At 67.7% G+C, this 56,819-nt stretch carries 46 protein-coding genes and 4 tRNA genes (1 of these 50 cut by a window edge); 34 read left to right on the top strand and 16 right to left on the bottom strand.

Features of this window, described 5'->3' with window-relative positions:
- The first annotated feature begins 150 nt into the window (after positions 1-150).
- Together LQ564_RS09005 and LQ564_RS09000 are read left to right on the top strand one after the other, a co-directional pair.
- Complete coding sequence (locus LQ564_RS09005) at positions 151-1,401, top strand: TCR/Tet family MFS transporter (protein ID WP_231057765.1); 1,251 nt, start codon at positions 151-153, stop codon at positions 1,399-1,401.
- On the top strand, positions 1,401-2,225 hold the full coding sequence (locus LQ564_RS09000) for an EamA family transporter (RefSeq protein WP_231057764.1): 825 nt from the start codon (positions 1,401-1,403) through the stop codon (positions 2,223-2,225). The genes LQ564_RS09005 and LQ564_RS09000 overlap by 1 nt, the downstream gene beginning before the upstream one ends.
- Here LQ564_RS09000 and LQ564_RS08995 read toward each other — a convergent pair.
- Positions 2,222-4,366, bottom strand: a complete 2,145-nt coding sequence (locus LQ564_RS08995; protein ID WP_231057763.1) for a TonB-dependent receptor plug domain-containing protein — start codon at positions 4,364-4,366, stop codon at positions 2,222-2,224. The two genes, LQ564_RS09000 and LQ564_RS08995, sit on opposite strands and share 4 nt — an antisense overlap.
- Positions 4,367-4,537: 171 nt before the next feature.
- Positions 4,538-6,706, bottom strand: a complete 2,169-nt coding sequence (locus LQ564_RS08990; protein WP_231057762.1) for a TonB-dependent receptor plug domain-containing protein — start codon at positions 6,704-6,706, stop codon at positions 4,538-4,540.
- A gap of 192 nt (positions 6,707-6,898) precedes the next feature.
- On the opposite strand from LQ564_RS08990, the gene asd reads away from it, so the two are divergent.
- Positions 6,899-7,747, top strand: a complete 849-nt coding sequence (asd, locus tag LQ564_RS08985) for an archaetidylserine decarboxylase (RefSeq protein WP_503827150.1) — start codon at positions 6,899-6,901, stop codon at positions 7,745-7,747.
- Here asd and LQ564_RS08980 read toward each other — a convergent pair.
- On the bottom strand, positions 7,680-8,657 hold the full coding sequence (locus LQ564_RS08980; RefSeq protein ID WP_231058135.1) for a LysR family transcriptional regulator: 978 nt from the start codon (positions 8,655-8,657) through the stop codon (positions 7,680-7,682). The genes asd and LQ564_RS08980 overlap by 68 nt on opposite strands.
- A gap of 122 nt (positions 8,658-8,779) precedes the next feature.
- On the opposite strand from LQ564_RS08980, the gene LQ564_RS08975 reads away from it, so the two are divergent.
- From LQ564_RS08975 to LQ564_RS08965, 3 genes are read left to right on the top strand one after another with little or no spacing between them, the layout of a single operon-like run.
- Complete coding sequence (locus LQ564_RS08975; protein ID WP_231057760.1) at positions 8,780-9,376, top strand: FMN-dependent NADH-azoreductase; 597 nt, start codon at positions 8,780-8,782, stop codon at positions 9,374-9,376.
- Between the two features lie 32 nt (positions 9,377-9,408).
- A complete protein-coding gene (locus LQ564_RS08970) occupies positions 9,409-10,275 on the top strand; it encodes a pirin family protein (protein ID WP_231057759.1) in 867 nt (288 codons plus the stop codon).
- A gap of 41 nt (positions 10,276-10,316) precedes the next feature.
- Complete coding sequence (locus LQ564_RS08965) at positions 10,317-10,790, top strand: hypothetical protein (RefSeq protein WP_231057758.1); 474 nt, start codon at positions 10,317-10,319, stop codon at positions 10,788-10,790.
- Here LQ564_RS08965 and LQ564_RS08960 read toward each other — a convergent pair.
- Complete coding sequence (locus tag LQ564_RS08960; protein WP_231057757.1) at positions 10,771-11,910, bottom strand: acyltransferase family protein; 1,140 nt, start codon at positions 11,908-11,910, stop codon at positions 10,771-10,773. The two genes, LQ564_RS08965 and LQ564_RS08960, sit on opposite strands and share 20 nt — an antisense overlap.
- Positions 11,911-12,012: 102 nt before the next feature.
- On the opposite strand from LQ564_RS08960, the gene LQ564_RS08955 reads away from it, so the two are divergent.
- Entirely contained in the window at positions 12,013-12,984 is a 972-nt protein-coding gene (locus tag LQ564_RS08955) for a succinylglutamate desuccinylase/aspartoacylase family protein (RefSeq protein WP_231057756.1), read from the top strand.
- Between the two features lie 10 nt (positions 12,985-12,994).
- Here LQ564_RS08955 and sugE read toward each other — a convergent pair whose 3' ends face one another.
- On the bottom strand, positions 12,995-13,315 hold the full coding sequence (gene sugE, locus LQ564_RS08950) for a quaternary ammonium compound efflux SMR transporter SugE (RefSeq protein ID WP_231057755.1): 321 nt from the start codon (positions 13,313-13,315) through the stop codon (positions 12,995-12,997).
- Positions 13,316-13,431: 116 nt separating this feature from the next.
- On the opposite strand from sugE, the gene LQ564_RS08945 reads away from it, so the two are divergent.
- The 4 genes from LQ564_RS08945 (at position 13,432) to LQ564_RS08930 (ending at position 18,508) form a co-directional block, all read left to right on the top strand.
- Positions 13,432-13,728: an ArsR/SmtB family transcription factor gene (locus LQ564_RS08945; protein ID WP_231057754.1), complete on the top strand. Its 297-nt coding sequence runs from the start codon at positions 13,432-13,434 to the stop codon at positions 13,726-13,728.
- Positions 13,729-13,740: 12 nt separating this feature from the next.
- Positions 13,741-14,793: an alkene reductase gene (locus LQ564_RS08940; protein ID WP_231057753.1), complete on the top strand. Its 1,053-nt coding sequence runs from the start codon at positions 13,741-13,743 to the stop codon at positions 14,791-14,793.
- Positions 14,794-15,123: 330 nt separating this feature from the next.
- A complete protein-coding gene (gene pepN, locus LQ564_RS08935) occupies positions 15,124-17,769 on the top strand; it encodes an aminopeptidase N (protein WP_231057752.1) in 2,646 nt (881 codons plus the stop codon).
- 7 nt (positions 17,770-17,776) lie between these two features.
- Positions 17,777-18,508: a hypothetical protein gene (locus LQ564_RS08930; RefSeq protein ID WP_231057751.1), complete on the top strand. Its 732-nt coding sequence runs from the start codon at positions 17,777-17,779 to the stop codon at positions 18,506-18,508.
- Here the strand turns inward: LQ564_RS08930 and LQ564_RS08925 are convergent.
- On the bottom strand, positions 18,505-18,849 hold the full coding sequence (locus tag LQ564_RS08925; protein ID WP_231057750.1) for a hypothetical protein: 345 nt from the start codon (positions 18,847-18,849) through the stop codon (positions 18,505-18,507). The genes LQ564_RS08930 and LQ564_RS08925 overlap by 4 nt on opposite strands.
- Positions 18,850-18,951: 102 nt before the next feature.
- On the opposite strand from LQ564_RS08925, the gene LQ564_RS08920 reads away from it, so the two are divergent.
- The 3 genes from LQ564_RS08920 to LQ564_RS08910 all read left to right on the top strand — a co-directional run bounded on the left by LQ564_RS08920 (position 18,952) and on the right by LQ564_RS08910 (position 21,046).
- Positions 18,952-19,098 (top strand): endonuclease/exonuclease/phosphatase family protein, encoded by a 147-nt coding sequence (locus LQ564_RS08920; RefSeq protein WP_231057749.1) that lies wholly within the window; start codon positions 18,952-18,954, stop codon positions 19,096-19,098.
- A gap of 154 nt (positions 19,099-19,252) precedes the next feature.
- The gene (locus tag LQ564_RS08915) at positions 19,253-19,705 is read left to right on the top strand and encodes an acyl-CoA thioesterase (protein WP_231057748.1); all 453 of its coding nucleotides are present in this window, start codon (positions 19,253-19,255) and stop codon (positions 19,703-19,705) included.
- A 108-nt stretch (positions 19,706-19,813) separates the two neighbouring features.
- A complete protein-coding gene (locus LQ564_RS08910; protein WP_231057747.1) occupies positions 19,814-21,046 on the top strand; it encodes a right-handed parallel beta-helix repeat-containing protein in 1,233 nt (410 codons plus the stop codon).
- A gap of 51 nt (positions 21,047-21,097) precedes the next feature.
- On the opposite strand, the gene arsC is transcribed toward LQ564_RS08910, so the two are convergent.
- Entirely contained in the window at positions 21,098-21,439 is a 342-nt protein-coding gene (arsC, locus tag LQ564_RS08905) for an arsenate reductase (glutaredoxin) (protein WP_231057746.1), read from the bottom strand.
- Positions 21,440-21,635: 196 nt separating this feature from the next.
- Here arsC and LQ564_RS08900 point away from each other — a divergent pair, with 196 nt between their 5' ends.
- Positions 21,636-22,268: a 1-acyl-sn-glycerol-3-phosphate acyltransferase gene (locus LQ564_RS08900; RefSeq protein ID WP_231057745.1), complete on the top strand. Its 633-nt coding sequence runs from the start codon at positions 21,636-21,638 to the stop codon at positions 22,266-22,268.
- Between the two features lie 51 nt (positions 22,269-22,319).
- Here the strand turns inward: LQ564_RS08900 and LQ564_RS08895 are convergent, their stop codons facing one another.
- Together LQ564_RS08895 and LQ564_RS08890 are read right to left on the bottom strand one after the other, a co-directional pair.
- Positions 22,320-23,951, bottom strand: coding sequence for a SulP family inorganic anion transporter (locus LQ564_RS08895; RefSeq protein ID WP_231057744.1), 1,632 nt, complete (start codon positions 23,949-23,951; stop codon positions 22,320-22,322).
- A 64-nt stretch (positions 23,952-24,015) separates the two neighbouring features.
- Positions 24,016-25,503, bottom strand: a complete 1,488-nt coding sequence (locus LQ564_RS08890; RefSeq protein WP_231057743.1) for a GGDEF domain-containing protein — start codon at positions 25,501-25,503, stop codon at positions 24,016-24,018.
- Positions 25,504-25,673: 170 nt separating this feature from the next.
- Between LQ564_RS08890 and LQ564_RS08885 the strand changes: the two genes are divergently transcribed.
- Genes LQ564_RS08885 through LQ564_RS08875 form a run of 3 tightly spaced genes read left to right on the top strand, consistent with a single transcriptional unit; the run spans position 25,674 to position 28,044 of the window.
- On the top strand, positions 25,674-26,651 hold the full coding sequence (locus LQ564_RS08885) for an SDR family oxidoreductase (protein WP_231057742.1): 978 nt from the start codon (positions 25,674-25,676) through the stop codon (positions 26,649-26,651).
- Positions 26,652-26,661: 10 nt separating this feature from the next.
- The gene (ku, locus tag LQ564_RS08880; RefSeq protein WP_231057741.1) at positions 26,662-27,756 is read left to right on the top strand and encodes a non-homologous end joining protein Ku; all 1,095 of its coding nucleotides are present in this window, start codon (positions 26,662-26,664) and stop codon (positions 27,754-27,756) included.
- Between the two features lie 3 nt (positions 27,757-27,759).
- Complete coding sequence (locus LQ564_RS08875; protein ID WP_231057740.1) at positions 27,760-28,044, top strand: hypothetical protein; 285 nt, start codon at positions 27,760-27,762, stop codon at positions 28,042-28,044.
- Here the strand turns inward: LQ564_RS08875 and LQ564_RS08870 are convergent.
- A complete protein-coding gene (locus LQ564_RS08870) occupies positions 28,028-28,600 on the bottom strand; it encodes a hypothetical protein (protein ID WP_231057739.1) in 573 nt (190 codons plus the stop codon). The two genes, LQ564_RS08875 and LQ564_RS08870, sit on opposite strands and share 17 nt — an antisense overlap.
- Positions 28,601-28,760: 160 nt before the next feature.
- On the opposite strand from LQ564_RS08870, the gene LQ564_RS08865 reads away from it, so the two are divergent.
- Positions 28,761-30,212, top strand: a complete 1,452-nt coding sequence (locus tag LQ564_RS08865) for an App1 family protein phosphatidate phosphatase (protein ID WP_231057738.1) — start codon at positions 28,761-28,763, stop codon at positions 30,210-30,212.
- Positions 30,213-30,312: 100 nt separating this feature from the next.
- Positions 30,313-31,776, top strand: a complete 1,464-nt coding sequence (locus LQ564_RS08860; protein WP_231057737.1) for a catalase — start codon at positions 30,313-30,315, stop codon at positions 31,774-31,776.
- 73 nt (positions 31,777-31,849) lie between these two features.
- Here LQ564_RS08860 and ligD read toward each other — a convergent pair whose 3' ends face one another.
- On the bottom strand, positions 31,850-34,474 hold the full coding sequence (gene ligD / locus LQ564_RS08855) for a DNA ligase D (RefSeq protein ID WP_231057736.1): 2,625 nt from the start codon (positions 34,472-34,474) through the stop codon (positions 31,850-31,852).
- A gap of 189 nt (positions 34,475-34,663) precedes the next feature.
- On the opposite strand from ligD, the gene LQ564_RS08850 reads away from it, so the two are divergent.
- Both LQ564_RS08850 and LQ564_RS08845 read left to right on the top strand, forming a co-directional pair.
- A complete protein-coding gene (locus LQ564_RS08850) occupies positions 34,664-34,987 on the top strand; it encodes a hypothetical protein (protein ID WP_231057735.1) in 324 nt (107 codons plus the stop codon).
- Between the two features lie 104 nt (positions 34,988-35,091).
- On the top strand, positions 35,092-36,036 hold the full coding sequence (locus LQ564_RS08845) for a D-2-hydroxyacid dehydrogenase (RefSeq protein WP_231057734.1): 945 nt from the start codon (positions 35,092-35,094) through the stop codon (positions 36,034-36,036).
- Between the two features lie 7 nt (positions 36,037-36,043).
- On the opposite strand, the gene LQ564_RS08840 is transcribed toward LQ564_RS08845, so the two are convergent.
- The gene (locus tag LQ564_RS08840) at positions 36,044-39,934 is read right to left on the bottom strand and encodes a two-component regulator propeller domain-containing protein (protein ID WP_231057733.1); all 3,891 of its coding nucleotides are present in this window, start codon (positions 39,932-39,934) and stop codon (positions 36,044-36,046) included.
- 107 nt (positions 39,935-40,041) lie between these two features.
- On the opposite strand from LQ564_RS08840, the gene LQ564_RS08835 reads away from it, so the two are divergent.
- The 6 genes from LQ564_RS08835 to LQ564_RS08810 all read left to right on the top strand — a co-directional run bounded on the left by LQ564_RS08835 (position 40,042) and on the right by LQ564_RS08810 (position 42,268).
- A tRNA-Arg gene (locus tag LQ564_RS08835) sits at positions 40,042-40,118 on the top strand.
- A 122-nt stretch (positions 40,119-40,240) separates the two neighbouring features.
- Positions 40,241-40,317, top strand: a tRNA-Arg gene (locus tag LQ564_RS08830).
- A gap of 122 nt (positions 40,318-40,439) precedes the next feature.
- A tRNA-Arg gene (locus tag LQ564_RS08825) sits at positions 40,440-40,516 on the top strand.
- A 161-nt stretch (positions 40,517-40,677) separates the two neighbouring features.
- Positions 40,678-41,097 carry a hypothetical protein gene (locus LQ564_RS08820; RefSeq protein WP_231057732.1) on the top strand — a complete coding sequence of 140 codons (420 nt, stop codon included), beginning with the start codon at positions 40,678-40,680 and terminating at the stop codon, positions 41,095-41,097.
- A gap of 44 nt (positions 41,098-41,141) precedes the next feature.
- A tRNA-Arg gene (locus LQ564_RS08815) sits at positions 41,142-41,218 on the top strand.
- A gap of 504 nt (positions 41,219-41,722) precedes the next feature.
- Positions 41,723-42,268, top strand: a complete 546-nt coding sequence (locus tag LQ564_RS08810) for an FxDxF family PEP-CTERM protein (protein WP_231057731.1) — start codon at positions 41,723-41,725, stop codon at positions 42,266-42,268.
- 70 nt (positions 42,269-42,338) lie between these two features.
- Here the strand turns inward: LQ564_RS08810 and LQ564_RS08805 are convergent, their stop codons facing one another.
- The 3 genes from LQ564_RS08805 to LQ564_RS08795 are packed head-to-tail and all read right to left on the bottom strand — an operon-like array spanning position 42,339 to position 46,771.
- A complete protein-coding gene (locus tag LQ564_RS08805; RefSeq protein ID WP_231057730.1) occupies positions 42,339-44,231 on the bottom strand; it encodes a sensor histidine kinase, YfiR-like protein-associated in 1,893 nt (630 codons plus the stop codon).
- On the bottom strand, positions 44,231-44,836 hold the full coding sequence (locus LQ564_RS08800) for a TOL_0243 family YfiR-like periplasmic protein (RefSeq protein ID WP_231057729.1): 606 nt from the start codon (positions 44,834-44,836) through the stop codon (positions 44,231-44,233). Before LQ564_RS08800 ends, LQ564_RS08805 begins: the two co-directional genes overlap by 1 nt.
- Positions 44,837-44,851: 15 nt before the next feature.
- On the bottom strand, positions 44,852-46,771 hold the full coding sequence (locus LQ564_RS08795; protein WP_231057728.1) for a TOL_0244 family TonB-dependent receptor: 1,920 nt from the start codon (positions 46,769-46,771) through the stop codon (positions 44,852-44,854).
- A gap of 321 nt (positions 46,772-47,092) precedes the next feature.
- Between LQ564_RS08795 and LQ564_RS08790 the strand changes: the two genes are divergently transcribed.
- The 5 genes from LQ564_RS08790 to LQ564_RS08770 all read left to right on the top strand — a co-directional run bounded on the left by LQ564_RS08790 (position 47,093) and on the right by LQ564_RS08770 (position 54,401).
- Positions 47,093-48,049: an IS1595 family transposase gene (locus tag LQ564_RS08790; RefSeq protein WP_231057727.1), complete on the top strand. Its 957-nt coding sequence runs from the start codon at positions 47,093-47,095 to the stop codon at positions 48,047-48,049.
- A gap of 143 nt (positions 48,050-48,192) precedes the next feature.
- Positions 48,193-49,032, top strand: coding sequence for a response regulator (locus tag LQ564_RS08785; RefSeq protein WP_231057726.1), 840 nt, complete (start codon positions 48,193-48,195; stop codon positions 49,030-49,032).
- A 133-nt stretch (positions 49,033-49,165) separates the two neighbouring features.
- Positions 49,166-50,254, top strand: coding sequence for a uroporphyrinogen decarboxylase/cobalamine-independent methonine synthase family protein (locus LQ564_RS08780; RefSeq protein ID WP_231057725.1), 1,089 nt, complete (start codon positions 49,166-49,168; stop codon positions 50,252-50,254).
- Positions 50,251-53,271, top strand: a complete 3,021-nt coding sequence (locus tag LQ564_RS08775) for a hybrid sensor histidine kinase/response regulator (protein WP_231057724.1) — start codon at positions 50,251-50,253, stop codon at positions 53,269-53,271. Before LQ564_RS08780 ends, LQ564_RS08775 begins: the two co-directional genes overlap by 4 nt.
- Before the next feature lie 128 nt (positions 53,272-53,399).
- Positions 53,400-54,401, top strand: coding sequence for a GGDEF domain-containing response regulator (locus LQ564_RS08770; RefSeq protein WP_231057723.1), 1,002 nt, complete (start codon positions 53,400-53,402; stop codon positions 54,399-54,401).
- 245 nt (positions 54,402-54,646) lie between these two features.
- Here LQ564_RS08770 and LQ564_RS08765 read toward each other — a convergent pair whose 3' ends face one another.
- On the bottom strand, positions 54,647-55,093 hold the full coding sequence (locus tag LQ564_RS08765; RefSeq protein ID WP_231057722.1) for a hypothetical protein: 447 nt from the start codon (positions 55,091-55,093) through the stop codon (positions 54,647-54,649).
- Positions 55,094-55,355: 262 nt separating this feature from the next.
- On the opposite strand from LQ564_RS08765, the gene LQ564_RS08760 reads away from it, so the two are divergent.
- A protein-coding gene (locus LQ564_RS08760; RefSeq protein ID WP_231057721.1) for an ATP-binding response regulator crosses the window boundary here: on the top strand, positions 55,356-56,819 show its 5' portion. Its footprint extends 159 nt past the window's final position; only the first 1,464 of its 1,623 coding nucleotides appear in the window; it begins with the start codon at positions 55,356-55,358; the stop codon falls past the right edge of the window.

Genomic DNA, 56,819 nt, shown 5'->3' with positions numbered 1-56,819 from the left:
AGCTGCCCAAGAGTTCGTAACGCGGAGAATCATGACACGACATGTCGGCAACAGTTTCGCGGATTGTCACATGGCTGCCCCATCTTCAGCCGCCGTTAAGTTTTCCCGATGCTAAGATACCTGCCTGTCCTTCGTCCGGGCCCTCCCTGCATGCACAGCCAGACCACCGTCGCCCCGCCCTCCGCCGGCAAACTGAACTTCGTGCTGGTCTGTATCTTCATCGACATGCTCGGCATCGGCCTGATCGTGCCCGTGATGCCGCTGCTGGTCGGCCAGTTCGTCCCTGGCCGCGACGACCAGGCGCTGTGGTTCGGCGTGCTGGCCACCACCTTCGGCCTGCTGCAGTTCCTGTGCATGCCGGCGCTCGGCGCGCTGAGCGACCGCGTCGGGCGCCGTCCGGTGCTGCTGTACTCGATGGGCGGCATGTGCCTGAACTTCCTGATCACCGCCTGGGCCCCCAGCCTGGCCTGGCTGTTCGCCGGCCGCATCATCGGCGGCATGTCCTCGGCCAGCATGTCGGTGGCCTCGGCCTACGCTTCCGACATCTCGACCAAGGAGAACCGCGCGAAAAGCTTCGGCAAAATCGGCGCCGCCTTCGGCCTCGGCTTCATCTGCGGCCCCATGCTCGGCGGCCTGCTGGGCGACGCCGACCTGCACCTGCCCTTCCACGTCGCGGCCCTGCTGAGCGGCGCCAACCTGGTCTACGGCTACTTCTTCGTGCCGGAGTCACTGGCCCCGGGCGTGCGGCCACCGTTCGACGTCAGGCGCCTGAACCCGCTGGCGGCCCTGTTGCGGCTGGTGCGGCGCAAGGACGTGCGCGGCCTGGTGGTCGTCATCACCCTGGTCACCTTCGGCCAGATGATGCTGCAGTCGACCTGGGTGCTGTACACCACCTTCCGCTTCGGCTGGACCCCGCGCGACAACGGCATCGCCATGTTCTGCGTGGGGCTCGTTTCCGCCGTGGTGCAGGCCGGCCTGCTGGCGGTGCTGATCCGGCGCTTCGGCGAAGTGCGGCTGGCGCTGATGGGGATCTGTTCCGGCGCCCTCACCTTCCTCGCCTACGGCCTGGCGACCCAGGGGTGGATGATGTACCTGTTCATCCTGTGTAACGTCCTCGCCTTTGCCGCCGGGCCGGCGCTGCAGGCGATCGTCTCGAAAGCCACGCCGAGCGCGGAACAGGGAGAACTGATGGGCTCGTTGCAGTCCATCGGCAGCCTGGGCGTGATCGTCACGCCGCTGATCGGCACCGCGATCCTGGCCACGGTCAGCCACCTGCCGCCCGGCGACTGGCGCATCGGCAGCCATTTCTTCCTGTGCGCGGCGCTGCAGGCCATCGCGGTGCTGGTGGCGTGGCGCTACTTTCGCAGCCACCACTCGGTCGACAGCAAGGGCGCGCACTGATGGGCCCAGGCGTGCTGGCGGCCGTGCTGTGCGCCGCCTTCCTGCACGCGGCGTGGAACGCGGCGGTCAAGTCGGAACCGGACAAGCTGCTGGCCTCGATGGCGGTGAGCAGCGGCGCCGCCGTGCTCGGTCTGGCCGCCGTCCTGCTGCTGCCGGCGCCGGACAGGGCGAGCTGGCCCTTCATCGCCGCCTCGACCCTGATCCACATCGCCTACTACCTGCTGCTGGCGCGCTCCTACGGCCAGGCCGACATCAGCCTGGCCTATCCGCTGATGCGCGGCTGCGCGCCGGTGCTGGTGGCGCTGGCCAGCGCCTTCGTAGAGCCGCTGCACCCGGCGCAGATGCTGGCCGTGGTGCTGGTCGGCGCCGGCGCCGTCGCCACCTGCCTGGGCGCGCGCCTGTCGCGCAGGGCCGTCGTCCCGGCCCTGCTCACCGCCGTCGTGATCGCGGCGTACACGCTGGTCGACGGCCTGGGGGTGCGGCGCTCCGGCGCGCCCGCGGCTTATACCGCGTGGCTGTTCCTGTGCTGCGGCATCGCGGTGCCGCTGGCCTGCCGCCGCCGGCTGGGCGGACGCTTGCCGGCTTTCCTGAAGACGAAGCCGCAGCTCGCGCTGCTGGGCGGCGCGGCGACCGGCGGATCGTATGCCATCGTGCTGTGGGCGATGACCCTGGCGCCGGTGGCGGTGGTGGCGGCGCTGCGCGAAACCTCGATCGTGTTCGCGGTGGCGATCGCGGCCTGGGTGCTGCGCGAGCGCGTGGGCCGCGCGCGCGTCGTGGGCGCGCTCCTGATCACCTTCGGCGCCGCGGCCCTGCGCCTGGCCTAGAATGTCATCTCGAGCGTGGCGCGCAGCTTGGGGCCGTCCGGGTACATCCAGCGGCGCTTTTCGAGGCCGCCGGCGGGGTCGACGTAGCTCGGCTCGAACACATTGTCTTCGCCCAGCAGGTTGGACAGGGCGATGCGCAGCTGATGCTTCGGGTTGAAGGCCCACACCGCGTAGGTATCGAGGTCGGTGCGCGCCTCGCGGTAGAAGCCGCGGTTGCGCGCCACCTGCACGTAGCCGCCGCTGCGGTGCGCCAGACTGGACCCCAGGCTCAGGGCGCCCGCCTTGTAGTCGATACCGAGGTTGGCGCTCAGGGGCGTCTGCTGTTCCATGCGGTTGTCCGGACCGGGGACGGCGTCCACGCGCGACCAGTTGCGGCTCACGCTGGCGCGCAGCTCGATCGCCGGCGCATCCCGCATCAGCGCCTTGAGCGGGAATTTCGTTTCGATGTCGAGGCTGCGCATGGTGGCGCGGCCGTCGTTCACCGGGCTGACAATCCAGCGCAGGCCGTCGAAGTAGACGCGGTTGCCGATGTAGTCGCGGATGCGCTTGACCGAGCCGCTGACCGACACCATCGCCCCCTCGGCCCAGTAATGCTCGTAGGCGGCGTCCAGCCCCCAGGCCAGTTCAGGCTTCAGGTTCGGGTTGCCCTGCATGTCGGCTTCGGTGGCGCTGTTGTTCTCGAACTCCCCGCGCAGCGGCACGATGTTGTAGAGCTCCGGCGCCTTGTAGGTGCGGCTCAGGGCGAAGCGGATCTGGTCTCCCTTGTCGCCGGGGAGCTTGTAGAGGACCTGGGCGATCGGGCTCAGGACACTCGAGCGCACGCGGGTCGGCACGATCGCATTGCCATCCACGCGGGTGCGTACGCCCTCCCAGCGCGCGCCCAGGTAGACCGACCATTGCGGGTCGATGGTCCATTCGTCCTGGGCGTAGACGGCGGTGCGGCCGACGGCGGCGCGGAAGTCCTCGTCCAGCAGCGTGCCGGGCCGGAAGATGCGCACGCTGTCCCGTTCGGTACGGATGTCGCCGCTTTCGTTGTAGCGCAGGTCCCAGCCGAGCGCCAGCAGGTGGCCGCCGTCGACCGCGCGGGTCCCCTTGCCGGTGGTGTTCACGCCGCGCGCATGGGTGTCGCTCAGGGTGTAGCCGTCGGTTTCCGGCAGCCCGCTGCTGTCGAAGCCCTTGCGGCGCACGAACATCTTGCGCGACGACCATTCGAAGCCGAACCTGGCGTCCAGCTTCAGCCCGCTCTCCGTCTCGCGCGTCCAGCCCAGGCTGGACGTGAGCAGCCGGTCGTCGAATTCGCCCCAGCCGTACAGGTCCGGCACCGGCGGCGGGGCGCCGATCCCGGTGCCCACCCGGGTGTGCGGGTCGTTGCGGAAGCTGTTACTGGCCGCCATCGTTTCCCAGGCCAGCTTGTCGCCGTTGTCCAGCGTCCAGTTGACGCGCGGGGACAGGTTGAGCCGGTTCATCCGGCCATTTTCGAGGCTGTGCGTCAGGCGATACCGGTCCACAAGCCCGTCCGGCCGGATGTTTTCTTCGAAGCCGGTGAAGTCGCGCGTGAGCTTGTCGTGGTTGCCGCTGGCCGAGAACGACCACGACGAGCGTTCGCCGCTGTCGCCCACGTCGGCGCTGAAGGTGGGGCCGCGGAAGTCGCTCGACTGCAGCCAGCCCAGCTTGGCCTCGCGCTGGCGCTTGCGCGCGGCCTTGCGCAGCACGATGTTGATCGTGCCGGCGATCGATTCGGCGGAAAACTCCGCGCTCGCCACGCGCAGCACCTCGATGCGCTCGATCGAATCGGGCGATACGCTGTCGAGCGTGAAGCCGTTCGGGGTGCGCTCGCCGTTCAGCAGGATCTGCGTGTAGCCCGCGCCCAGGCCGCGCATCCGGACCTCGACGCTGCGCCCCGCGCCGGTGACGACCGTCACGCCCGGGATGCGGCGGAAGATCTCGGCCACGTCGGTGTCGCCATAGCGCGCGATCTCCTCGCGCCCCACCACGATGCGCGCCGCCGTGTCGTCGCGCCGGGCGTCGTAACCGCTGCCCTTCACCTCGACCTGCTGCATGGGTTCTTGGGTCTGCTGGGCGGATGCCGGGGCGCACAGTGCAGCGGCAAGTACGGCGAGGTAATGGGGGCGCAGGGGCATGTGGTTAGTCTCCGTATTTTATTGTTCAGTTAGTATGAACGACTATATGCCATGCGATGGCAACATGTAAACTTGACAGGGAACATTTTATTGCCCTTGCATAGCAATCGAACATGCCACGACAAAGAAAAACCCGGCGCGCGGCCGGGTTTGCATGGAAGCGGAGAACGGTCAGAACTTGAACTCGTAAGTCAGGCGATAGCGCACGCCCTGCGGGAAGTTGAAGTTGCGCGTCTGGCTGCCGATGCGCGGATCGTCGATCGTATTCTCGCTCTGGAAGTCTTCGCTGAAGACGTTGCCGACTGCGAAACGCAGCTGGCGTTGCGCGTCGAACTTCCACAGCGCGTAGACGTCCAGGTCGCGCCGCGGCCAGGTATAGGCGCGCTGATTCAGCGAGACCCGCACCGGCCCGCCGCGACGGTAGGCGAAGCTGCCGCCGGTGCTCAACTGGCCGACCTTGTAGTCGACGCCCAGGTTGACGGTCAGCGGCGTCTGCTGGTCGAGGCGGTTGTAGGGACCGGGCACCGATTCGACGCGCGACCAGTTGCGGTTGACGCTGGCGCGCAGGTCGACCGCCGGGGCGTCCTCCATCACGGCTTTCAAGGGGAACTTGGTCTCGATCTCGAGCGAGCGGGTCACCGCGCTGTCCTGGTTGCTAGGGGTCGAGATCCAGCGCGCGCCATCGAAGTACACCAGCGTGCGGGTGAAATCGCTGATCTTGCGCGAGGAGGCGCTGATCGAGACCAGCGCGCCTTCGGCCCAGTAATGCTCGTAGGCGGCGTCGATGCCGAAGGCCAGTTCGGGCTTCAGGTTCGGGTTGCCCTGGAAATCCGGCTCGGTCGAGCTGTTGTTCTCGGACGTGAAGCGGCGCGGGCTCAGGCCCTGCAGGCCTGGCGCTTTATAGGTGCGGGTCAGCGCCAGGCGCACCTGGTCGCCCTTTCTGCCGGGGATCTTGTACAGGGTCTGCATGATCGGGCTCCACACATTGGAGCTGGCGTCGGCCGCGCCGAAGGTATTGCCCTCGGCGTGGGTGCGGATGCCTTCCCAGCGCGCGCCCAGGTACATCGACCAGCTTGGGGTGATGTTCCACTCGTCCTGGGCGAACACGGCCAGGCGTTTCACGCGCGCTTCCGAATCCTGGTCGAGTTCCAGGCCGGACTGGCGCGGCAGGCGGCGGGTCTCGTCGCGCAGGTCGTCGCGGGTGTCGACGCCGCCATCCCAGCCGAAGGCGAAGGTGTGGCCCTTTTCCAGCGTCTTCGCATACTTGCCGGTCGAGTTCACGCCGCGCTCGCGCCCTTCGACGTAGATGCCGGTGTCCAGGCCGGTCGCGCTGCGGTCGGTCATGCTCGTGCTCTTGCCGAGATTGACGCCGACCTTCAGGTCGAGTTTGCCGCCGTCGGCGAACTTGCGCGCCCAGCTCAGGTCCTCGCGCAGGTAGCGGCTGCTGTTGTCCACCGCGTTGAGCAAGTCCGGATACGGCGCCGGCGCACCGAGCGACGCGACGCTGGTCTCGCGGATGTCGTTGTCGAAGCGGTTCGCGGTGACGAAGGTCTGCGAGGTCAGCACATTGTCCTGGCCGAGCGTCCAGTTCAGGCGCGGGCTGAGATTGAAGAAGGTGAACTTGCCGTCCTGCGCCAGGCCGAGGCTGCGCGCCATGTTCGGGCGGCCGGCCGTGTCGACGCCGCGTTCTTCGCCAAGGGAATCGAACTTGAAGCGGTCCTGCGCCAGGTTGGCCGAGATCGAGTACGAGAAGGCGCCGTCGCGGTCGGACATCTGCAGGTTGGCGTTGGGGCCGTAGCCGTTGCTCGAGCCTTGCGCGGAGAGCTTTAGTTCGCGCAGGCGGTTCTTCACCGAGCGCTTGAGGATGATGTTGATGGTGCCGGCCACCGACTGGGTCGAGAACTCGGCGCTGGCGGCGCGCAGCACCTCGATGCGCTCGATCGAGTCCGGCGCCAGCGAATCCATCGAGAAGCCGGCCGGCGCGCGTTCGCCGTTGACCAGGATCTGGGTATAGCCGGCGCCCAGCCCGCGCATGCGGATCTCGCCGCCGCGGCCGTTGGCGCCGGTGTTCACGGTGATGCCGGGCACGCGCTTGAGCACGTCCAGCACATTGGTGTCGCCGTACTTCGTGATCTCTTCGCTGTTCACCACGATCTTGGTGGCGGTGTCGTCGCGGCGCGGGTCGTAGGCATTGGCGGTGCCCTTGATTTCGACCTGCTCGATTTTCTTGTCACTGGCCTTGGGGGGCGGCGGCTTCGGCTGCAGCGCGTCTTGCGCGGCGGCGGGCAGGCACAGGGTGAGCGCCGCGGCAAGCAGCGTCAGGCGGAACGGGGCGTACATATGGTTGCGCATGGAGGGGGACGGTTGGTAGAGGTCGACATTGTCCCAGGCGCAACTCTCCTTGTCTCTGAAAAACGTATATGCATTCGTTTTTATCCGGCACCCATGCCATCGGCGGCTCGCGGCTGCGCTTGGCCGCGATGATCGCCGCTATAATGCGTCCATCGAAAGCAAACCAAGAGGCCTAGCAAAGTGTCCCGTCTAAAAGTCCTGCCCCAATATGTGATGCCGAAAACGGCGCTGACCAACTTCGCCGGCCGCGTCGCCGGCGCCAAGGGCGGCGCGATGACCACGCGCCTGATCCGCTGGTTCGTCGGCAAGTACGGCGTCAACATGGACGAGGCGGCCAATTCCGACATCGCGAGCTACACCAGCTTCAACGAATTCTTCACGCGTCCGCTGAAGGATGGCGCGCGCCCGCTGGCGCAGGCCGATTTCGTGTGCCCGGTCGACGGCGCCATCAGCCAGTTCGGCGACATCGACGACCACCACATCTTCCAGGCCAAGGGCCACAAGTTCACCTCGCAGGAACTGGTGGGCGGCGACGCGTCGCTGGCCGCCCACTTCCAGCACGGCCACTTCGCCAACCTCTACCTGAGCCCGAAGGACTACCACCGCCTGCACATGCCTTGCGACGGCCGCCTCACGCGCATGATCTACGTGCCGGGCAAGCTGTTCTCGGTGAACCCGACCACCGCGCGCGGCGTGCCGGGACTGTTCGCGCGCAACGAGCGCGTGGTCTGCGTGTTCGAGTCGCCCGAGCATGGGCCGTTCGTGATGACGCTGGTGGGCGCGACCATCGTCGGCAGCATGGCGACCGTGTGGCATGGCGTGGTGAACCCGCCGCGCATGGCGCGCATCTGCGAGTGGAACTACGACGACCAGAACATCGTGCTGAAGAAAGGCGAAGAGATGGGCCGCTTCCTGCTCGGCTCCACCATCGTCATGTTGTTCAAGAAGGGAACGATTTCCTTCAACGGCGACTGGTCGCCGGAGCGTCCGGTGCGGCTGGGCGAAGCGATGGGGAACCGTCCCCGCTGACCCTGTCTTCGTGGCCGGCGGCGGCGCAGGCCGCCCCCATCATGTCGAGGAAGGCCCGGGTCTTGGCCGGCATCAGCCGGCGGCCCGGGAACACCGCCCAGCCGCTCGCGGCGGGCAAGTCCCACTCCGGCAGCACCCGCACCAGCTGCCCCGTCTTCAGGTAAGGATCGGCGAAGGTCGAGGAGCTGCCCGCGATGCCGGCGCCGCCGGCGGCGATGCGCGCCAGCAGCTCCGGCGAATTCGCATTCAGGCGCGCGTTCAGCAGGCGCTCCCAGCGCACCTTGCCGCGCGTGAGCACCCAGGGCACCGAACCGCCGTTGCGGCTCAACATGCACAGCACGTCGTGGGCCGGCAGGTCGTCCGGGTGCTCGGGGATGCCGTGGGTGGCCAGGTAGCCGGGCGAGGCGTACAGGCCGAAATGCTGCAGGTTGATCGGGCGCGCGTTCAAGGAAGCGTCGTCCGGCAGGTCGCCCATGCGGATCGCGATGTCGAAGTTCTCGGCGATCAGGTCGACCCGGCGCGGCGACAGGTCCATCTCCACCGAGACGTTCGGATAGCGCGCGATGAAGCGCGCCACCACCTCGTGCATGCCGATGTTGGCGAAATCGGCGGGCACCGAGATGCGCAGCTTGCCCGAGGGTTCGCCCTGGCGGTGCTGGGCCAGCGCGCCGGCCGCCTCGACCTGTTCCAGCACCGCGCGCGCGTGTTCCAGCAGGCTGGCGCCGAATTCCGTCACCACCAGCTTGCGCGTGGTTCGCTGCAGCAAGCGTTCGCCCAGGCGCTGCTCCAGCAGCGCGATGCGGCGCGACACGGTCGACTTCGGCAACTGCACGCGCTCGGCCGCGCGGCTGAAGCTGCCGGCATCCACGATGCGGGCGAACAGCAGCAGGTCGTTGGCTTCCAGGTCCATCATTGTTCCACCATTGTTCCATCAGCAGGATAATGTTATCCATTTTACTGTCTTCCGGATTGTTTTTGGAACCGATAAAGTTCTCCCATCGCTACTCCACCAACAAGGAAGGGACACACACCATGAACATCCTGCAGATCAGCTCCAGCGTCCTCGGCGCCAATTCGGAATCGAACCGCGTGACCAAGCTGGTCGTCGACAAACTGGTCGCCGCCAACCCGGACGCGAAAGTCGTGCGCCGCGATTTCGGCAGCCAGCCGCACCCGCTGCTGGACGGCGCCGCCGTCGGCGCGCTGTTCACCCCGGCGGACCAGCGTTCGCCCGAGCAGGCTGCCCGCGTGGCCCTGGACGACGCCCTGATCGCGGAAGCCCAGGCGGCGGACGTGATCGTGATCGGCGCCCCGATGTACAACTTCGGCATGCCGGCGCAGCTGAAGAACTGGTTCGACGCGATCGCCCGCTCCGGCGTGACCTTCCGTTACACCGAGACCGGTCCGGAAGGCCTGCTGAAGAATAAAAAGGTGTACGTGGCCACCTCGCGCGGCGGCGTGTACCCGACGGACGCCGACCCGCAAGTGCCGCACATCCGCATGCTGCTGAACTTCCTGGGCCTGACCGACCATACCTTCATCTACTCGTCGGGCCTGAACATGGGTCCGGACGCGGCCAGCAAGGGCAAGCAGGCGGCCAACGAAGCGGTCGAAGCGGCACTGGCATAACTCTTTAACGCAACCATCATCAGGAGAACAGCATGAGCGCAGTCCTCACCCCCACCATCGCCAAGTCGCGTGGCGTCGAACGCGTCGTCAGCGGCCAGTTCGTGATGGACGGCGCGGGCGTGAAGATCAACCGCGTGCTGACCGGGACCCTGCAGCGCAGGCTCGACCCCTTCCTGATGCTGGACGCCTTCGGCTCCGACAAGGCCGGCGACTACATCGCCGGCTTCCCGGAACACCCGCACCGCGGCTTCGAGACCGTCACCTACATGCTGCACGGCCGCATGCGCCACCGCGACAGCGCCGGCAACGAGGGCCTGGTCACCGACGGCGGCGTGCAATGGATGACGGCCGGCCGCGGCGTGATCCACTCCGAGATGCCGGAACAGAGCGAAGGCCTGATGGAAGGCTTCCAGCTGTGGCTCAACCTGCCGGGCAAGGACAAGATGTCGGCGCCGTGGTACCGCGACATCCCGGCCGAGGAAGTCCCGCGCTTTGTTGGTGAAGACGGCGTGACGGTGCAGGTGATCGCGGGCGAGACCCATGGCGTGAAAGGCGCCGTGCAGCGCGAACATACGCTGCCGCTCTACCTCGACATCGCCATTCCGGCGGGCGTGACGTGGGAACAGCCGATCCCGCAGGGGCACAATGCCTTCTTCTATGTCTATCGCGGCGAAGCGGTCGTCGACGGCAAGGGGGTGAGCAAGACGCGCATGGCCTTGCTCGATAACGCCGCGGGCGCGGACGGGGTGCGCATCAAGGCGCTCGAGCCGACCCGGCTGATCCTGCTGGCGGGCCGTCCGCTGAACGAGCCGATCGCCCAGCACGGGCCCTTCGTGATGAACACGACGGAGGAGCTGTACCAGGCCTTCGACGACTTCCGCGCGGGCCGCTTCGTGTAAAGCTATACTGGCGGGATGACATACGTGCATCCCGCTTTTTCATGCCTCTGCTAGACACCGTCGCCGATCTCCTCGGGCGCGCCAGCCGCGCGCTCGGATTCGAGACCCTGGAGGCCTTCCCTCCCGGCCATGCCTACGCGCGCACGCGCTGGAACAAGGCGTATTTCGACATCGCCTCGGACACCAGGCCGGACGCCATCGAAGCGCGCATCTGCGAGGCGATCGCCAACACGCCCCATGTGTTCGGCGAAATCGTCAACCCCACGCCGCGCATGCAGCGCGCCTTGCTCGCCGTGATCGAGGGGCGCCTGCGCCGCGCACAGGGCGCGCCGGTGGACCTGGCGGCGCTGCTGGTGAATGCCTACCGCAGCCCGTACACCGTCGAAGTCGTGCCGGGCCTGCGCCAGGCGATTCGCGACACGGCCGAATACGAGCCGCAGGTCCAGGCCAACGCCATCCTCGCCTTCCTGGCCGATGCGCCGGCCGCATTCGGCGTCATCGAGGCGCGGCTGTGAAGCCGGCGGGATGCGCCGCATTGCTCGGCACGTAACGCTCGCGGAGCATCATGAACGGCGTCTCCACCAGCTTGTAGAGCAGCCAGCCGCTCGCGACCGACAACAGCAGCAGCGCGGCGATCGTCAGCGGATGCTCGGCGCCGTAGCCCAGCTCCGCCAGCCACCGCGCCGCCAGCACACACAGCGGCTTGTGCAGCAGGTAGATCGCATACGACCACAGCGCCAGCGAACCCGCGCCCGGCACGCGCAGATTGCGCAGCACCGAGCCCTCCGCCACGCCCGCCACGATCAGGAGCGAGAAACCCAGCGCCATCAGCGGAAAGCCGAACACCGTGATGCCGAAGCCGTAGCGGTCGTCGAGGAAGAACCAGAACGCGGCGCCGCACGCGGCGATGCCGATCAGCCCCACCGCGTTGCCATGTTTCGTCAACCGTCCCCACGCCCCCGGATGATGGTTGCGCAGCAGTGCCAGCGCCACCCCGGCCAGCAGCTCGTCATACCTGCATAAGGTTGAGTAATAAATATGCTTGAAGTAGAAGTAAAGCTTATGAGTGTGGGCATCCATCGCCTGCCACAGGTCGGCCCGCACCAGCATGCCGGCGATGAAGGCGAGCGCGATCCCGGTCCAGGCCAGGCGCAGCGACCCCTTGCAGGCCGCGCCGACCAGGGCCAGCGCCGGCAGCAGCATGTAGAACTGCTCCTCGATCGCCAGCGACCAGCTGTGCGAGAACGCGCTGCCCGGCTCCAGCGCGAAGTTCTGGATGAAGGTCGCGTACTTCCACAAGGGCAGCAGCGGCGCGTCGCCGCGGAAGGCCGGCCACAGGAAGTACAGCGCCAGCACCGCCCAGTAGTTCGGCAGAGTGCGCAGCAGGCGCCGCGCGTAGAAGTGCTTGAGCGAGAAGCCGCCGGGCGACTTCATCGCGGCGAAGATCTGGTTGCCGATCAGGTAGCCCGACAGCGCGAAGAACAGGTCGACGCCGACCCAGCCGACGGTGCCCAACCAGCCGAAGGTCGGCGCGTCGCTCACGAACAGCTCGTAGTGGTGCAGCACGACGACACTGACGGCGAGCGCGCGCAGGGTGTCGAGGCCGTGGACGCGAACGGTGGCGGTGGATGGCATGCGGGGCGGTATGTGGCGAAACGCCGATGATGCCACGCGCCCTCGCCCGCCGCCATCTTTACCGATAGAATATCGGCACCTTTTTATCCGGATCGCCTTGCCATGACTTCCCCCAGCCAGTACCAGTTCAAGTCCGTCAACTACACCGGCATCCAGCCCGGCCCGCGCGTCATCATCATGGGCGCGACCCATGGCAACGAAGTCTGCGGCACCATCGCGATCCGCCGCGTGATGGAGGAAATCGACGCTGGCCGCCTGCACATCAATGCCGGCAGCGTCACCTTCGTGCCGATCGTGAATCCCAAGGCCTACGAGCAGAATACCCGCAACGGCGACCGTAACCTGAACCGCAACCTGTTCCCGAAGGAGCACCCGCAGGACTTCGAGGACCAGGTCGCCAACTGGCTGTGCCCCCTGCTGGCCCAGCATGAGGTGCTGCTCGACCTGCATTCCTTCAATGCGGTAGGCGGCCTGCCCTTCGTGATGGTCGGCCCGCTCGACAACGACGGCCCGCTGCAGCCCTTCAAGCACGCCGACAAGGAGCGCGCCCTGGCCCGCCGCCTGGGCGTGACGCGCTTCGTGGACGGCTGGCTGGCCACCTACGGCGACGGCGTCAAGCGCCGCAGCCGCAACGCCGACGAACTCGAAACCGTGCTGCGCTACGGCGTCGGCACCACCGAATACATGCGCAGCACCGGCGGCTGGGCCCTGACCCTCGAATGCGGCCAGCACGTCGACCCGGAAGCGCCCGAAACCGCCTACCGCGCCATCATGAACACGCTCGCGCACCTGGGGCTGATCGCCGCGCCGGACCCGGAGCCGATCGCCTTCGAGGACATGGAAGCGCTGTCGATGGTCACCGTGCACGACAAGCTGCACGCGGACGACGCGTTCAGCCGTCCGTGGGCCAGCTTCGACCCGGTCAACGAGGGCGACGAGATCGGCGTGCGCGCCGACGGCACCGTGGTGAAGGCGGAGTTCAGCGGCCGCATCCTGTTCCCGGACGCGAAGGCGGCCGCCAACTCGGAGTGGTATTACATGACCCGTCCGAACCCCGCGTTCGGCCGCGAATAAGCCCTTCGCTTCAACCCGGCGACAGGAATTTCAACGCGATGATCCCGGCGGCGATCATCGCGATCGCGCCCAGGCGCATGGCGCCGGCCGGTTCGTTCAGCAGGATCATGCCGGCGATCGCCGTGCCGACCGTGCCGATGCCGGTCCAGACCGCGTAGGCGGTGCCGAGCGGCAGCTGGCGCAGGGCCAGGCCCAGCATGCCGACGCTGCCCAGCATTGCCAGCAGGGTCCACAGTGACGGCATCAGCTTGGTGAAGCCGTTCGTGTACTTCAGGCCGACCGCCCACGCCACCTCCAGCAGCCCCGCGATGAACAGATATACCCAGCTCATTCCTACTCCCCATTCCGACGCAAAAGCACCGAGTATAGCCGCCGCCAGCAGGATTTCCGCATATATCGTAAGATCACGATATTCGGATCGAAAGAACCCGATATAAAGGCAAGAACATGGACATCGACGCGATCCACAAGGCCCTGGCGAACCCGGTGCGGCGCCAGATCCTGCACTGGCTCAAGGACCCGCAGCAGTATTTCGCGGACCAGGAGCACCCGCTCGACCTCGGCGTCTGCTGCGGCCTGATCGACAAGCGCACCGGCCTGTCGCAGTCGACGGTGTCGGCCCACCTTTCCACCCTGCACAAGGCGGGCCTGGTGACGGGCAAGCGCGTCGGCCAGTTCATCTTCTTCCAGCGTAACGAGGAGGTCATCCAGGCCTTCCTCGACCAATTAAACGACGGACTTTAGGAGCAGCACCCAATGACTACGATGTTTGACCCGCTGAAGGTCGGCGCCCTCGAACTGCCGAACCGCATCATCATGGCCCCGCTGACCCGCGCCCGCGCCGGCGGCGAACGCGTGCCGAACGCGATGATGGCCGAATATTATGTGCAGCGCGCCAGCGCCGGCCTGATCCTGTCGGAAGCGACCTCGGTCACCCCGATGGGCGTGGGCTATGCCGACACCCCGGGCATCTGGTCGGACGAGCAGGTCGAAGGCTGGAAGATCGTCACCGACGCCGTGCACAAGGCGGGCGGGCGCATCTTCCTGCAGCTGTGGCACGTGGGCCGCATCTCCGACCCCGAATTCCTCGGCGGCGAACTGCCGGTCGCGCCGTCCGCGATCCAGCCGAAGGGCCATGTCAGCCTGCTGCGCCCGATGCGCAATTACGCGACCCCGCGCGCGCTCGACCTGTCCGAGATCCCGGGCATCGTCGCCGCCTACCGCAAGGGCGCCGAGAACGCCAAGAAGGCCGGCTTCGACGGCGTCGAAGTCCACGGCGCCAACGGCTACCTGCTGGATCAGTTCCTGCAGGATTCCACCAACCAGCGCAACGATCAGTACGGCGGCTCGATCGAGAACCGCGCGCGCCTGATGCTGGAAGTGACGGACGCCTGCATCGAGGTCTGGGGCGCCGACCGCGTCGGCATGCACCTGGCCCCGCGCCGCGATGCGCACGACATGGGCGACTCGACCCCTGCCGAGACCTTCGGCTACGTCGCGCGCGAACTCGGCAAACGCGGCATCGCGTTCATCTGCGCCCGCGAAGCCATCGGCGACGACAGCCTGCGCGCGCACATCAAGAAGGAATTCGGCGGCGTGTACATCGCCAACGAAAAGCTGACCAAGGAAAGCGCGCAGCAGCTGATCGCGTCGGGCGAGGCGGATGCGGTGGCGTTCGGCGTGTGGTTCATCGCGAACCCGGATCTGCCGCAGCGGTTTGCGCAGGATGCGCCGCTCAATACGCCGAAGCCGGAGCTGTTCTATGGGTCGGGGCCGGAAGGGTACATCGACTATCCGGCGCTGGCTTGATACGCTAGCTGTACGCATACAAACTTGGAATCCCGCCTGCGCGGGAAGTCATTACCGCCAGTGGCGGTAATGACGGTCTTCAGGTCAGTGGATAGTTGATGCGCTAACTTGATTCGTTAGCCGAGAAACCGTCGTACGCCCCACTGGGGCCTACGACTTCCCGCGCAGGCGGGAACCCAAGTTCGCAATCCATCCTCCACCCTCTCCTTGCACCCCGTACGTTCACCCTACAAAGTGATATGCATGTGGTGTGGTTGACAGCTGTCTCATGCTATTCTTGCGCGATTCTTTCTAGCGCACCCAATAGCGCGCTGTCCTCCAGGAGACCACGTGAAACACCTCGCACCCCGCGTTCTGGCCTTGGCCGTCGCATCCGCTTTCGCCATCAACGCCGCCCACGCCGCGCCCGCACAGGCCCGCGCGGAGAACGCCTACCTGTCGCAGGAAGACGCGTTCGCCCGCTCGGCGCGCGTGTCGAACGTGGACTACGTGCTCGACTTTACCCTGACCGGCAAGGAGACCTTCGCCGGCACCAGCACCGTCACCTTCGACCTGAAGGACACCGACTCGGCGCTGACCATCGACCTGGATAAAGCGACCGTCAAGTCGGTAACCATCAACGGCAAGCAGGTCACGCCGACCTACAACAACTGGTTCGTCACCCTGCCAGCCGACACCCTGGTCAAGGGCAAGAACACCGTCAGCATCGCCTACGAGCGCCTGCACAGCACCAACGGCGAAGGCCTGCACCGCATGGTCGACCCGGTCGACGGCAAGGTCTATACCTACTCGCACTTCGAGCCGGCCGCCGCGCACCAGATGTTCGCGGTGTTCGACCAGCCCGACCTGAAGGCCACCTATACGGTCACCGTGAGCGCCCCCGCCGACTGGCACGTGATCACCACCACCCGCGAAACCAACGTGGCCGACGCATCCGGCGCCAAGCGCTGGACCTTCCCGAAGACGAAGAAGCTGAGCCCCTACAACTTCTCGCTGCACGCCGGTCCTTACCAGATGTGGGAAGACAAGAGCGGCAAGTATCCGATGCGCCTGTTCGCGCGCCAGTCCGTCGCCAAGCAAGTCACGCCGGCCGACTGGTTCCGCTACACCAAGAGCGGCCTGACCTTCTTCGACAACTATTTCGGCATCCCTTACCAGTACGAGAAATACGACCAGCTGCTGGTGCCGGACTTCCTGTACGGCGCGATGGAAAACGCGGCCGCGATCACCTTCGCCGAAGGCGGCTTCCTGTACAAATCCGAGATGACCCCGGCGCAGAAATCGCGCCTGGCCGAAGTCATCATGCACGAGATGGCGCACCAGTGGTTCGGCAACCTGGTCACCATGAAGTGGTGGAACGGCCTGTGGCTGAACGAAAGCTTCGCCTCCTTCATGGCGACCCTGGCCACCGCCGAAGCGACCGAGTTCAAGGACGCCTGGCAGTCCTTCTACCAGCAGGACAAGCAGGGCGCCTACATCCAGGACCAGAAGGTCTCGACCCACCCGATCGAAGTGCCGGTGCCGTCGTCGGCCAACGCCTTCGACAACATCGATGCGATCACCTACTCGAAGGGCGCCTCGACCCTGAAGCAGCTGCGCCACATGCTGGGCGAGGAAGTGTTCCGCAAGGGCGTCCACAACTACCTGGTGAAGTACTCGTGGCAGAACGCGAAGCTGGAAGACTTCATCGGCAGCCTGGGCCAGGCCGCCAACCGCGACCTGTCGAAGTGGACCCAGGATTGGCTGTACCAGGCCGGCGTGAACACCATCACCGCCAATTACACCTGCAAGGCCGGCAAGATCAACGCCTTCTCGCTGCAGCAGACCGCTGCCAGCCGCGATCTGCCGACCCTGCGCGAGCAGCGCGTACAGGTCGCCGCCTTCAAGCGCGTGGGCGGCAAGCTGGTGCTCGACAAGAACGTGCCGATCACCTATTCGGGCGCGAAGACCAATGTGCCCGGCCTGGTCGGCGCAGCCTGCCCCGACATGGTCTACCCGAACTACCAGGACTGGGGCTTCGTGAAGGTCAACCTGGACCAGCGCAGTTTTGAAACCGCACGCACCACCCTGGCCGGCGTCGAGGATCCGCTGCTGCGCGCTATGCTGTGGCAGGCGCTGTGGGACGGCGTGCGCGACGCCAAGCTGCCGCTGAACGACTTCATCAAGGTCGCTCTCGCCAATGCGCCGCAGGAGAAGGACTACACCCTGCTCGGCGACGTGCTGGGCAAGGTGGCCGGCTCGAAAGGCTATATCAACGCGATGGGCATCGACAATGCGTGGTCGAAGCAGACCGGCAAGCAGCTCGAAGACATGGCCTGGCAGGGCGTGGTTGCCAACAAGGGCAACGACAGCTTCCAGCGCAGCTGGTTCGGCGCCTACCTCGGCCTGTCGAGCAACCCCGAGGCGCTGGCGCGCCTGGCCGGCATGCTCGAAGGCCAGGGCCTTGAGGGCCTCAAGATCGGCCAGGACCAGCGCTGGGCCATCATCAACCGCCTGAACCGCTACAACTACCAGGGCGCAGCAAGCTTGCTGGAAGCCGAACAGGCGCGCGACAAGTCGGACACCGGCCAGGGCGCGGCGCTGGCCGCCACCGTGGTCCGTCCGGACCCGGCGGTGAAGGCCGAGTGGCTGGCCAAGGTCGAAGACCTGCAGACCAAGCTGCCGTTCTCGCGCCTGCGCACCGCGATGGGTTCGATGTATCCGGCCGAGCAGAAGAAGCTGGCCGAGCAGACCGCGGACGAGCGCCTGGCCAAGCTGCCGGCGATCGACAAGGCGGCCGGCCCGGTCTTCATGCGCACCTACGCGGGCACCATGATCCCGGCCAGCTGCACCCCGGAGAGCGTGGCGCGCCTGACCAAGGCCGCGGGCACGATGAAGGACCTGAGCGCCGGCACCCGCCGTTCGCTGCTCGACACGCTGCAGGAAGACCAGCGCTGCGTGGCGATCAAGCAGGCCCTCACCGCGCCGAAGTCCTAAGGACTGGATGCGGCAGCTGGTTCTCGACACCGGCCCGGCGGCGCTTCGGCGCCGCATGCCCACCTGGGGGCTGCTGCTCACCTTCGGCCTGCACCTGCTGCTGGCCGCCAGCTGGCGGATCGCGCATCTGCCGGCGTACGACACCCGTGAGGAACGGGTGTTCGACCTGATTCCCCTTCCCCCACCAAGACCCGCCACACCGGCGCCGCGCATGGCGCCACCGCCGCCCGTGAACGCTGCCGCGCGTGCCGAACGCAGCGCACCGGCGCCACGCGTGCTGCCGGAACCCGAGGCCATCACCGTGCCTGTGGAACCGCAGCGCTTGGCGGCCGATCCCTTCGCGCAGGACCCGGCTCCCGCGCCCGCCGAGACCCCGGCGCAGGCCATGGTCGGACGCGCGAAAAAGGACGCCGTCGCCATCGACCGCGAGGCGCGCAAGGGGAACTCCGGGGTGCCGCAAAACCCCGACACGCCGTGGGGCCGCTTCGTGCGCGGCCTGGAAGGCGCCCACCGCGACACCAGCCTCACCATCAAGACCGATTCCTACACCACGCCCGACGGCCAGACCATCTACCGCTTCCGCCGCGGCGGCAAGTACTTCTGCCGCAGCAGCGGCTTCGTGCGGCCGAAGATCGGCGGGGCCGAAGGCGGCGGCGCGGAACTGTTCGACTCGCGCGGCGCCGAAGGCGGCGCGGGCCAGGTGCGCTGCCCGAGCCAGGCGACCTGGATTGGCGACTAGCCGCCGTTCTGCTTGCTTCCCGAAGAACTGGCCGGAGCGCACAGCTCCGCGACGCGGCGCCAGGCGCCGGTGCCTTCGCACACGACCGGCGGACGATCCTTCAACAAGGCGCCCAGGTCCACCGGCTTGCCCTCGTTGACGATCACGCCGCGATTGACCGGGATGCAGATCGCGTCATGCCAGGCGGCCGCGTAGCCGTCCGGCGTCGGCAAGGGCCCGCGCAGGCGCACGGCCGCCGCCTCGCAAGCCTTTTTCGTCTGAAAGCTTCCTTTCAAGCTGGTGCTCTCCAACATCACATCGCGGTGCTGCTGCAGGTAGAGCAACAGGATCATCGTGAACATGCAATTTCTCCAGAAAGCGCCGGCGTCCCGCACGCCTGCGCTGCTTCAAGCCGGCATCCAACGGTGCGCGCTAGCCTGTGGCACTTGCAAAAGGAATCCCTCATGTTCAAGCTCGTCACCTGGAATATCCAGTCCGGCCGCAGCCCGGACGGCGCGACCGAAATCGACCGCATCATCGCATGCCTCGACCGCTTCTGTCGTTTCGACATGCTGTGTGTACAGGAAGTTTCGACCTGGCCGGACGGGTGACGCGGGTGCGGGTCGACGCCAGCGAAGGCGGGTCGGACCACCAGGCGCTGATGGTCGAACTCGACTGGGGCGCCTGAGCACGCCGATGGCCGGCGCGCCGTACAATGGCGCTTCCGGCGGCCGCGCGCCGCGCCACAGCATTACGAGGCCCTACTTGGATTGGGATTACCCGCACCCCTTCACCCTCCCCGTCACGCCCCAGCCCGGCGACATCGACGGACTGAACCACACGAACAACGCCGTCTACGTGCGCTGGTGCGAGCAGGCCGGCTGGGCCCACTCGCACCATCTTGGTCTCACCCTGGACGACTACCGGCGCCTCGACCGCGCGATGGCGATCCGGCGCGGCGACTACGACTACCTGCTGCCGACCCTGCTCGGCGAAGCCTTGACCCTCGCGACCTGGCTGGTCGCCGGCGACGGCAAACTGGCGATGGAGCGGCGCTTCCAGCTCAAGCGCGACAGCGACGGCGCCACCGTGCTGCGCGGGCGCTGGGACCTGGTCTGCATCGAGATCGCCAGCGGCCGTCCGCGCCGCATGCCGGCCGAATTCCTGGAGGCTTACATGCCGGCGGTGGCGCAGGCGACCGGCGCGCCTGCGGCTTGACTGTCCAGGCGGCGTGTTGAGAACGCTCAAGGAAGACGTTGAGCTAAGCAGCCCCCCTTCGGCTTGTGCCGCGTCAAACTGGAAGGGTCGCCCCGCCACGAGGAAAACATGCCGCGCACACCCGATCATGCCGCTCCCGGCGCCCGGGCCACCGCCCTGACGGCTGGCTGGCTGGCGGCAGCGCTGCTGGCGCTGCTGTTCTCCGCGCTGCCGGGCGGCTGCCGCCTGCGCGACGGCGGCCAGGAAGACCTCGTCATCCCGCAACTGGTGCGCACCGAGCTCTACGTGGCGCCCAACGGTTCCGACAGCAACCCCGGCACCCGCGAGGAACCGTTCCGCACCCTGGCCCGGGCGGCGCAGGCGGCCAGCCCGGGCACCACCGTGCACGTCGCCCCCGGCATCTATTTCGGCGGGGTGCGCACCACCACGCACGGCACCGCCGAGGCGCGCATCGTGTTCCAGTCGAGCGAGCGCGGCGCCGCCCGGGTGGTGCCGCCGCTCGACTCGCGCCAGCCGGCGGCCTGGGACAACCGCGCCAACTACCTCGACATCGTCGGCTTCGAGATCGACGGCACCCAGTACCAGAGCGGCATGAAATGGCTGAGCGGCATCTACAACGCCGGCTCGCACAACGGCATCCACCACAACCACGTCCACCACATCGGCACCGACGTGCCCTGCGAGCCGCGCGGCGGGGCCGGCATCGGGGTGGACGGCTACTACAAGGGCGTCGACGGCGACGTCGCCGGCAACCACGTGCACGACGTCGGCCCGCCCGACTGCCGCACCATGCACGGCATCTACGTCAGCACCACGGCCAACGTACGCGACAACATCATCTACCGCGCCTCGGGCAGCGGCATCCACCTGTGGCACGACGCCAGCCACGTGACCATCCGCGGCAACACGGTGGCCGCGTCCGGCATCGGCATCTTCGTGGGCGGCGGCGACTACTATCACGGCAAGGGGCCGAACGACCACACCCACACGGTGAACAACATCGTGTTCGACAACGCCCAGGGCATCGTCGAACAGGGGGCGACCGGGCCCAACCTGAGCTACCGCCACAACCTGGTCTACCAGAACCCGGGCGGCGACTGGCAGCTGTCGCCGGGGCGGCAGCACACCGGCACCGTCAGTGCCGCGCCGCTGTTCGCCGACTACCACCGCAACCAGCCCGTGCCGGATTTCCGCCTGCGGCCCGGCTCGCCCGCGATCGGCAAGGGCTTGCCGCCGGCGGCGACCGATGCGGTGGCGCTGCATTCGGCCCGACAGCCGGATATCGGCGCCGTGCCGCATGACGGGCCGGGGCCGGCCGGGCTGCCGCAGTCCTCACCCTAGCGATCCCCGCGTCTTGCCGCGGCAGATCGCAGTTCGCACGCGCCGCGGCGCCTACAGGATCTCGTGCACCCGCTCGAAGGGACGGCACAGGCGCACGCCTTTCGGCGTCACCACGAAGGGCCGGTTGATCAGGATCGGATGGGCGACCATCGCATCCAGCAAGGCCTCGTCGTCGACGCCGTCCAGCCCAAGCTCCGCATACACCGCTTCCTTGCCGCGGATCGCGTCGCGTACGCCGAGGCCGGCGGCGGCGATCATCTCGCGCAATTGTTCGCGCGACGGCGGGTGGGCGAGATAATCGACGACCTGCGGCTCGTGGCCGGCGCCGCGGATGGCGGCCAGGGTATTGCGGGACGTGCCGCAGCGCGCGTTATGGTAAATCGTGATATCCATCTGATGTAAGCTCGTCAATATTGGGAAAAATGCGCCACGATGTTGGAATTTATTTGGCGGCATGATAACCACAGCTCATGACTGGCACCAGCTTTTTTCCTTGTTCGTCTTTCTCTAGCGCTATAGAATTCCACGCTCATTTTTCCGCAGAAAGCGGAAATAGCAGAACAACAATAGAGACAGTGACGGAGAATTGATGGACGATTTCACGCTGCGGCCGAGCGCCCTGCCGACCTGGAGCCAGCGCACCGCCCTGCGCCTGCTGAACCTGGCCGGGTGGACGCTGCGCTACAAGCCGCTGCCGGGACCGCACGGCATCGCGGTGGTCTACCCGCACACCTCGAACTGGGACTTCCCCATCGGCCTGCTGGGCAAATGGGCGCTGGGCCTGAAATTCCGCTGGATCGCCAAGGACTCGCTGTTCCGCGGCCCGATGGGCGCCATCATGCGCTACTGGGGCGGCATCGCGATCGACCGCCGCGCCTCGATGGGCGCGACCCGCCAGCTGGCCCAGACCATGCTGGACGAGAAATGGTGCTGGATCGCGATCACGCCGGAAGGCACGCGCAGCTACCGCCCGCACTGGAAGAGCGGCTTCTACCACCTCGCCACGACCGCCAGGGTGCCCCTGCTGCTGGTGTACATCGACTACCGCGCCAAGGTGCTGAGCGTGGCCGACACCCTCACCCTGAGCGGCGACCAGGAGCAGGACATGGCCGCCATCGCCGCCGTCTACGAAGGCCGCCAGGGCCTCTACCCCGACCAGGCCGCCCCGATCAAGCTGGCACCCCCGCGCGACCCGTCGGAACCGCAACGCCGCCGCGCTTGAATACGGCCGGGGTCGTCGGGTGGGCGGTCCTCCGCCCACCCGACATGGCGTCTACTCGACCAGATCGTCCCACGCCATCGCCGCACTCAGATAGAGCCGCCCGCTCAGCGACTGCAACAGGTCACTCTCCTTGAGCCTGTCCATCACCGGCCCCTTCACTTCCGCCAGGTGCAGCAGCACCCCGCGCGCCCGCAGCGAAGCGTTCAGCTCCTTCAGCCCGAACAGCGCCGAGGTATCGATCGCATTCACCGCCGACAGCACCAGCACCAGGTGCCGCGTGTCCGGATGCGCCGCCAGTTCCTCCTCGATACGCTCGTTCACCGCTTCCACGTTCCCGAAGAACAGCCCGGCGTCGACCCGCAACATCATGAGGCCGGGCGCGGTCGCCGCCGAATAGCGGTCGATGTTGCGGAAGTGCTCGGTGCCCGCGATGCGGCCCAGCACCGCGATGTGCGGCCGGCTGGCGCGCCAGATCAGCGCCCCCATCGACAGCGCCACCCCGACCACCACACCCGCCTCCACGCCGAGGGCCAGCACGCCGGCCGCGGTCGCCAGCAGCGCCGCGGCGTCGGCGCGGTCGTAGCGCCAGGCGGTGCGCAGCAGCGACAGGTCGACCAGGGTCAGCACCGCGACGATGATGGTCGCGGCCAGCACCGGCAGCGGCAACAGCGCCAGCCAGCCGTTGGGCGCCACCAGCGCCACGCCCAGCAGCAGCGCCGTGACGACGCTGGCGAGCTGGGTATTGGCCCCGGCCGCGAAGTTGACCGCCGAGCGCGAGATGCTGCCGGTGACCGGAAAGCCGCCGCTCAGGGCGCTGCCGATGTTCGCCGCGCCCAGCCCGAGCAGCTCGGCATTGCTGGCCAGCTTCTCGCCGCGCTTGAGCGCCAGGGTCTGGGCGCCCGACATGCTGATCAGGAAGATCATGAAACCGATCAGGAGCGCCGGCTGCAGCAGCGCCTGCCAGTGCGCGCTCGAGGTTGCCAGGTTCAGGTGCGGCAGACCGGCCCCGACCTCGCCGGTGGTGGCCACGCCCCGGGCGTCCAGTCCGAGGCCGCTGACCAGCGCCAGCGAACCGAGCACCACGGCCATCGGCGCCAGCTTGGCGCCGATGTCGGCCGCGACGGCGGGAATCTTCAGGCGGCGCAGGGTCGCCGCCATCCACTGGCGCGCCCACACCAGCAGCGCCAGCGCGCCCACGCCCAGCAGCGCGCTCGGCGCATGCACGTGGGGCAGCGCGCCGCCCAGCAGCGCCGGCAGCTGGCCCCAGGTGATCAGGATCGCCGAGCCGATGGTGAAGCCGCTCATCACGGGACGCGAGAAGAAGTTGGCGAGAAAGCCGATGCGCAGCAGGCCGCAGGCCAGCAGCACCGCGCCCGACATCAGCGCCAGCTGCGCCGCCAGCACGCCATGCAGCGCGCTGCCGGGCGCGGCCAGCGGCGCCAGGGTCGAGGCGGTCATGAGCGAGATGATGGCCATCGGCCCGATCGACTGGGTGCTGCTGGTGCCGAACAGCGCATACAGCAGCGGCGGCGCGATGCTGGCGTAGATGCCGACCACCGGCGGCAGCCCCGCCACCATGGCATAGGCCATGCCTTGCGGGATCATCATCATGGCGACGACGATGCCGGCGCTGATATCGCCGGGCAGCATCGCGCGCCGGTAGTGCCGCAGCCAGAGGAGCATAAGTATTGCTGACTAGAAAAGCCGCCAGCCTACCACATCGCGGCAGGGCGTACGGCCGACCACTCTACCCCATTGCCAGCTCGACGCAGTTGCGCCCGGCCCGCTTGGCCCGCGCCAGCGCGGCATTGACACGTACCGCCAGGGAGTCGCCCGATTCGGTCTCGCCCAGCTGCGCCACGCCGAGGCTGATGGTCACGTGATCGCACCCCGGAATCTCGGTCGCCTCGATGGCGGCGCGCAGCTTCTCGGCCATCTTGAGGCCGTCGATCGCGCTGGTGTGCGGCGCGATCACCTGGAATTCCTCGCCGCCCGAGCGCACCAGCACGTCGCTCGAGCGCAGCAGGGCGCGCGCGGTGTCGGCCACGGTGCGCAGCGCGACGTCGCCGACCGGGTGGCCGAAGCTGTCGTTGATGTTGCGGAAGCGGTCGATGTCGAAGGCGATCAGGGCCAGCGGCACGCGGTAGCGGCGCGCGCGCTTGATCTCCTGCTCCATCAGGAATTCGCCATGGCGGCGGTTGGCCACGCCGGTCAGGGCGTCGAGCGTGGCCAGCTGGGTCACGCGCCCGAGCAGCGCCTCGCTTTCGCGCATCAGCTCCGCGGTGCGCAGGCCGAAGGCGGCCAGCTGCGCCAGGTCGTCGAAGGCCGCCAGTTGCGCCCGCGAGAAGGTATGGCGCGCGCCGAACATCAGGCTCAGCGAACCGCGCGGCGCGCCCGGTCCCGACGCCGGAATCGGCAGGCCGACCACCATCGCGACGCCGTGCGCGTGCAGGGCCTCGGCCAGCGCCGCTTCGCCGGCCTTTTCCGGCGCGTCGAGCAGCGCGGTCTCGCCGCCGGCCGCCGCCAGCAGGCCCGGGAAGGCGTGGCGCAGCGGCGACTGCAGCAGGCGCTCGCCGCGGCCCAGCAGCGCCGCCAGGTCCAGGCCGCGCGCGCCGGCTTGCGCCAGCTGCTGGCCGCATTGCGCTTCCAGGCGCAGGTCCTTCCCTTCGCACAGCTGGAACATCGCCGCGTGCACCACGCCGGGCCAGGTCAGGAGCGCGGCGCACAGGCGTTCGCCGAAGCGGATGGCGTCGTCCGCCTCCAACAGGGCCTGCTGGGCGCTGGAGCGCACCGCCAGCAGCGCCGCCAGGTCTTCTTCGACGGGCGTCGGCGCATGCACGGGCGCAAAACCCGCATCCAGGCGCGCCGCGAGTTCGTCCGCCAGCGCATCAAGCCCGAGCGGCACGATCACATAATCCAGCGGCCCGTAAGCCATCAGGGCAGGCAGCCAGCGCGCATTGGTGAAGGGGCACAGCGCCAGCACCGGTGCGCCGCAGCGCTTCGCCACCAGTTCGCCCAGGGCCGGCAGGTCGATTTCCGGCTCGAAGCGTTCGAGGTCGATCACCAGGACGCCAGGCGCCTGCGCATCCAGCAGCGCCGCCGCTTCCTCGATGCCGCCGGCCACGCGCAGGCCGTCGAACAGCGCGCCGCAGGCCTGCTGGAAGTCGAGGCGGCGCTGGCCGACCGGGTTGAGGTACAGGCCCGAACGGGCTCGCCCACCTTCCTGCTGAGACATCCTTTTCTCCCTGACGAACACATTCTGAACAAAACGCCGGCAAGTTTGCCATAAAGCCACTCGCCAAGGTAGCGTAAAACTGCGCCCGAGTGTGTGGGAGCGCACTGTCGCCCCCTGGGTGGGGGGTGAATACTCTCCCGGTCGATTCAAACGAATATGGGAGCATAGCGATGGCAAACCAGGACGATGTGGCGAACAAGCAGAAGGCGATCCAGAGCCGCCAGGACCAGAAGGACGGCAGCATGCAGAAAGCGGAGAATGCGCAGTCGGATGATTCCGCCGCGCAGACCGGCATCCGCCAGCCTGCCCCGCCCTTCCCCGAGCAGCACCTGGCCAAGCCGGGTCTCGAGGCGCAGATGGACCTCAAGCCGAAGTTCATGGCCGAGCACTACAAGGGCAGCGGCAAGCTGCAGGGAATGACCGCGATCGTCACCGGCGCCGATTCCGGCATCGGCCGCGCGGTCGCGGTGCTGTTCGCGCGCGAAGGCGCCGACGTCGCCGTGATGTACCTGAACGAACACGAGGACGCCCAGGAAACGAAGCGCTGCATCGAGGCCGAGGGCCGCCGCTGCATCACCATTCCCGGCGACGTCAAGGATGTCGCCTTCTGCAACGAGGCCGTGGAAAAAGTCGTCGCCGAGTTCGGGCGCCTCGACATCCTGGTCAACAACGCCGCCTTCCAGGAGCACGCGAGCTCGCTGCTGGACATCACCGAAGACCGCCTGGAAGAAACCTTCCGCACCAATATCTTCGGCTACTTCCACATGGCGCGCGCCGCCCTGCCGCACCTGAAGCGCGGTTCCTCGATCATCAACACCGGCTCGGTGACCGGCCTGAAAGGCTCGAAGCAGCTGCTCGACTATTCGAGCACCAAGGGCGCGATCCACGCCTTCACCATGTCGCTGGCGGCGAACCTGCTGGACCAGGGCATCCGCGTCAACTGCGTGGCCCCGGGCCCGGTCTGGACCCCGCTGAACCCGGCCGACCAGTCGCCCGAGAAGATCAAGGAGTTCGGCGCCGCCACCACCTTCGGGCGCGCGGCCCAGCCGGAAGAGCTGTCGCCGGCCTACGTGTTCCTGGCCTCGCCCGTGTGCTCGGGCTACATCACCGGCATCATCCTGCCGGTGACCGGTTCGATCGGCGAATAAGGAGACCCCTATGCCGCGCAGCATGTGGAAAGGCGCCATCAGTTTCGGCCTCGTGCACATTCCGGTCGATATGTATGCGGCCGTCGACAACAAGGGGCTGGACCTGACCATGCTCGACCGGCGCGATTTCTCGCCGGTCGGCTTCAAGCGCTACAACAAGGGCAACGGCAAGGAAGTCTCCTGGGACGACATCGTCAAGGGCTACGAATACACCAGCGGCGAATACGTGGTGTTGTCCGACGAGGACCTGCGGCGCGCCAACCCGGAGGCGACCCAGACCATCGACATCGTGGCTTTTGTGGATGCCGAGGACGTGTCGCTGCTGTACTTCGAGCAGCCCTACTACCTCGCCCCCGGCAAGGGCGGCGACAAGGTCTACGCCCTGCTGCGCGAGACCCTGCGCAAGGCCGGCAAGATCGGCATCGCGCGCGTGGTCATCCGGGTCAAGCAGCACCTGGCGGCCCTGGTCTGCGTGGGCGACACCATCGTCATGAACACGCTGCGCTATGCGGACGAGATCCGCGACGCGGGCGACCTCAAGATCCCGGCGAAGAGCGACAAGAAGGTCGCCGTCACCGACAAGGAACTCAAGATGGCAATGGCCCTAGTGCAGGGCATGGCCGAGGACTGGGACCCGGAACAGTACCACGACACCTACCGCGAAGACGTGATGGCCATGATCGAGAAGAAGGTCAAGGCGCACCAGACCAAGACCATCACCATGCCGGAAAAGGGCGAAACCAAGCGCGAGACCGGCAAGGTCATCGACCTGGTCGCGCTGCTGCAGGCCAGCCTGGGCAAGAAGCCCGGCAAGGCCGCGGCCGACGAAGAAGACGATGACGACGACGATCCGCCGCCGAAGAAGCGCCGCCCCGCCGCCGAGGAAGACGACGAGGAAGAGGAAGCGCCGCCGCGCACCCGCAGGACCGCGAGCCACAGCAGCGACCGGGTCGCGGCCAGCGGCGCGGCGCCCAAGCGCAAGACGGCCACGAAGGCGGCGGCCAAGCCGGCTGCAAAACCGGCTGCAAAACCGGCTGCAAAGAAAGCCGCAGCCAAGCCGGCAGCCAAAGCCGCCGCCCCGGCGCGGCGCAGGAAGGCGGCCTGACGGATGGACGCCTTCATCGACTTCCTCCAGTGGCCGGCGATGCTGGTCACCCTGCTGGCCGCCTACCTGATCGGCTCCACCAATCCGCGCCGCCGCGTGTTCGGCTTCTGCACCTTCATCGCCAGTAACATCCTGTGGATCACCTGGGGCATCCACGACAAGGCCTGGGCCCTGATCGCGCTGCAGTGCGCGCTGTTCGTGACCAATGTGCGCGGCATCTTCAAGAACGAGAAGACCGGGAGCGCCGCCACTTCCGGCGCCGGCAAGGAGGTCAGCGGGTCCGCGTGACGTGGGCGTCGCGCGCGGCGCGCCAGCCCAATGCCGCCTCGATTGCGCGGCGGTAGGCGGTATCGATGTGCGCCGGCGTGCAGCGCACGTAACGCTCGGCCTCGGCGCGCTGCTCCGGCGGCATGGCGTCGAGGATGGCGATCACTTCGCGCGCGCTCGGCACCCGGCTTGGTGTGTCATTGGACTTGGCCGGCAGCGCGGTCCAGACCGCGGCGTCGATGCGCTTTGCGCGCAGCCAGGCGGCGATGCGTGGATCTTCCTCCGCGCCCTCCTTGCCCGGGATGCTGCCGATCCAGTCCGGCCGCGCCGGCGTGATCTTTTCGCGCGCGCCGACCATGGCGCGCGCTTCGTCGAGATCCTGCGTGGCCAGGTAGGCCCAGTAAGTCGCTTGCGGGCGCGCGCCCTCGCACAGCACCAGCGCCACTTCCGCGCTGTCGTCGCTGTCGCGCACGAATTCGAGCGGCAGGCGCGGCCCGCCGGGGTGCCAGCCGGAGGCCAGCTTCAGGGGACCGGGTTTCCACAGCAGGGAGCCCCAGGCGATGCAGACGATGTTCATGGTGTGCCTGATAGATTCGGATTATCGGAGTCTAGTCTGCCATTCAAAACAGCCGTGCACGCCTGAGCGCCCCGCCTTTGCCCCGCCAGCGCGCTAGCGTGCGTAAAGAATGCGCGCCCTTTGCGATACTTGCACCATGCCTGACAACGGAACCGATGCAATGCCCCAGACCGCCATGCCCTTCCTCGTCTTGACGCGCGCCGGCTTCGACGACATCGCGCGGCGCGTCGACCTCGGCAAGACTTCCCTCTTCCTCAATCCGGGCCTGCTGACGGAAGACGAAATCGCGCGCCTGCGCGAAAGCGGCGCCGCGCTGCACGTGATGGCGACCGCGGTCGATCCGGGCAATGCGCGCGAGGTGCAGCAAGCCCTGCTCCTGACCCGCGGCGAGACGGGCAGCGCCTGGGTCGAACACGCTGCCCCGCGCGCCCAGGTGTCGACGGCGAAGATGCAGCCCGCCAGCGCACCCGTCACCTCGACCACGCCGTTGAGCCGGCGCCTGGCCCGCACCGCCGGCCAGCTCGCCAGCGGCGCACTGCGGCGCCTGCGCGCCCCCGAACGCGGCCGCGCGCTGATGGCGGTGCCCTACCTTGGCTTCGGCAACGGCCGCCGCATCTGGCTCAAGGGCCGCCTGCTCGACGAGATCGGCTTTCGCGAACAGACCGTGGCCGACAGCGGCTGGGCCAACCTGGTGGCCCTGTACCAGCGCCTCGAATCCGACGAGGTGGCCGATGCGCGCGTGGTGGCGAGCCTGGGCGGGACGAGCGCCGAGACCCGCACCGACGACGGCGGCTACTTTTCCTTCGACCTCGAACTCGGCAGCGAACTCGCGCCCGGCCGCCATCGGGTGGAGCTCTGCTTCCCCGACAACATCCAAGCCGACGGCCAGCCCCTGCGCGCGCACGCCGAGGCGATCGTGCCGGCGGCGACGGCGCGCTTCGGCATCATCAGCGACATCGACGACACGGTCCTGTGGACCAACGTCACCAACAAGCTGAACATGGCCCTGATGCTGGCCCGCACCAACCACCATACCCGCAAGCCCTTCAAGGGCGTGGCCGGCTTCTACCGCGCGCTGCGCGACGGCGCCGGCGGGAGCGAGGACAACCCGATGTTCTACGTCTCGAGCAGCCCCTGGCACCTGTATGGCCCCCTGGTCGACTTCCTCGCGCTGCAGGAGATCCCGCTCGGCCCCCTGCTGCTGCGCGAGCTGAGCGTGCGCCAGGTGCTCAAGCTGAACCAGCACGGCAACCACAAGCTGGAGCAGATCGAGCGCATCCTCGGCTTCTATCCGGACCTGCGGTTCGTATTGATCGGCGACAGCGGCGAGCAGGACCCGGAAATCTACGCCGAGGTGGTGCGCCGCCACCCGCGGGCGGTGCGCATGATCTACATCCGCAACGTGAATCCCGACCCGGCGCGGATCGACGCCCTGGACCGCCTGATCGAGGAAGTCAGCGCCACCGGCATCCAGCTGGTCCTGTGCCCCGACAGCGTGTTCGCGGCCGCGCATGCGGCGGCCGAGGGCCTGATCGCGGTCGATCGCCTGCCGTCGGTGCGGATGGACAAGCGCGACGACGACTCGGCGGCGCCAGCGATGACTGGATTATGAAAAACTATTGAATTGATAAAATCAATCAAATTTCCTAATTGCTCTGCAGCACCTAGAATCTCTTCCATTGCAAGTTCGCACACAAACGAGGAGATTCCCGATGCGCCAACCCCGCCTGACCACCGCCTCCGGCATCCCGGTCGCCGACAACCAGAATTCGCTCAGCGCCGGCCCGCGCGGCCCACTGCTGCTGCAGGACTTCCACCTGATCGAGAAGCTGCAGCACTTCAACCGCGAACGCATCCCCGAGCGCGTCGTGCACGCCAAAGGCTCGGGCGCCTACGGCACCTTCACCGTCACCAACGACCTGCGCCACCATACGAAAGCCAAGCTGTTCGACGAAGTCGGCAAGCAGACCCCGGTATTCCTGCGCTTCTCGACCGTCGGCGGCGAAAAAGGCAGCGCCGACACCGAACGCGACCCGCGCGGCTTCGCCCTGCGCTTCTATACCGAGGAAGGCAACTGGGACCTGGTCGGCAACAACACGCCGGTGTTCTTCATCAAGGACCCGATCAAGTTCCCGGACTTCATCCACACCCAGAAGCGCGACCCGCAGACCAACCTGAAGTCGGCCAACATGATGTTCGACTTCTGGAGCCAGGCGCCGGAAAGCCTGCACCAGGTGACGATCCTGTTTTCAAGCCGCGGCACCCCGGACGGCTACCGCCACATGGACGGTTTCGGCAGCCACACCTATAGCCTGATCAACGCGGCGGGCGAGCGGGTCTACGTGAAGTGGCACTTCAAGACCCGCCAGGGCATCAGGAACCTGAGCGCCGCCGAAGCGGTCCTGCTGGCCGGCGCCGCGCCCGACCACGCCCAGCGCGACCTGTTCGAGGCGATCGCACGCCAGGACTACCCGCAGTGGGACGTGAAGGTGCAGGTGGCGACCGAGCAGCAGCTGGCCGACTGGGAGCAGCGCACCGGCTGGAACCCGTTCGACCTGACCAAGGTCTGGCCGCACCGCGACTTCCCCCTGGTCACCGTCGGCCTGCTGGAACTGAACCGCAACCCGGACAATTACCACGCCGAAGTCGAGCAGGCCGCGTTCTCGCCCGCCAACGTCCCGCCGGGCATGGGTTACTCGCCCGACAAGATGCTGCAGGGCCGCCTGTTCGCCTACCACGACGCCCAGCTCTACCGCGTCGGCACCAACCACCAGCACCTGCCGGTGAACGCCCCGCGCTGCCCTTTCCACAACCAGCAGCGCGATGGGGCGATGGCGATCGCCAACGGCGGCGCGGCGCGCAACTATGCGACGATCGACTCGGTGGGGCGCGGGGCGCTGGGCATGGGGCATGGGGAGCCGGAGTTGCCGATCAGCGACGATGCGGGGCGCTACGATTTTCGCGGGATGGAGGATGATTACACGCAGGCGGGGAATCTGTTCCGGCTGATGACGGCGCAGGAGCGGCAGAATTTGTGTGACAACCTGGCGGGGGCGCTGTCTACGGTGGACGAGGATATCGTGCTGCGGCAGTTGCGGCAGTTTGACAAGGCGGATCCGGCGTATGGGCGTGGGGTGCGGGAGGCGTTGAAGGTGTTGGGGCGGAATGTCGATTAAAGGATAGGTTGGAGGCTGCTGCACGAACTTGGGTTCCCGCCTTCGCGGGAACCCAATTTTCTGCGAGCAGCCGTCACTCCTCCTCAAACCCCAACACCTTCATCGCCTTCGTCATCCCCTTCCCCGCCTTCGCATACCCGCTCCACGGATCATTCCCCTTGTCCAGCCGCGTATGCACATTCATTACCGTCCACTGCGCGCTCGACTTCAGCGCCATCAGCTCATCCCACTCCAGCGGCACCGAGATCCCCAGCCCCGGCCGGGCGCGTGCGGCCCAGGCGCAGATGGTGGTGGCGCCGCGGCCGTTGCGCAGGTAGTCGATGAAGATCTTGCCGACCCGGTTCTTCGGGCCGCTCTTGAAGGCGAAGCGCTCCGGCAGCGTCCCGGCCAGGTGGCGCACGATGGCTTGCGAGAAGGCTTTCACGGTGTCCCAGCCGTATTCGGGCTTCACCGGCACCACCACGTGCAGGCCCTTGCCGCCGCTGGTCTTGAGGAATGAGGGCAGCCCCAGTTCGTCGAGGAAGGCGCGCATGATCTGGGCCGCTTCCTGCATCGCCTTCCACTCCACGCCCTCGCCCGGGTCGAGGTCGAACACCATGCGGTCCGGCTGTTCGTAGGTTTTCGCGACCGCGTTCTGGGTATGGATCTCGATCGCATTCCACTGCGCCACCGAGAGGATGCCCTCGACGCCGGCGATTTCCAGCATCGGCGGATTGCTCGGGTCGAGCGCCGCATCCATCTGCTTCACGCCCGGCAGCTTCTTGACGTCGGCGTGCTTCTGGAACACCAGCTCCGCGCCGATGCCGGCCGGCGCGCGCACCAGGGTCACCGGGCGGCGCTTGAGGTGCTCCATCATGAGCTCCCCCACCAGCGCGTAGTAGCGGATCACGTCCAGCTTGGTGGCGCCGCTGGACGGGTCGATCACGCGGTCCGGATTGGTCACGCGCAGGGTGTCGGGCAGCTTGCCGTGCAGGCCCGCGGGTGGGGGCGACACGGGGGCGTCGGCCAGCGCCGGTTTGTCGACATCATCGATGTGGCGCGGCTCCTCGCGCGTGATGCCTTTGGCCGGCTTGTCCTCGCGCAGGCCCTGGAACACCGGGTGGCGCACCGCGCCGGCGCTGGTCCATTCCGAGAAGCTCACCTCGGCCACCAGGGTCGGCTTGACCCAGTGGTGCTGGCGTCCCGGCACCGCGCGCGGCGGGAACGGGCTCTCGTCCGCCGCCAGGGCTTCCAGGCGCTCGCGGATGTCCTTCAGGGAGGCGTGGTTGAAGCCGGAGCCGACGTTGCCCGCATAGCGCAGCACGCCCTCGCGGTCGTAGGTGCCGAGCAGGAGCGAACCGATGCCCTTGCGCGAACCCTTTGGGTCGGTCCAGCCGCCGATCACGAATTCCTGGCGCAGGCCGCACTTGAGCTTGATCCACTCGGGCGAGCGGCGCGACACGTAGCGCGAGTCGCGCCGCTTGCCGATCACGCCTTCCAGTCCGATGCGGCAGGCGGCCACCACCAGCTCGTCCGGCTTGTCGCCGAATTCGGCGGAGAAGCGCACCCGCTCCGACTTCGCGCCCTCGAGGATGGCTTCCAGCGCCGCGCGGCGCTCGACCAGCGGGACGTCGCGCAGGTCGTAGCCGCCGCAGTAGGGGATGTCGAACAGGAAGTACTGGATGTCGGCCGTGCGGACGCCGTCGAAGGCCAGCTGCAGCAGGCCGAAGTTGGGCCTGCCCTGTTCGTCGTGCACCACGATCTCGCCGTCGTACCAGCCGTCCGGCAGACCCATCCCCTCCAGCTCTTCCTTCAGCGGCAGCAGCTTGTCGGTCCAGTCATTGGCGTTGCGGGTGATCAGGCGCACTTCGCCCTTCTCGACGCGCGCCAGCATGCGGTAGCCGTCGAACTTGACTTCGAACACCCACTCGGCCGGGTCGAGCGGCGCGCTGTCGACCAGGGTTGCCAGTTCGGGCGTGAATTCCTCGGGCAGCCTGGCCTTCTTGGCGCCTTCGGGCATGCCGGGTTCGGCCTTCTTCGCGCGCTTGGCGGCGGGTTTTGCCGCGGCTTTGGCCGCCGGCTTGGCCGCGCTCTTGCGCGCCGGCTTGCGCGGCGCCTCGACCTCGGCTTGCGCCTTCAGCGCCGCCACTTTGCCGCGCCCGCGCTTGGGCATCGGCAGGTCCTTGACGCTGTCCGGCATCTCGTCCACCACCGAGAATTCCTCGGCCGACTTCGCGTACTCGTCGTTCTCCTTGATGAGCAGCCACGCTTCCTGCTTCTCGCCGCGGCCCTTCATGCGCACCAGCACCCAGCGTCCCTGCATCTTGTGGCCGTGGATCTCGAACTTCAGGTTGCCCTTGCGGTAGCCTTCGTGCGGGTCGCCGATCGGGGTCCAGGTGCCCTTGTCCCAGATGATGACCTTGCCCGCGCCGTACTGCTTGGGCGGGATCGTGCCTTCGAAGTCGGAGTACGAGATCGGGTGGTCCTCGACGTGCACCGCCATGCGCTTGTCGTGGGTGTCGTAGCTGGGGCCCTTGGGCACGGCCCAGCTCTTCATGGCGCCGTCGAGCTCCAGGCGGAAATCGTAGTGCAGGCGCGTGGCCCAGTGCTTCTGGATGACGAAGGTCAGCGCCTCCGTCCCGGGCGTGCCGCCTTCGGCAGGCTCCGGGGTGACGGCGAAATTGCGCTTTGCTTTATACAGTTTGAGCGCGTCTGGCATGGCCCCTCCCGGCTGTCGGTGTGGGAAAAGTGTAGGCCGATCGAGGAGGACGCGACTGTACGCCAGCTAACCGTGTTGCCGGACTTGTAAGCGTTTGTAAATACCGTCAACCCGGTGTTTTCCTGCCGCGTTGATGGCTCAGTAGCACGGGAACGTCCCAGCTACTACTTAACCTGAAGAGGAAACGCTATGCGCAAAATCGTCGCTACCCTGATCGCCGGCCTGTTCGCAGCCTCCGCGTTTGCACAGACCGCCGATACCAAGGCCGATGCGAAAGCCACCGAAAAGGTCGCCAAGGCCGACGCCAAGCAGGAGAAGAAAGCCGCCAAGGCGGATGCCAAGGTAGCCAAGGCCCAGGCCGAGGCCAAGGAAGACGTCGCCGAAGCCAAGGCCGATGCCGCCAAGGACAAGGCCAAGGCGAAGAAGGACGCGGCCGAGAAGAAAGCCGAAGCCAAGGCCGACAAGGCGGAAGCCAAGGCCGACGGCATGACCACCGCCAACGCCCACAAATAAACGCCGCCAGGCCCCCATATACCAAAAAGACAGGGCAAGTCCCTGTCTTTTTTCATTGGGCGACTACAATGCGATGGTTGCTTTCTCCATACCCGTGAGCCGCCATGCATAGAATCGTCTTCCTCGACCGCGACAGCCTGCAAGCCCGCCTGCGCGACCTGCCCTTCCCGCACGACTGGGTCAACTACGCCGGCACCCGCGAGGACGAAGTGGTGGCGCGTTTGCAGGGCGCGACTGTCGCCGTCAGCAACAAGGTGCCGCTGCGCGCCGCGGCGTTGGAGCAGCTGCCGGACCTGAAGATGGTGGCGATCGCCGCCACCGGCACCGACAACGTCGATCTCGAGGCTTGCCGCGCGCGCGGCATCGTGGTGTCGAATATCCGCGACTACTCGGTGGTCTCGGTCCCCGAGCACACCTTCGCCCTGATCCTCGCGCTGCGCCGCAACCTGCGCGCGTACATGGCCGACGTCGAGGCCGGCCGCTGGGAACGCTCGAGCCGCTTCTGCCTGCTCGACCATCCGATCGGCGACCTGGCGGGAGAGCGCCTCGGCATCGTCGGCTACGGCGCGCTGGGGCGCAAGGTGGCGCAGCTCGGGCGCGCCTTCGGCATGGAAGTGGTGGCCAGCACCCGCTCGCCGCTCGCCGACGGCGACGCGACCCGCCTGCCGCTGGACGAGCTGCTGGCGACCTCCAGCGTCGTCAGCCTGCACCTGCCGCTGACGCCGGATACCCGGCATATGCTGGGGGCGCGCGAACTCGGCCTGATGAAGCTGGGCGCCATCCTGATCAATACCGCACGCGGCGGCCTGGTCGACGAGGCGGCGCTGGCCGATGTGCTGGCCACCGGGGCGATCGCAGCCGGCTTCGACGTGCTGAGCAAGGAGCCGCCGGCGCCCGACAACCCGCTGCTCGGCCTGCGCCTGCCGAACTTCATCCTGACCCCGCACGTGGCCTGGGCCAGCGGCGGCGCGATGCAGACCCTGGCGGATATGCTGGTCGATAATATCGCAGCCTGGGCGGCCGGACAGCCGCGCAACGTCGTCGTCTGAGCCGCGCTCATGCGGCCGCGGCCTGGGTGTCCGGCGCGCGCAGCGGCAGCTCCAGGATGAAGGCCGTGCCTTGCCCGGTGCGGCTCTCGACCCGCACCGTCCCGCCCAGCAGGGTGGTGACGATATTCCACGTGATGTTCAAACCAAGGCCGGTGCCGCCCTGCCCCATGCGGGTGGTGAAGAAGGGGTCGAAGATGCGCGCCTGGTGTTCCTCGGGGATGCCGCGGCCGTCGTCGCGGAACACGATGCGCACCATCCCGCCCTCGAGCAGCGCCGCCTCCAGCAGCATCGACCCGCCCGCCGTCTCGTAGGCGTGCAGCAGCGCGTTGTTCACGAAGTTGATCAATACCTGGCCGAGCGGGCCGGGGAAGCTGTCCATGACGATCCCGCCCGGCACCGCCAACTGGAGCCGGTGGCCGGCCAGGCGCACCTTGTTCATCATGGTCGCCGCGATTTCCTGGCAGGCCTGGGACAGCTCGAAGCGGCGGCGCTGGGCACTGGCCTGGTCGACCGAGACCTGGCGGAAGCTGCTCACCAGTTCGGCGGCGTTGTGCAGGCTGCGCTGGATCAGGCTGGTCGCCTCGAGCGACGCCGCCACATAGTCGGCCAGTTCCGAGCGGCGCAGGTTGGCGGCGTCGAAGCGCGCCGCGACTTCGCCGGTCCGTTCCTGCAGGGTGCTGGCCATCAGGAGGCTGTTGCCGATCGGTGTGTTGAGTTCGTGGGCCACGCCGGCCACCAGCGAGCCGAGCGAGGCCAGCTTTTCCTGGGCCGCGAGCTGGGCCTGGGTATCCTTCAGCTGGCGGTAGGCGGCCGCGTTGTCGATCGCCACGCCGACGTAGGCCGCCAGGGTCTCCAGCATGTCGAGGTGGACCTGGCCGTAGGCCTGCGGCGCGCGGCTCTGCACGCTCAAGGCGCCGAGCACGCGCGCGCCCACCATCACCGGCACCAGCAGCAGCGAGCGCGGATGCATGCCGGCGCGCGCCGCGCAGGGCAAGGCCGACGCCAGGGCGCTGGACGACTTGACCTGCAGCTGGGCCGGCAGGGTGCGCGCCAGGTCGCTCTCCAGCACTTCGCGGCCATGCGCGATCGACCAGGAGGCCAGGTGCGCCTGCGGGTCTTCCGCGACCTCGAACCGTTCGACCAGTGCGCCGTCGACCACCGCGTGCACGTATTCCACGGTGCCGTGTTCCGGCCGGCGCAGCACCGCCGCGAACAGGCTGGCATCCATCAGCGCCGCCACGTGGCCGTACAGGGTGCGCATGATGGCGTCGGTGTCGAGGTTCGCGGTCAGGGTGCGGCCGATGTCGGACAGCTGCGCGATGTTGCGGTGCGCCTGCTCCACCACCTCCTTCTGCTCCTCGACTTCCTGCTTGCGCCGCTCGGCCGACTCCTTCTGGCGGCGCAGTTCATCGGTGCGGGCGTCGACTTCGCGCGCCAGCAGTTCCTTCTGCCCGATTAGCGCGCGGATGCGCAGCCGGTAGCCGGCCGTGAACAGGGCCGCGAGCAGCAGCAGCGCCGCCAGGCGGAACCACCAGGTCTTCCAGAACGGCGGCGCGATCGTGATGCGCAGCGTGGCCGCATCCGGACTCCACACGCCGTCCTTGTTGGCGGCGCGCACCCGGAATATGTAGGCGCCGGGGTCGAGGTTGGTGTAGGTGGCGAAGCGCCGGCGCGCATCGGCTTCGACCCAGCCGCTGTCGAAGCCGTCGAGCTGGTAGGCGTAGCGGTTGGCGTCGGGATCGGCGTAATGCAGGGCCGCGAATTCGAAGGTGAAGACGGCGTCCTTCCACGACAGGTCGAGCTGGGGCCGTTCGTGCAGGTCGGGGATGCCGCGCGAGCGGTTCAGCACCAGGAAATCGGTGATCGCCACCTTGGGCGGGAAGGGATTGTCGCGCACCGCGTCCGGCTGGAACGAGGTCATGCCCTTCACGCCGCCGAAATACAGCTCGCCGTCGGCGGCGCGCAGGCCGGCCCCGACGAAATAGGCGCCGTCCACCAGCCCGTCCTTGGCGCTGTAGTTCTTGGCCTGGCCGCTGGCCGGGTCGAGCCGGGTGATGCCGGCGGTGGTGCTGGCCCACAGGATGCCCTGGCGGTCTTCCAGCACCGCGCCGATCGCCAGCGCTTCGCGCGCGCGGTTGAAGGGGTAGTAGCGAAAGCGCGCGGCGCCATCCTTGTCTTCCATCCGGTGCAGGCCGCCGGCGGTGCCGACCCACAGCTCGCCGCGCGCCGACTCCATCAGGTAATACACGCGGCTGTGGCGCAGGCCGGCCGGGTTGGCGCCCTCGTGGCGGTAGCGGGTGAAGACGCCCGTGGCCGGGTCGTAGCGTTCCAGGCCGTTCTCGGTGCCGATCCAGACGATGCCGCGGCGGTCTTCCAGCACCGCGAAGCAGTAGTTTTCGCCCAGCGTCGCCGGGTTGCCGGACTCGTGGCGCCAGCTGCGCACCGCCGTCGCCCCGGGCGCCAGCGCGGCCAGGCCGCCGCGGGTGGCGATCCACAGCGTGCCGCTGCGGCCGGCGTGGATCGCCTGGACGTAGCTCGCGCCCGGCGCGGCGCCGAGCGGCACCGTGTTGAAGCCGCCGGCGGCGTCGCGCCAGAGCAGGCCGGTCGGGGTGCCGATCCAGGTGCGCCCGCGCGCCACCGCCAGCGCGGTCACCAGGTCGCCCGGCCCCTTCTTGTCGGGGAAGCGCTCGATGCGCCAGCCCGGCCGCTCGACGCGCAGCAGGCCGTCGCCGGTGGTGCCGATCCACAGCGCGCCGCCCGGCTCCTCGACGATGGCGCGCACCTTGGCGCGCGCCAGGCCCTCGGCGCCGGCATAGCGCACGAAGCCGCCGCTGGCCAGGTCGGTGCGGCTCACGCCGCCGTACTGGGCGCCGGCCCACAGGGTGCCGGTGCGGTCGACCAGCACCGCACTGACCTGGTTGTCGGCCAGCGTGTGCTGGTCGGCGGGGTCGTTGCGGTAGGTGAGGAAGCGCCCGTTGGACGGGTCGAGCCACTTCAGGCCATCCTGGTCGGTGCCGACCCACAGCGTGCCGCCGCCGTCGTGGTAGAGGGAGAGCACGCGCACCTCGCCGATGCCCTCTTCCTCGCCCAGGCGCCGGCGCTCGGGCGCGCCCTGGCCCAGGCGCCAGGCTTCGAGGCCGGCGGCGGTGCCGATCCAGAGCGTATCGCGCGGGCCCATCGACAGCGACAGCACGGTGTTGCGCTGCGGGTCGTGGGCGTGGACCACGTGGTGCTCGAAGCGGGCGGCGCCGGGCGCCAGGCGGTCCAGGCCGGCCCCGGTGCCGATCCACAGGTTGCCCTTGCCGTCCAGGGCCAGGGCGTTGACGCGGTCGTCGCCCAGGCTCTGCGGGTCGTTCGGGTCGTGGCGGTAGGCGCGCACCCGGCCGCTGTCGGGGTCGACGTGCAGCAGGCCGTCGCCGGTGGCCAGCCACAGGCCGCCGCCCGGCGCGGGCACGATCGCCAGCACGCTGCGGTTGCCGGCGCGCCGGCTCGCCTCGTCGGGCGCGGCGTAGCGCAGGAACTTGCCGCTGGCGCCGTCGAAACGCGCCAGGCCGCCCTTGGTGCCGAACCACAGGCGGCCCTGGGCGTCCTCGTAGGACGCGTTCACATAGTTGTCGGGGATGCTGTCGGGGTTGTCCGGGTCGTTGCGCCAGGTGGTGATGCGGTAGCCATCGTAGCGGTTCAGGCCGGCCTGGGTGCCGAACCACATGAAGCCGCGCCGGTCCTGCAGGATGCTCAGCACCGATTGCTGCGACAGGCCTTGCTCCACCGACAGGCGTTCGAAGCGCAGGGTGCGCGGAGCGGCGTGGGTGGGGGCGCACCAGATCGAGAAGAGCATCAGGAGCGCCAGGAGCGCGGCGGCCGGGGCGGATCGGGGGCCCGTATACAAGGCGGACATAGTGGTTCCAGCTGGATCGACCCGCGTAATCTACCAGAGCTTGTTTGCCTATGGAAAAAATTGAGGCTTACGAAAATGGAATCGCGCTGCTATAATGCGTGCATCGGGCGGCTGTAGCTCAGCTGGATAGAGTACTTGGCTACGAACCAAGGGGTCGTGGGTTCGATTCCTGCCAGCCGCACCAAGAATATGAGGGACCAGATTGCAAGATCTGGTCCCTTTTTTCATCCTGGGTACATGGTGAAATGACCACATAACGATGAGGCTTTGCCAACACACAAAGCCCTGCTATAATGCGCGCATCGGGCGGCTGTAGCTCAGCTGGATAGAGTACTTGGCTACGAACCAAGGGGTCGTGGGTTCGATTCCTGCCAGCCGCACCAAGAATATGAGGGACCAGATTGAAAGATCTGGTCCCTTTTTTCGTTGTGGGCCCTCCATGAAATACCCATGTAACAATGAGGCTTTGCCAACAAGCGAAGCCCTGCTATAATGGGTCCATCGGGCGGCTGTAGCTCAGCTGGATAGAGTACTTGGCTACGAACCAAGGGGTCGTGGGTTCGATTCCTGCCAGCCGCACCAAGAATATGAGGGATCAGATTGAAAAATCTGGTCCCTTTTTTCGTTGCGGACCGGTTTTTCAGTCCCCGCCACACGTTGACCGGCCCGTGGAAATGCGTGCATGTTCACGCCAAGCATTCTGCTACGATCGACTCATCCCTTTCATGAGAACCGTTCCCCGCATGAAAAGCGCTGCTGTCCTCATTCTGATCCTCCTCGCCGGCAACGCCTCCGCCTGCCCTCTCTCGAAAGCCGTCATCGACCGCTACGGCATCAGCGACGGTGGCATCCTGTCCCCGCCTCCCCGGACAACCGCGAACGCCGCCCCCTCTTTCCTCCAGTTCACCCTAACTGATTCAGCCCTGACCAGCGACGGATTCCGCAACACGCTGTTCGTCGACCGCCAAGCCGGGCGCGCCTGGCTGCGCCGCACCGGCGGATTCGGCCGCGTGCGCGAATGGTACGGCCCGATCGACGTCGACGCCCATTCCCTCGACGGCTGCCGCGACGATGCCGAGCTGCGCCGCGCCGAGCAGGCCGCGATGGCAAGGGAAGTCGCCGAGTCCGCCACCCGAAGAAATGCCACACCACGCATACCCTGAGGTGTTTGCCAATTCGCCAGGTGCTGCTATAATGCGTGCCTCGGGCGGCTGTAGCTCAGCTGGATAGAGTACTTGGCTACGAACCAAGGGGTCGTGGGTTCGATTCCTGCCAGCCGCACCAACTTCTTCAAGAAAATGGCTCAGAAGCGATTCTGGGCCATTTTTCTTTCTATCGTCGGAAAGCATAACGGTGCATTCCGATTCCACCTTCCCCTCTCGGCCCGCAACTGCAGTCATCCCGCCGCGAACATCCGCACCGGCTTTGGCAAACTCGGCAAAAGCGCTCATCTCTCATCCATATCCCGCCTCCGTTCTTTAAAACGGACTTAAGTCGCGCGGCCTCTGCGCCGGAGTCGCCCTTCTCTTTTTGTAGGATTACGCTGACGCATTTTGAGCAAGCCCAGCATTCTTTTCTGCTCAACAACCCACGAAACCGTCCTTCTCCTATGAAGAGCGCTTGGTTCGCATGTTTGACCGGAAATGTCTTGACTGCTGGAACAAGCACCAGATCTTGCCTGTCCAATCAGGGTTCCGCGTGCTTTTACATGCTGTTTTGTTAGCATGAAGTTCCCCGATACTTGAAACCCAGGCTGCAGGACGCGGCTGATTCTATGCGAGGAAAGAAATGAAAAAATCTCTGATTGCTGCAATTGTGTTGGCTTCCGCTTCGTTCGGTTCTTCGGCCGTGATGGCCCAGGACGTGATCGGTAATTCGCCCCAGGCACTGAACCTGATCGACAACAGCGCCTTCTTCGGCGACACCTTCGAGGCGGACAACCAAGGGAACACCTTTGCTGACCGCTTCACCTTCACTGTCGATGGCGACATGGGCATGAACCTGGATGCGATCATCTCCTCGATCAGCCGCAGCGCCGACGAGGGCCTGGACATCACCGGTCTGGCCCTGTATGGCGAGGACGATACCCTGATCACCAACGGCACCTCGCTGATGAGCGGCGAGATGGATGTCTGGAGCATTTCTTCCGACAACCTGATGGCCGGTAACTACTACCTGCAAGTGAGCGGCACCCTGGTGTCGGACACCGGTGGCTCCTTCGGCGGCGCCGTGATGCTGGCGCCGGTTCCGGAACCGGAAACCTACGGCATGATGCTGGGCGGCCTTGGCGTCCTGGGCTTCCTGGCGCGTCGTCGCAAGGCCAAGCAAGCCTGAACAGCCTGAGGGAATCTTTGGGTCATCGGCGGAAGCGTGCAAACGCTTCCGCTTTTTTTCGTCCGGCGTCTCAGGTGCGCAGCTTCTTGATGATGCTGCGGTTGCCCAGGATTTCCTCGATCTGCTCGAAGCGCACCGGCTTGACCATGTGGTGGTCGAAGCCGGCCTCGAAGGCGAGCTGGCGGTCCTTTTCCTGGCCCCAGCCGGTCACCGCGATCAGGACCGTCATCGCCCCGGCCGGCAGGTTGCGGATCCCGCGCGCCAGGTCGTAGCCCGACATGTGCGGCAGGCCGATGTCGAGGAAGGCATAGTCCGGGCAGAAGCGCGCCGCCGCGGCCAGCGCGTCCGGGCCGTTGTGGGTGATCACCACGCTGTGGCCCATGGCCGTGAGCAACGCGCCGATGCTGTTGACGAAGTCGACGTTGTCGTCGGCCAGCAGGATGCGGTAGCTCTCGGTACTGATGAAGGCGGCCGGGGTCGGCTTGGCGATCGGCTCGGGGTCGACCACGATCGGCAGGCGCACCACGAAGCGGCTGCCCTGCCCCAGCCCTTCGCTGAAGGCCTGGATGGTGCCGCCATGCAGCTCGACCAGTTTGCGCGCCAGCGACAGTCCGACGCCCAGGCCGGCATTGCTGCGTTCCAGGGTCGAGTCGACCTGCACGAACATCTCGAACACCGAGTCCAGCATGTCCGGCGCCAGGCCGATGCCGGTGTCCGCCACTTCCATCACCAGGGTCTTGTCCTCGACCGTGGCCGACAGCGCCACGTGCCCGCCGCGGTTGGTGTACTTGGCCGCGTTGTTCAGCAGGTTCGACAGGATCTGCGCCAGCCGGGTCGCGTCGCCATGCAGGAACACCGGGCGGTCCGGCAAGTCGATCACCAGCTCGTGCCCGTGCAGCTCGATGTACGAGCGCACCACTTCCAGCGCGTCGTTGACCACGGCTTTCAGTTCCACCCGTCCCATCTTGATGGTGAACTTGCCGGTATTGATGCGCGAGACGTCGAGCAGGTCGTCGACCAGCCGCACCATCTGGCGCAGCTGGCGTTCCATGATGTCGGTGGCGCGCTGGGTCGCTTGCGCGTCGCCGCTGCGGATGCGCAGGATGTCCAGGCCGGTGCGGATCGGCGCCAGCGGATTGCGCAGCTCGTGCGCCAGCGTGGCCAGGAATTCGTCCTTGCGGCGGTCGGCGACAATGAGCGCCTGCTCGGCGCGCTCGCGGACGGTCATCTCGTGTTCCAGCGTGCGGTTGGCGGCCTGCAGCGCGTCCGAGCGGCGTCCGATCTCGGCCAGCATGTCGTTGAAGGCCTCGACCAGCACCCCGATCTCGCCCTTCTCCCGGCCCGGCACGCGCAGGGTGAAGTCGCGCCGCAGCATCACCTGGCGCGCCACGTTGGTCACCGCCTGCAGCGGCCGCGTGATCGAGGCCTGCAGGCGCGAGGCCACCAGCGCCGCGATCACCAGCGCGCCCAGCATCACCACGCCGAGGATGGCGCCGTAGCTGAGCACCCGGTCGAACAGGCCGTAGCGCGAGCGCAGGTAGACGGTGCCGAGCGGCTCGCCGTTCTCCACGATCGGACGGAACACCACCAGCTCGCCGCGCTCGATGCGGTGGCCGGCCGCTTCCGGCCGCGCCGGGAAGCCGGCGCCCTTGCCGTCGCGCGACCAGGTCGCGAAGCGCTGGCCGCTGTTGGTATAGATGGCGCCGGCCACGATCTGCGGGCGCACCCGCAACACGGCCAGGTTGCGCGCGGCGCTGGCGCTGTCGTTGAACGAGACCGCCGGGGCGGCGACGTCGGCGATGATGTCGGCCTGGGTGGCGAGGTCGTCGATCCAGACCCGCTGGGCCGAACGCGCATCCACCACCAGCATCGCGACGGCGGCGGTCACCAGCGCCACGATGGTGGTGGCGACGGCCATGAGAATCAGTTTGCTGCGGACCGAACCGGTATCGTGCATGCTCATCACGAACCTCCCTTCTGGACCCGGTTCGCCACGGTCAGCAGGCGCGAACTGAGTTTAACGTTCTTGCGATCGGCGGCGTCGAGCGAGACGTCGAAGCGCACGCGTTCGTCGATGATGCGGAAGTTGATCACGCTGCCCAGGCGCAGCCCGCCGTCGCACTCGGTGACGGTGAGGAAGGCGCCGGGCGCGGCGCGCAGCACGCGGGCCGCGCGCTCGTTGTCGCTGCCGGCCACGAACAGCAGGTGGGCCGCCGGCGGCGCCTCGTCGGCGCGCACCTGGCGCACCGTGATCGGGCGGCCGGCGACGGCGCGTCCGGCCGCGATGCGGGCCAGCTCGAGCGCCATGTCGTCCGAGCCGACCACCACGATCAGCAGCGGCGCGCCGGCGTCGCCGAAGGCGTTGGCGGGAAACTCGGCGTAGCCGAGGAATTTATACAGGAAGGCGGCCTTGACCCGGCGCTCGAGCGCCGGCGCATCCGCCGCCGAACCCGGGGCCGCGGTCGGCGCCGCGGCTGCGGCTCCAGCGGCGCCCGCCGCCAGCACCAGCGGCAGCGCGAGCGCCCGGCAAGCCAGGCGGCGCCTACGGTCGGGAAGAATTCTCGTCATGTTCTAATGATGGTTTCAGAAGCGCAGCGAAGCGCTGGCGAACACACCGCGTTCGGCCAGTTGGCGCAGGCCCGCCGCCCCGAATTCGGGATGGCGCGCATGCAGCAGGTTGCGGCCCACGAGGGCCAGTTCCAGGTCCGGGCGGGCTTGCCAGGCCAGCCGGGCGTCCAGCTCATGATAGCCCGGCACCGCGGGCTGCGGCAGGCGCGCCACGCGCCGCAGCATCAGGTCGGCGCTCAGGCCGGGCCGGATATCGTGCGAGGAGCGCAGGCTCCAATAGCTGCGCGGGTCGTTGGTGGCCAGCCCGGCGCGCGCCGAGGCGTCCAGGCTGGACGGCGCCACGCCGGTATGGATCTCTTGCCAGACCCCGCCCGCCAGCAGGCGCCAGCCGCGCGCCGCCTGCCAGCTACCCCACAGCTCCAGCCCGCGCACCCGGCCGTGGCCGAGGTTGCGGAAGGTCGCCGGCAGGCCGGGGCGGGGCTCCAGCGTGCGCAGGCGCGCGTAGTCGCTGTAGAACACCGTGGCCGACCACGACAGGATGCTGGTGGGCTGGGCGCGCCAGCCGAGTTCGAACACCTTGGCGGTCTCCGACTCCATCTCCGGGCTTTCTTCGACCAGGTAGCGCTCGCCGTCCGCAACGGGGTCGGCCAGGCGCAGGTCGCGGTCGATGCGGGCCGGCGCGCGCACCGTGCGCGAGGCCGCCGCCCACAGCATGGCGCCGGGCGCCGCGTCCCAGGCCAGACGCAGGCTCGGCAGCGCTTCCATGCCGGTATAGTCATTGTGCTCCAGGCGCAGGCCGGCAGTCGCGCGCAGCGTCGGGGCCAGCGCGATCTCGTCCTGGGCGAACAGGTTGGTCCAGCGCAGGGTGCGCCGGGTCGGCGCGAACTGCAGCACCGGCCCGTTCCGGAAGCGGTCGCGCCCCTGGCGGTAGCCGCCGCCCCAGCTCAGCACATGGTGCTGGCCCAGGCGGGTGCCCAGCTGGGCCTCGAGGTCGATGGTGTCGAGGTGGTGGCGGCCGGCGCCGAACTGGTCGCGGCGCGACTGGTCGAACCAGGCCTGCAGCCGCAGGTAGGTAAGGTCGGACAGGCGCGTGTCGTAGCGCGCGCCCAGGTTCCCGCCCGAGAAATCGATGCGCGATTGGTAGCGCGACGCGCGCAGCGCGCCCTGGTAGGCGTCGCCGCTGACGCTCAAGGCGCCCGCGTCCTGCGCCCAGTCAAGGCTGAAGCCGGCCTGGCGCCGCGTGCTGCTGCCGCTGCCCATGGCGAAGGCGTCGCCGGCCGGCGCGTCGGCGTGGTCGCGCTTGGCCCAGGCGCGCAGCGCGGCGCCGTTCGGCAGGCGGGCGCCGTAGCGCGCCGTCACGCCCGCTTCGCGGTTGCCGGCATGGGCCTGCACCAGGCCGCCCTGGGTGTCGGCGGCGCTGCGGGTGATGATGTTGATGACGCCGTTGACGGCATTCGTGCCCCAGATCGTGCCGCCCGGGCCGCTGATGACCTCGATCCGCTCGACGTCCGGCAGCGCCACGTCGAGCGACTCCCAGAAAACGCCCGAGAACAGCGGCGAATACACGCTGCGGCCATCGACCAGCACCAGCAGCTTGTTGGCCAGCTGCGAGGAGAAGCCGCGCGCGCTGATGGCGTACTCGCGCCCGCCGGCGAGCGCCACCTGCAGGTTCGGCGCCAGGCGCAGCGCTTCCGGCAGCGAGGTCGCGCCGGAGCGCGCGATGTCGGCGCCGCTGATCACGTAGACGGAGGCGGGGGTGCTGGCCAGGCGTTCGGGCTGGCGCGATACCGAGGTGACCACGATGTCGGACAGCTGCTCCAGCGAATAGTCCGCCAGCGGATCGGGATCCTGCGCCTGTGTCTGCACCTGCCCGCGGGCAGCGTGCGACAGGAACAGCGCCGCACAAGCGCAGGCGAGCAGGGAAGGTTTTAACATAGTTGCCATCCTAGAACATTTTCCACCGCTCACCAAGCGTGCGCACGGATGAGTGCGCGGGCGTCGCGCCCGCGCGACGTGCAGCTTGACAAATGAAACTCATTAATATCCTTGATGACAGTCATTGCAAATATAAATTGGACGAATTTTCCGCATTGCAGCATCATGCTTCCTGTCTCCTCTATTCTCCTCCAAGGAAATAGATTCAGCCCGCTTCCCAGGAAGCGGGCTTTTTTTTGGGCTGTGTTCGCGATCGTTGGGTGAACCAAAACGCGTTGTCGAAGTCCTACGCATCGTCGAGTTAACTCATCTGGAGTGACGATGCAAGGCCCGCGCTTCGACGAATTGTTTGCTTTTCTGACCGCCGCGCCATTGTCCAGCGCCGATCTTGCCCGGCTGCGCGACTGGCTCGACAGCATCCGCGACCCGGCCGAATGCCTGGCGCTCATCGAAGCGGCCGCGGCAGGCCGGCCCTGTCCGCATTGTGCTTGCGCGCGCTTGCACCGCTCCGGCTTCGCCAGCGGCCTGCAGCGTTATCGCTGCCTGGGTTGTCGCCGCTCCTTTAACGCGCTGACCGGCACGCCGCTGGCCCGGCTGCGCAAGCGCGAGTGCTGGCTGCCATATATCAAGTGCTTGCTGGAATCACGCACCGTACGCGACGCGGCGCTCGTTACCGGCGTGCATCGCACGACGAGTTTTCGCTGGCGCCACCGATTCGCGCCGGGCGCCGCCCGGCACCGGCCCGCCACATTGACGGGCATCATAGAGGCCGACGAAACCTACAGACTGGAATCGCAGAAGGGTTCGCGCACCTTGTCGCGCCCGCCGCGCAAGCGTGGTGGCGCGGCCCGGCGGCGCGGCATCAACCGCGAGCACGATTGCCTGCTGGTGGCGCGTGACCGCATCGGCACGACGTTGGACTTTCATACCGGACGCGGTCCCGTGACCGCTGCGCAATTACATACCTGCCTGCAGTCGGTGCTGCCCGGCGACGGGCTGCTCATCAGCGATGGCGCTGCGGCCTATGTCCGGTTTGCCCTCGACGCCGGAATCATGCACGAATCCATCAACGTGCGGGCCGGGCGGCGCGCACGCGGTGCGATCCACATTCAGAACGTGAATGGCTGGCACAGCCGCTTCAAGAACTGGCTGGTGCGCTTCAAGGGCGTGGCCAGCCGCTACCTGGCGAACTATTCCGGGTGGCAGCGATTATTGGATGCGCACGCGTTGCGTACACCAGCGCAGTGGCTATGTGCTGCGGTACGACAAGTTCAGTGAAGGAGGCTGCAAATCCATAACTAACGCGAACACAGCCTTTTTTGCCCGTTTCCGGGGGATGCACACGCACGGAGCGAAAAGGCAACATTGTGGCGTTTGGTGTAGGATGACCGCCATCTTTTCCTTCCTACAACACCCTGCCCATGCCTGAACTCGTCCTGTCCCCGTGTTCCACCGCTTCCTACGACTGGTCCGCCAGCGTCCTGGGCGATCCTTCGGGCTGGCCGGCGCCCCTGCGCGTGGCCGCCGATCTGCTGCTGAATTCGCCGCTGCCCGGGCTGCTGGTGTGGGGGCGCGAGACGGTGCTGGTCTTTAACGAGGCGTATGCCGCCCTGGCCGGCCTCGGAGCCGGACGCACGCCGGGCGGTTCGGTGCCCTCGGTGCTGCCGCCGCCGCTGTCGAGCGCAGGCGCCGCCCTGCAGGGGGCCTGGAACGGGCAGCCGGCCGTGGTGAACGGCGCCGTGCCCGCGTTTCGCAGCGCGGAGGGACTGAACGAACACCGTTGCGACCTGTGGCTGACCCCGGTCTTCGACGGCGCGGCAGTCGCCGGCGTGATGGTCGCGCTGGCGCCACCCGCTCCCGAGCCCCTGGTGCTGGACGCGGCGCCGGAAGACGCCAGCCTGAGCATCCTGGTGGTCGAGGACAATCTCGATTCCCAGTACCTGGTGTGCGAGATGCTGAAGGCCTTCGGCCACGAGGCCGACGGCGTGGCGCATCCCAACGACGCGCTCGAGCTGCTCGCCGGCCGGCGCTACGACGTGCTGTTCTCGGACGTCAGCCTGCCCGGCATGTCCGGGGTCGACCTGGCGCGCCAGGCCGTCGGCAACCAGCCGGGACTGAAGGTGATCTTCGCCTCGGGCTACGGCGACAGCCTGCTGCGCCACCTCGAGTTCCCCTATCTGTCCCTGCAGAAGCCCTACGAACTGGACCAGCTCCAGGACGCCCTGGCCAAGGTGGCGCGCCTGCCCGCCCACGGCGCCTGAGACGCCAGGCCCACGCCTTGCTTCCTGCTGATGCGCCCTCTTCCCGCCGCGCTGGGCTACAATGGTCCGGCCCGGATCTCCGCTTGCCGCCGCCGTCCCGGCGCGGCGCGCTGCACCGGAGGCCAAGCCCGCCATGATGATTCCCACTGAACCCATCGGCAGCATCCCGCGCCCGCCCGAGCTGGTCGCCGCCGTGCGCGCCGGCGTCCAGGCGCGCGAGCTGGCGCCGCTGCTCGACGAGGCGGTGCGCGTCACCATCGCCGCCTTCGAGGCGACCGGCGCGCCGGTGGTGTGCGACGGCGAACAGGGCAAGCTGGAGAATTTCTGGAGCTATCCCGTGCACGGCGCGCCGAACGCGGCGCCGGACGGCTTCCGCATCCCCGCGCGCCTGTCGGACGCGGACGAGGCGCGCCACCGCATGCCGCGCCTCACACGCGGGCCCTTCCGCTACCAGTGCTATGCCGACAGCTTCCTGGCCGCGGCGCGCCGCCATGCGACCATGCCGCTCAAGCAGGCGGTGATCTCGCCCTCGGCGCTGTCGCTGATGTACCCCGTGGAGGGCATCCCCGGCTACTCGCGCGAGCAATTCCTGGACGACCTCGTGCGCGAACACGAGACCGAGATCCGCCAATGCCTGGAAGCCGGCGCGCACAAGGTGCAGGTCGATTTCGCCGAAGGCCCGCTGGCGATGCGCCTCGACCCCAGCGGCGCCCTGCTGGCCAGCTTCGTCCACCTGAACAACCTGGCGCTGCGGCGCTTCTCGAACGCCGAGCGGGCGCTGATCGGCCTGCACGTCTCGCCGCTCGGCATCCACCCGCCGGGCGGCCCAGGCCACGACGCCGGCGCCGGGTTCGACTACGCCGAGCTGCTGCCGGCGCTGTTCGAGATCCGCGCCGGCAGCGTCTACATCGCCCTGGCCGGCCAGCCGGAGCCAAGCCGCGTGCTGCGCATCGCGCGCGACTACGCGCGCCCCGACCAGCGCGTGTTCGTCGGCGTTACCAACCCCGCCGACACCCGGGTCGAAACCAGCCGCCAAGTGGCCGACCGGCTGCTGCTCGCCGCCGAATACCTGGGCGTCGATCGCCTGGGCAGCACCGACGACAGCGGCTTCGCGCCCTTCTACGACGACGTTCGCGTCAGCCGCGAGACCGCGTTCGCCAAGGTGCGCGCGCGGGTCGAGGGCACGGTTCTCGCAAGCAGCATCCTGGAGCAGGCCGCATGAGCGACGAACGCGAACTCGAGCTGATGCGCACCGCCGCCCTGCGCAACGCCCAGAGCGTGCTGGCCGCGCGCCAGCGCGCCGAGGAAGAGCTGATCGCGGCCCAGGACGCCCTGCGCCGCGCCAGCGAGCGCATGGAAAACATGCTCGAGAGCCTGTCCGACGGCTTCTGCGCGGTCGACCGCGACTGGCGCATCACCTACATCAACGGGCGCGCCCTGCAGATGATCGCCCCGCTCGACAAGAGCCGCTCGGGCCTGGTGGGACGCAATCTGTGGGACGAATTCGAGGACCTGCACGGCACCTCGGTGGCCCAGGACTGCCTGCGCGCGATGCAGCAGCGCGAAACCGTGGTGCGCGATTTCTACTACCGCCGCCTGGGCTGCTGGCTCGAGATGCGCCTGCATCCTTCTCCCGACGGGCTGACCCTCTACTTCCAGGACATCACCCAGAGAAAGCTCGACCAGCAGGCCCTGGTCGAAAACAACACCCGCCTGCAGGTGGCGCTGGCGGCCGGCCGCCTGGGCGACTGGCGCTGGGACGCGGCCACCGACCGCGTGCTGCTGGGCGCGCGCGCCGCCGCCATCCTCGGCCTGCCGGCCGATACCCCGCTGCCCTGGCCGCAGCTGCGCGCGCGCCTGCAGCCCGAGCACCGCCTGCAGGTGCGGCGCGCCGTGCTGAAAGCCTTCAAGGCGCGCGCCGACCTGAACATCGAATGCAGGATTGCGCCGGACGACGCGCCCCAGGGCGAGCCGCGCTGGGTGGCCCTGGTGGGCCGCCCGGACTACGCCGGCGCCCAGGACCAGCTGGCCGGCATGACCGGCGTGGTGCAGGACATCAGCGGCAGGAAAAGCGCCGAGGACACCCTGCGCCAGAGCGAGGAGCTGCTGCGCGCGCTGGCCAACACCATCCCGCAGCTGGCCTGGATGGCCGGCAGCGACGGCGCCATCGTCTGGTTCAACGACCGCTGGTACGCCTATACCGGCCGCACGCCCGAACAGAGCGTGGGCTGGGAATGGCAGGACGCGGTGGCGCCGGACGCGCTGCCGCACCTGAGCCTGCGCTGGCGCGAAACCATCCAGCGCGGCGAGCCGTTCGAGATGGAATTCCCGCTGCGCGGCGCCGACTGCCAGTACCGCTGGTACCTGACCCGGGTCAGCGCGGTGCGCGACCGTCACGGCCGGGTGCAGCGCTGGTTCGGCACGAATACCGACGTCGACACCGTGAAACGCACCGAGCAGGCGCTACGCGACGAATCCGCCGTGCTCGAACTGCTCAACAGCACCGGCAGCATCCTGGCCTCGACCCGCGACCTGCGCTCGCTGCTGTGCGCCGCCACCGAGGCGGCGCTGGGCGTGAGCGGCGCGCGCTACGGCGCCTTCTACCACGTGGCGCAGGATGGCGACGGCACCCTGTTCTCGACCGCGGCCGGGGCCGAGGCCAAGGCGCAGTTCACCCAACTGTCCCTCGCCGAGGCCAGCCGGCGCTTCGGCGCCGCGCTGCACGGCCGGCGCCTGCTGCGCGCGGCCGACATGCTCGAGGAACCGTCGCTGGCCGATTGCGCGCTGCCCTTCGGGCCGGCCGCCAGCTTCATGGCGGTGCCGGTGCTGGCGCCGTCCGGCGAGCTGCTCGGCGCCATGCTGTTCGGGCATCCGGACGCCGGCGTGTTCAGCGAACGCAGCGAGCGCATCGTCACCGGCATTGCGGCCCAGGCCGCGATCGCGGTCGACAATGCGCGCCTGTACGAAGCCACCGCGCGCGCCGCCGAGGAGCGCAAGGTGCTGCTCGAGAACGAGCGCGAGGCGCGCGCCGAGGCCGAGCGCAGCAGCCAGATGAAGGACGAATTCCTGGCCACCCTGTCGCACGAACTGCGCACGCCGCTGTCGGCGATCCTCGGCTGGTCGCAGGTGCTGCGCCGGGGCAGCCGCGACGGCGCCGACCTGCAGCGCGGCCTGCAGACCATCGAACGCAACGCGCGCGCCCAGGCCCAGCTGATTGAAGACCTGCTCGACATGAGCCGCATCACCTCGGGTAAGGTGCTGCTCGACATGCAGACCCTGAATCCGGCCTCCTTCATCGACGCCGCCATCGAGACCGTGCGCCCGGCCGCCGACGCCAAGCACATCGCGATCGAGAAGCGCTACGACGCGCGCGCCGGGGGTCTCCTGGTGGCGGGCGACAGCGGCCGCCTGCAGCAGGTGATCTGGAACCTGCTGTCGAACGCGATCAAGTTCACCGCGCGCGAAGGCATGGTGGCGGTCGAGATCGAGCTGCGCGAAAGCGAAGGCGCGGATACGGTCGCGATCACGGTGCGCGACAACGGCGCCGGCATCCGGCCCGAATTCATCACCCACGTGTTCGAGCGCTTCCGCCAGGAAGACGCCTCGATGACGCGCCGCCACGGCGGCCTCGGGCTGGGCCTGTCGATCGTCAAGCACCTGGTCGAGCAGCATGGCGGCACGGTGCGCGCGGAAAGCGCGGGCGAAGGCCAGGGCGCGAGCTTCACGATCGAGCTGCCGCGCGCCCAGGCGCTGCCGGCCAGCCGCCCGGAACGCGCCGCCGCGTCCGCCAACCCGGGCGCGCCGGAGGGTGCGGACGCCGCCGCGCGCGACCTGTCGGGCCTGACGGTGCTGGTGGTCGACGATACGCGCGACGGCCGCGAGCTGATTGCGCGTATCCTGACCGACTGCCATGCCCGGGTGCGGGTCGCGGCCAGCGCGCGCGAAGCCTTCGAGGCCCTGCGCAGCCACCGGCCCGATGTCTTGATCAGCGACCTGGGCATGCCGGAATTCGACGGTTTCGAGCTGATCGGCTGGGTGCGCGCCCTGCCGCGCGACGCCGGCGGCCAGCTGCCGGCGATCGCGCTGACCGCCTTTGCCCGTCCGGAAGACCGGCTGAAAGCGCTGGAAGCCGGCTTTTCGACCCATATTTCGAAGCCTGTGGAGCCAGGAGAATTGATTGCGGCGGTGGCCTCGGTGGCCCGGCCGCCAGCGCCGCCAACGACCGTTTCCGGTCCTTGACGCTCCTACCCGGACACGCGGCGCTGTCCTACAAGAAATTTTGTAGTCTTTGCTAGACTTAGAAAAGTTGGGATACGCCTATTCCGAATGGAAATAAGGAACATCCGCGCAGAGTAGAAGAGACGAGTATGCCGAGCAGACAAGACATTTTGAACGCGAAGATCCTGGTGGTGGACGACTCGCCCGACAATATCGAACTGATGGAAGAGATATTGCGCGAGGAAGGCTACACCTGCGTGAGTTCGACGATGCTGCCGGAGCAGGTCTGCCCCCTGCACCGCGAGCACAATTACGACCTGATCCTGCTCGATCTGCAGATGCCCGGCCTGAACGGCTTCCAGGTCATGAAGGGTCTGAAGGAAATCGAACAGGGCGGCTACCTGCCGGTGCTGGCGCTCACGGCCCAGCCGAGCTTCAAGATCGCCGCGCTGGAAGCAGGCGCGCGCGACTTCATCAGCAAGCCCTTCGACCTGCTGGAAGTACACAAGCGCATCCACAACATGCTGGAAGTGCGCCTGCTGTACAAGGAACTGGCCCAGTATTCGAAAGCGCAGCAGGAACTGGCCCTGCACGACGCCCTCACCGGCCTGCCCAACCGGCGCCTGCTGGAAGACCGCATCGAAACCGCCCTGCAGCACGCCAACCGCAGCCACGCCAAGGCCGCCGTGATGTACCTCGACCTGGACGGCTTCAAGGCGATCAACGACACCTACGGCCACGCCTACGGCGACGACATCCTGAAGATGGTGTCCCAGCGCCTGCTGTCGAGCTCGCGCAAGGAAGACACGGTGGCGCGCCTGGGAGGCGACGAATTCATGGTGGTGCTGGGCGACATCCACACCCTGGCCGACGCCCAGGGTCCGGCCGCCAAGCTGGTCGAGGCGCTGTCCGAGCCCTATTTCATCAACGACCTGACCCTGCGCCTGTCGACCTCGATCGGGATCAGCATCTATCCGGACGACGCCGAGACGGTGGACGCCCTGATCAACATCGCCGACTACGCCCTGTACGAGGCCAAGCGCGCCGGCAAGAACCGCTTCTGCTCGCCCGCGGCGAACCGGCAGGGCGGGGCCAAGATGCCGGCGCCCGCCGAGAAGCCCGCGGCGGAACTGGCGGTTCCGCACCGCTGATCACCTGCCGCCGCCCCGCGGGGTGTGCGGCTATACACTTGCGTGTGTGCGGCCTGCGGCCTGAACGCCGCACGCACGCACAACTTCCCTTCGGACAGCCGTCATCTCGATTCTTGTGAGCGTTGAACGCGCGCATGGCGCACACGTCGCGTCGGCTCTCCACCCATCGGTCGAGCCGCACACCCTACGAAAAAGCCACCGGGGCTTGCGCTGCCGGTGGCCTGTCGCGTGAAACGAAGCAGTGCTCAGCGGTTGCCGCTCTCCCCCTTCTGCAGGTAGCCGGTGCGTACCGCCGAGCCCAGCGCTTCCTCGCTGTGCGCCTCGATGGCTTGCGCGTGCTGGTGGTCGGTGCTGGCGTCGACCTTGTCCGGCGCCACTTCGATGCGGGTGATGCCCGCGTCGACCGAGATCGGGTCGCTGGCCGGGAAGGTCATTTCGACGGCATCGTCGAGCAGCCCTTCTTCCGCCTGCTGCTTGGGGGTCATGCCTTCGCAGCCGGCCAGCGCCTTGATGGCGACGGCGTAGTTGACGACCTGCAGGCCGGCCAGGTCGCCGATGGTGTTCACGCCGATGCCGGCGAAGGCTTGCGCCTGATGTTCGTTGACGCCGCACAGGGCGGTCAGGGGCGCATTGACGAGCTCGCCCAGCGATTTGCCGTGGAATGGTTGATTTACGATAGAGTCGATATTCATAGGATGTCCTTTCATGGTGGCAGCCCCGTTCTTCGTGGAGTCGGTTGAACTGGACGATTCCACTATCGCACAAGCACCCTGTGGCGTATGTGCGGCACCGTACATCGTCCCCCTGCGCACGATTGATTTTTTGCCCATTTGCACTGATTTGGGCGTGATATTATTCGCTGTTATTACAGTCAATTTCTTAACCGAAACAATCTTGCTCTGATAATATCTTTCCTGAAGGTCGAAACCTTTTGGCGAAGGCAGCAAACGCACCGTGGCACATACCGATAAACCGAAGATCCTGGTCGTCAACGACGACGCCGCCAGCCTGCTTGCGCTGACCAGCCTGCTCGACGGCTGGGCCAAGGAAAGCAACTACACCGTCCATTCCGCCCGCTCCGGCCAGGAAGCCCTGCGCCAGGTGCTGCTGCACGATTTCGCCGTGATCCTGCTCGACGTGAACATGCCGGGCATGGACGGTTTCGAGACCGCCGAAGCGATCCACCAGCGCGCGCGCTCGGCCGACATCCCGATCATCTTCGTCACCGCCTTCCTGGCTGACGAGATCGACCGTTTGAAGGCTTACCAGCGCGGCGCCGCCGACTTCCTGTTCACCCCGGTGATCCCGCAGATCCTGCACGCCAAGGTGTCGGTGTTCGTGGCACTGGCCATGAAGAACGAGCAGCTGAAGCGCCAGGCCGAGAAGCTGTCGCAGCGCACCACCGAGCTGACCGCGACCAACCGGCGCCTGGTGCGCGAGATGGAAGAACGGCGCGACGCCGAGCGCAAGAGCCACGCCAAGGACGAATTCCTGGCCATGCTCGGGCACGAGCTGAGGAATCCCTTGTCGGCGATCAGCAGCGCCTCGAGCCTGATCGGCATGCCGGGCGCCAGTGGCGAAACCATCGCGCGCGCCAAGGGCATCATCCAGCGCCAGAGCCAGCACCTGTCGCGCATCGTCGACGACCTGCTCGACCTGTCGCGTGCGATGTCCGGCAAGATCCTGCTCGCGCGTAAGCCCACCGACATGGCCAACCTGGTCGCCGGCTGCATGGAAACCTTCCGCGCCACCGGCCGCACCGCCGGCTACCGCATCAGCGTCGACCTCGGCGCCGGCTGGGTCGACGGCGACCCGACCCGCCTCGAACAGATCACCTCGAACCTGCTTGACAATGCGCTGAAATACACGCCCAGCGGCGGCAGCATCGACATCGGCCTGAGCCAGACCGGCGACGAGGTGGTGCTGGACGTGCGCGACAGCGGCGTCGGCATCCCGGCCGAGCTGCTGCCGCAGGTATTCGACGTGTTCGTGCAGGGCGCTATCTCGATCGACCGCTCGCAGGGCGGCCTGGGCATCGGCCTGTCGCTGGTGCGGCGCCTGGTCGAACTGCACGGCGGCAGCGTCAGCGCGCACAGCGAGGGCAGCGGCCAGGGCAGCACCTTCACCATCCGCCTGCCGCGCACCGAACCGGCGCAGGCGCCGCAGCCGGCGCCGTCGACGGCGGGCGACAACAGCGGCAAGCCCTCGGTGCTCTTGATTGAAGACAATGAAGACGGGCGCGAGATGATGGCGACCATGCTGGCCGCCCACGGTTTCCCGGTGGCCCAGGCCGCGGACGGGCTGCAAGGCGTGGCCGCGGCGATGGCGGATTTGCCGGCGGCGGCCTTGGTGGATATCGGGCTGCCGGGCATCGACGGCTACGAGGTGGCGCGCCGTTTGCGCAAGGATCCGGCGACG

The sequence above is a fragment of the Massilia phyllostachyos genome, from assembly GCF_021044825.1.
Taxonomy (GTDB): Bacteria; Pseudomonadota; Gammaproteobacteria; order Burkholderiales; family Burkholderiaceae_D; genus Telluria; species Telluria phyllostachyos.
The sequence above is the reverse complement of the archived record's forward strand: the minus strand, read 5'-3'. Positions and strand labels throughout refer to the sequence as shown.

Excerpts from the sequence above, each read along its gene's own strand:
- LQ564_RS09005 (WP_231057765.1), top strand. The coding sequence starts at position 151 with ATGCACAGCCAGACCACCGTCGCCCCGCCCTCCGCCGGCAAACTGAAC.
- LQ564_RS09000 (WP_231057764.1), top strand. The coding sequence starts at position 1,401 with ATGGGCCCAGGCGTGCTGGCGGCCGTGCTGTGCGCCGCCTTCCTGCAC.
- LQ564_RS08995 (WP_231057763.1), bottom strand. The coding sequence starts at position 4,366 with ATGCCCCTGCGCCCCCATTACCTCGCCGTACTTGCCGCTGCACTGTGC.
- LQ564_RS08990 (WP_231057762.1), bottom strand. The coding sequence starts at position 6,706 with ATGTACGCCCCGTTCCGCCTGACGCTGCTTGCCGCGGCGCTCACCCTG.
- LQ564_RS08980 (WP_231058135.1), bottom strand. The coding sequence starts at position 8,657 with ATGGACCTGGAAGCCAACGACCTGCTGCTGTTCGCCCGCATCGTGGAT.
- LQ564_RS08975 (WP_231057760.1), top strand. The coding sequence starts at position 8,780 with ATGAACATCCTGCAGATCAGCTCCAGCGTCCTCGGCGCCAATTCGGAA.
- LQ564_RS08970 (WP_231057759.1), top strand. The coding sequence starts at position 9,409 with ATGAGCGCAGTCCTCACCCCCACCATCGCCAAGTCGCGTGGCGTCGAA.
- LQ564_RS08965 (WP_231057758.1), top strand. The coding sequence starts at position 10,317 with ATGCCTCTGCTAGACACCGTCGCCGATCTCCTCGGGCGCGCCAGCCGC.
- LQ564_RS08960 (WP_231057757.1), bottom strand. The coding sequence starts at position 11,910 with ATGCCATCCACCGCCACCGTTCGCGTCCACGGCCTCGACACCCTGCGC.
- LQ564_RS08955 (WP_231057756.1), top strand. The coding sequence starts at position 12,013 with ATGACTTCCCCCAGCCAGTACCAGTTCAAGTCCGTCAACTACACCGGC.
- sugE (WP_231057755.1), bottom strand. The coding sequence starts at position 13,315 with ATGAGCTGGGTATATCTGTTCATCGCGGGGCTGCTGGAGGTGGCGTGG.
- LQ564_RS08945 (WP_231057754.1), top strand. The coding sequence starts at position 13,432 with ATGGACATCGACGCGATCCACAAGGCCCTGGCGAACCCGGTGCGGCGC.
- LQ564_RS08940 (WP_231057753.1), top strand. The coding sequence starts at position 13,741 with ATGACTACGATGTTTGACCCGCTGAAGGTCGGCGCCCTCGAACTGCCG.
- LQ564_RS08930 (WP_231057751.1), top strand. The coding sequence starts at position 17,777 with ATGCGGCAGCTGGTTCTCGACACCGGCCCGGCGGCGCTTCGGCGCCGC.
- LQ564_RS08925 (WP_231057750.1), bottom strand. The coding sequence starts at position 18,849 with ATGTTCACGATGATCCTGTTGCTCTACCTGCAGCAGCACCGCGATGTG.
- LQ564_RS08920 (WP_231057749.1), top strand. The coding sequence starts at position 18,952 with ATGTTCAAGCTCGTCACCTGGAATATCCAGTCCGGCCGCAGCCCGGAC.
- LQ564_RS08910 (WP_231057747.1), top strand. The coding sequence starts at position 19,814 with ATGCCGCGCACACCCGATCATGCCGCTCCCGGCGCCCGGGCCACCGCC.
- arsC (WP_231057746.1), bottom strand. The coding sequence starts at position 21,439 with ATGGATATCACGATTTACCATAACGCGCGCTGCGGCACGTCCCGCAAT.
- LQ564_RS08900 (WP_231057745.1), top strand. The coding sequence starts at position 21,636 with ATGGACGATTTCACGCTGCGGCCGAGCGCCCTGCCGACCTGGAGCCAG.
- LQ564_RS08895 (WP_231057744.1), bottom strand. The coding sequence starts at position 23,951 with ATGCTCCTCTGGCTGCGGCACTACCGGCGCGCGATGCTGCCCGGCGAT.
- LQ564_RS08890 (WP_231057743.1), bottom strand. The coding sequence starts at position 25,503 with ATGTCTCAGCAGGAAGGTGGGCGAGCCCGTTCGGGCCTGTACCTCAAC.
- LQ564_RS08885 (WP_231057742.1), top strand. The coding sequence starts at position 25,674 with ATGGCAAACCAGGACGATGTGGCGAACAAGCAGAAGGCGATCCAGAGC.
- ku (WP_231057741.1), top strand. The coding sequence starts at position 26,662 with ATGCCGCGCAGCATGTGGAAAGGCGCCATCAGTTTCGGCCTCGTGCAC.
- LQ564_RS08875 (WP_231057740.1), top strand. The coding sequence starts at position 27,760 with ATGGACGCCTTCATCGACTTCCTCCAGTGGCCGGCGATGCTGGTCACC.
- LQ564_RS08870 (WP_231057739.1), bottom strand. The coding sequence starts at position 28,600 with ATGAACATCGTCTGCATCGCCTGGGGCTCCCTGCTGTGGAAACCCGGT.
- LQ564_RS08865 (WP_231057738.1), top strand. The coding sequence starts at position 28,761 with ATGCCCCAGACCGCCATGCCCTTCCTCGTCTTGACGCGCGCCGGCTTC.
- LQ564_RS08860 (WP_231057737.1), top strand. The coding sequence starts at position 30,313 with ATGCGCCAACCCCGCCTGACCACCGCCTCCGGCATCCCGGTCGCCGAC.
- ligD (WP_231057736.1), bottom strand. The coding sequence starts at position 34,474 with ATGCCAGACGCGCTCAAACTGTATAAAGCAAAGCGCAATTTCGCCGTC.
- LQ564_RS08850 (WP_231057735.1), top strand. The coding sequence starts at position 34,664 with ATGCGCAAAATCGTCGCTACCCTGATCGCCGGCCTGTTCGCAGCCTCC.
- LQ564_RS08845 (WP_231057734.1), top strand. The coding sequence starts at position 35,092 with ATGCATAGAATCGTCTTCCTCGACCGCGACAGCCTGCAAGCCCGCCTG.
- LQ564_RS08840 (WP_231057733.1), bottom strand. The coding sequence starts at position 39,934 with ATGTCCGCCTTGTATACGGGCCCCCGATCCGCCCCGGCCGCCGCGCTC.
- LQ564_RS08820 (WP_231057732.1), top strand. The coding sequence starts at position 40,678 with ATGAAAAGCGCTGCTGTCCTCATTCTGATCCTCCTCGCCGGCAACGCC.
- LQ564_RS08810 (WP_231057731.1), top strand. The coding sequence starts at position 41,723 with ATGAAAAAATCTCTGATTGCTGCAATTGTGTTGGCTTCCGCTTCGTTC.
- LQ564_RS08805 (WP_231057730.1), bottom strand. The coding sequence starts at position 44,231 with ATGAGCATGCACGATACCGGTTCGGTCCGCAGCAAACTGATTCTCATG.
- LQ564_RS08800 (WP_231057729.1), bottom strand. The coding sequence starts at position 44,836 with ATGACGAGAATTCTTCCCGACCGTAGGCGCCGCCTGGCTTGCCGGGCG.
- LQ564_RS08795 (WP_231057728.1), bottom strand. The coding sequence starts at position 46,771 with ATGTTAAAACCTTCCCTGCTCGCCTGCGCTTGTGCGGCGCTGTTCCTG.
- LQ564_RS08790 (WP_231057727.1), top strand. The coding sequence starts at position 47,093 with ATGCAAGGCCCGCGCTTCGACGAATTGTTTGCTTTTCTGACCGCCGCG.
- LQ564_RS08785 (WP_231057726.1), top strand. The coding sequence starts at position 48,193 with ATGCCTGAACTCGTCCTGTCCCCGTGTTCCACCGCTTCCTACGACTGG.
- LQ564_RS08780 (WP_231057725.1), top strand. The coding sequence starts at position 49,166 with ATGATGATTCCCACTGAACCCATCGGCAGCATCCCGCGCCCGCCCGAG.
- LQ564_RS08775 (WP_231057724.1), top strand. The coding sequence starts at position 50,251 with ATGAGCGACGAACGCGAACTCGAGCTGATGCGCACCGCCGCCCTGCGC.
- LQ564_RS08770 (WP_231057723.1), top strand. The coding sequence starts at position 53,400 with ATGCCGAGCAGACAAGACATTTTGAACGCGAAGATCCTGGTGGTGGAC.
- LQ564_RS08765 (WP_231057722.1), bottom strand. The coding sequence starts at position 55,093 with ATGAATATCGACTCTATCGTAAATCAACCATTCCACGGCAAATCGCTG.